Source organism: Arcobacter pernae, from assembly GCF_049472135.1.
Lineage (GTDB): Bacteria > Campylobacterota > Campylobacteria > Campylobacterales > Arcobacteraceae > Arcobacter_B.
The window spans coordinates 230,686-288,356 of sequence record NZ_JBMOVV010000003.1 but is presented as its reverse complement, the minus strand read 5'-3'; the positions used below and the strand labels follow the sequence as shown (position 1 = coordinate 288,356).

The window sequence follows — 57,671 nt, the reverse complement described above, 5'->3', positions numbered from 1 at the left end:
AGTTTTTTTAGTGTGTTAATACATACTTTTTCATCAACTAAGATAACAGCTAATGCTCCATCTTTTCCTCTTGATAATCTAAAGTCTGCAATATTAATGTTGTTTTGTGCTAAAATTGAACCAACTTGTCCAATAACACCTGGAACATCATTATTTCTCATAATAATCATTTTACCTTTTGGTTCAATGTCTAAAGAGAAGTTATTAATATCTATAATTCTTTGTACATCTTCATTAAATACAGTTCCACAAATTGTTTGAACTCCATTTGATGTAGTGATTTTTACTGATACTTTATTTTGGTAACCACTATGTGCAGAGAATTCAGAAGTTGTAAGCTCAATTCCTTTTTCTTCAGCAATAAAATTAGCGTTTACATAGTTGATTTCATCACCAGAAGCAACTGATAATGCACCAACTGTAGCAAAAGTTTGTAAAGATTCTAAGTACTCTGAAATTTCACCTTCAGCAGCAACATTAATTGATCTAATTTCACTTTTGTCATTTTGTGCAATTAAAAATGCCATTTTTTGAGTTAATTCAATATATGGTTTTACAAATGATGGAATTTTACTTTCATCAATTGGTAAGTTTAATGCGTGTGGGTATGCAATTCCTCTAGCTGATTCAATAGCATTTTCAGCAGCTTGAGTTGCAATTTTCTTTTGTGATTCTTTTGTATTTGCACCTAAGTGTGCAGTTACAGTAACATTTGGTAAATCTAATAATGGATGATCTGTTGCAGGCTCTTTGATAAATACATCAATACCAGCCATTGCAATTTTTCCTGATTTAAGGTTGTTAACTAGAGCTTCTTCATTGTATAATCCACCTCTAGCACAGTTAATTAATACTACACCATCTTTCATTTTAGCAATTTGCTCTTCACCAATCATGTCAATTGTTTCATTGTTTTTTGGTGTGTGAATAGTAATGATGTCACAATCTAAAATATCATCAAAATTAGTTGTGTATGAAATACCTAAATCAGTTGCTTTTGTTGAAGGAATATATGGGTCGTATGTTACTACGTCCATTTCAAATGATTTAGCTCTTAATGCAACTCTATGACCAATGTTACCAAAACCAATAACACCTAGTTTTTTTCCATAAAGTTCATTTCCATACCAATCTTCTCTTTTCCAGATTCTATCTTGTTTTAATTGGTTATGAGCGTATGGGAATTTTCTCATACAAGATAACATATGAGCCATTGTTAATTCAACAGCAGCTATTGTATTTGCAGTAGGAACGTTCATTGCGATAATTCCTCTTTTACTACATCCTTCAATATCAACATTATCATACCCAACACCAGCTCTAATAATAGCTTTTAAGTTGTGTGCTGCGTCTAAAAACTTCTCATCAACATCAGTAGATGATCTAGTGATCACTACTTCTGCGTCTTTAATTACATTTAAAAGTTCTGTTTTATCTACGTCTGCTGCATATACATAGTTTACATCTTCAGTATTTTGTAAGATGTTTAAACCATCTTCATGTATATGGTCACAAACTACGATTGTGTGTTTACTCATTTTAAATAAATCCTAGTTTTTGATTTGGTCTTTTAGTAAATCACCTAAAGTCATAGATGAATCATCATTAACAGCTTTTAGAACTTCTCTTTCTTGTTGTTGCTCTAATCTTTTAACTGATAATCTAACTCTATTTCTTTTAGTATCAATATTTACTACAACTGCTTCAATTTCATCACCATTTTTAACTTCTTCAACATTTAATGGTCCGAAGTCTTCATTTCTGATAAGTCCATCTAAGTTATCATCTAGCTTAATGAAGATACCGAAATCTTTAGCATCTTTAACTGCACCTTTTACAATATCACCGATTTTGTGTGAATTTTGGAATTTTTTTGCAGGAGATTCAGCAATTTCTTTGATTGATAATGAAATGTTTTCTTTTTCTTTATCAATTTTGATGATTTTAACTTCTACTTCGTCACCTTTTTTGTATAAAGATTTACATTTTGCATTTGACTCCCATGAAGCCTCTTCATTATGTAATAATCCATCTACTTCTCCAATAGTAACAAATGCACCAAAATCAGTTAAAGTAGCAATATTTCCTTTTACTACATCACCAACATTGTGATCTTTTGTAAATTTAGAGAAAGGTTTTTCTTGTAAGTTCTTTAAAGAAACTCTTAATCTTTTTTTGTCAACGTCTAATTCAATAACTTCAACATTGATTTCTTCACCTAATGTTAATAACTCTTTTGGGTTTTTAACATTTTTATTCCATGAGATTTCAGAAATATGTAATAAACCTTCAATATCATTTCCTAAGTCAACAAATGCACCATAAGATTCAAAGTTAGAAACAGTAACAGTAATAGTATCACCAACTTCTAATTCATCTTTAATTTCTTCCCATGGATTTGCTAATGCAGCTTTGATAGATAATGATAAGTGTTGTTTTGCTTTATCGTAAGATAATACAACAACAGTAACTTCATCACCTTCATTGTAGTAGTTAGCTGGATTTACAGGACCTTTGTAAGAGATTTCATTGTAGTTTACTAAACCATCAATTCCACCTAAATCTACAAACATTCCGTAAGAAGTGATTTTTTTGATTGTACCATTTACTGGTTCACCACTTTCTAAAATCTCAGCAACTTTATTGTCTTTTTGAGCTTTTGATTCTTCAATTAATTTCTTTCTAGAAACAATAATTGAGTTTTGTGCAGTATTAACTTTTAATACTTTAGCTTTAACTTTCTTACCGATTGCTCCGTGAGCTTTTAAGTAAGATTGTGCCATTGGCATGAAGTATTCACATCCTTCATCATCTTCAAGAATAAATCCACCTCTATTTTTAACAGAGATAATTTTACCTTCAATTGTAACATCTTCTACATTTTCACCGTGTTTAGCAACAAATGCATCAAATTTTTCTTTTTGAAGTACTTTTTTATGAGAGATATTTGGTCTTTCACCTCTATTTCCCATTAACATTACAGGGATAGTGTCACCCTCTTTGTACTTAACTTCGCCACCAATTGTAATGTCAGAAATATTTAACTGACCTTCAATTTTTTGACCAACATCAACAAGAACTCTCTCACCAGAGATTTCAACAATTACACCATCAACTACAGAGTTGTTTTCAGCATTCTCGAAAGACTCATTAAGCATTTGCTCAAAATCAAAGTCTTCACCTAAATCAATATCTTCGATACCCATTTTATTCCTTCATATTTACCGTTTTAATTAAATGGGACTATTATACAGCATTGATGCTTAAATTCTCTAGTTAATATTTTCTATTTTGTTTACTACCTCTTGAATAATCCAATCAGGTGTACTCGCACCTGCTGTTACACCACAAAGTTTTTTATTTTTAAACCATGATTCTTCGATTTCATTGTGGTTTTCTATTAAGTATGAATCTGTACAATTCTCTTTACAAATAGAGTGAAGTTGTTTAGTATTTGAAGAGTTTTTACCTCCTATAACAACCATTACATCAACTTCTTTTGATAAATCTCTTGCGGCATCTTGATTTTCAAATGTTGCATCACAAATAGTATTAAATACTCTTACTTCTTTATTTTTTAAAATTAAATAGTTAACTATTTCAAGATATTTTTCTTTCTTTTTTGTTGTTTGTGCTACTGTTGCAATTTTACTATTTTTGAATTTTAAATCTTTGATTTCATCAATTTCTAAAATTACATGTACATCATCTTGGTCTTCACCATATGACTTAACACCTTTAACTTCGGGATGTGTTGAATCACCAAAAATAAGAATAGAATAACCTTCTTTTGACATCTTTTTTACAATTTGTTGAGGAGTAGTAACAAAAGGACATGTTGCATTAATAACTTTTGCTTTTTGAGATTTTAAGTCTTTTAAGTCATTTTTTGGAATACCATGTGTTCTAATAATTACAGTATCATTATCTTTAACTTCTTTAAGATTTTGATAAAGACCTACATTAAAATCATTTTTTAGTCTATTTATTTCATCTTGATTGTGAATAAGTGGACCCATTGTTGCTGAGTTTTCATAAGATTCTGCTATTTTAATTGCTCTTTTTACACCAAAACAAAAACCATAGCTTGAAGCTAATTTTACTTTCATTTTTAATCCTTAAAAAATTGCCCAATAAGGCTTTAATTTATATTTATTAAGAACTATAATTAAGAACAGAAATTACTGTTCTTAATATAATGAGTCAAGTATCTCTTTAAAATTAGGGAATGAAGTTTCAATACAATCAGTATCATTTATTTGCATATCACATAAAGTTCCAGCAATTGCAAAACTCATTGCAATTCTGTGGTCTCCATGAGAATCAATAGTTGCAGCTTTTATTTCACCGCCAACTATTTCGTATCCATCTTCATATTCAGTATAATTTACACCACATTTTTCTAGGTTTGTTACTACTGATTTAATTCTATCTGATTCTTTAACTCTTAGTTCTTTTGCATTTTTTACTAATGATTTCCCATTTGCAACTGACATAGCAATTGAAAGTGCTGGAAGTTCATCTATTAACCAAGAGATATTTTCTTCAACTACAACACCATTTAATTCTTTGTGTTTAATCTCAATATCTCCTATAGGTTCATAAATATTCTCTTTTTCAATAAAGTTTACAATTGCTCCCATTCTTTCAAGAACTTTGTAAGCTTCAACTCTAGTAGGGTTTAAAGTCACATTTTTAATTACAACTGAACTATTAGGTGTAATAGCAGCAGCTACTGCAAAAAAGAATCCAGATGATGGATCTGTTGGAACAGTTATATTTAATGGCTTTAAATGACCTTTTAAAGGATGAATATTTATAAACCCATCTTCATCATTTGTCAAAGTAGCACCCATACCTTTTAACATTCTTTCTGTATGGTCTCTTGTTAATTCATTTTCTTTATATTTTGAAATACCGTTTGCTCTAAGTGCAGCTAATATCATTGCTGATTTAACTTGAGCTGAGTCAACTGGTGAATGATAAGTAAATGGTTTTAATTCTTTTACACCTCTAATAAATAAAGGAGCTTTATTCCCATTTTCTCTACCATCAATATTTGCACCAATACTTCTTAGTGGATCAGCAACTCTTTTCATTGGTCTTGCATGAAGATATTTATCACCTGTTAACGTAAATGCACCATCAACTGATGCAAGTAAACCACAAAATAGTCTCATTGCAGTTCCTGAATTACCACAATCTAAAACATTAGATGGTTCTGTTAATGTATCAGTTGGAGTAATTTCTACACTAGAACCATCTCTTTTTATTTTAGCACCTAACTGCTCTACAATACTTAATGTGTTTAAAGTATCTTCAGCTGTTAAATAGTTTTTTATATAAGAAGTTTCATTTGAAAAAAGTGAAAACATAGCACATCTGTGCGATATTGATTTATCACTAGCTATTGAGTCAATCTCTACATTAAATGGCTTATTTAATCTTTTTATATTAAATGTATTCACTTTTTTCCTTTTTCTATCTAATCGTTATTGATAATTTATCTTCAAGTGCTTTTAAAACACCATCCATAGATTTTGTTATATCTTCTTCTTCTAAAGTTTTTTCATCATTTTGTAAAACAAATCTGATTGTTAAACTTTCATTTTCACCTAATTTTTCATCATTGTAAATATCTATCAGGTTAAATTGTTTGATATTTTTATCATTAATTGAATTAATAACATCTTTAATTTCTTTATATTTAAGTGTTTTTGGTGCAATTACACTTAAATCTTTTTTTGAAGCTTGGAATTTTGAGTATGATTCAACTTTTGTTAATTCATTTGCTATGGCATCAAAATCAATTTCAGCTATAAATGTATCATTAATATCATAATCTTCTGCAATACTTGGGTGAAGCTTTGAAATAAATCCAATTACTTTACCATCAACAATTACATTTGCATTTTGATATGGGTGAACAAAACTATTTGTTATTTCAGTCATTTCTTCTAAATCAAATTTTCCAATTGTATTTAAAATTTTCTTTGCAAAACTAAAGAAATCGATGTTAGATGGTTTACCACTATTTGAAATATCTTCTAGCTCTTTAGCTCCTGTTTGAACAAATGAGATTTTTTTACTCTCTTGTCTATTTTCATCAAATACTGTACCTATTTCAAAGAATGCAGTTGATCTGTTTCCTGTTTTGAAGTTATTTGAACAAGCCTCTACTAGATTTAATAAAATAGTACTTCTAAATGTATTTAACTCTTTTGCAATTGGATTTAAAATATCTAATTCTTCTTTTACAACAGGGAAGTTGTATTTTTCTAAGTTTTCTCTTGAAGAGAATACATAAGTTAATGTCTCAAAGAAACCATTTTCAATTGCTTTAAATCTCAATTTATTCTTTTTTAATAAATCATTAGAGGTTTTATTAATTCTATTTACTTCATCGATTGCTAAAGGTTTTGATTTAATATTATCAATTCCTATAATTCTTACAATCTCTTCTGTAATATCTGCAATATTTTTAATATCATGTCTAAATAATGGAATTTTAACAGATAAAATACCATTAGCTCCATCTTTAACTTCAAACCCTAAAGAGTTTAAAATTCTTTCAATATCAAGTTTTGGTACATCTTGACCAATAATTGCATTTACTTTATTAACATCTACATCTAATACAGTTTTCTCTTTATCTTCGATAAATGTTTCTGCACCTTTGTAGATTAAAGCTCCATATTTTGAAACTAAAGTTGTAAAGAAGTCTATACCGTATTGAATATCTGGCTCACTACCTCTTGATGATCTGTAGTAAACATCCCCCGTTTCAATCTTAGTTTCGAATACTTGTTTTGCTAACAATTCAGGATTAACATATGATGCTTCAACAATAAAGTTAAGTTCAGATGGGTCAATATCTTTATGATCTATTGCTATTTGGCTAAGTTTTTCTTTACCGTAAACATTATCAAAACCATTTTCATCTTTTTTTACATGTAAAACACTTAGTTTGTTAGTTGTATCTGCTTTATCTTTTGCGTAAGCATTTAAAACTACACCATTACAATGAGTTACATAAGATAATACATTTTGAATATCATTTTCATCTTTATATTTACCAATTGCACCAACTCTTAACTTTTGAACAACAGGTAAATTAAATTCTGCAAAATCTACAGCTTTGTAGATTAACGAAGAATCAATATTACTATCACATTCTACTTCTAAAACTTGTCCAATTCCAATTTCATTGTAATTTACATTTTTTTCAAACTCATTTAAAGGGATATTATAAAATGCTGATAACTCTCTTGCTACACCATTTATACTTAAACAATCACCTTTGTTTGCAGTAAGTTCAATTTCAATTATTTCATCGTTAAGTAATTTGTATTCGTTTAATTCTTTTCCTAATACTAACTCACCAATTGAATCATCAAGAACTAAAATACCATCATTTAATTGTGGTAAACCAATCTCAGTTGAAGAACAAATCATACCATTTGATTCTACTCCTCTAAGTTTTGCTTTTTTGATTTTAAATCCACCACCTAAGTTACAACCAACAGTTGCAACTGGAACAAATTGACCTGCATCAACATTTTTAGCACCACATACAATTTGTACAGTTTCGCTACCTAAATCTACTTGACAAACATTTAGTTTATCTGCATCAGGATGTTTCTCTTTTTGAGTTACTTTTCCAACTACTACTTTAGGAGCTATTAAAACTTTTTCTACACTATCAACTTCTAATCCAATTGAATTTAGTGTTTTACAAATTTCATCAGTAGAAATTTTTGATATATCTATAAATTCTTGTAACCAGTTTCTTGTAATAATCATTTAAATTGTCCTAATAATTTCATATCACTCTCAAATAGTGATCTTAAATCACCAATATTGTGAATTAACATTGCAAATCTCTCAACACCTAATCCAAATGCGTAACCTGATTTATTTTCATATCCAACTGCTTTGAATACATTTTCATCAACTACACCACAACCTAATACTTCTAGCCATCCAGTATTTGAACATACTCTACATCCATCACCTTTACAGAATACACAAGAGATGTCAACTTCTGCAGATGGTTCCGTAAATGGGAAGAAAGAAGGTCTAAATCTAACATCTACATCACCAAACATATGATGTAGGAATTCAACTAAAACATGTTTTAAGTTAGCAAATGAAACTTTATCTTCATCATCAACTACTAATGCTTCAATTTGGTGAAACATTGGTGTATGTGTTAAGTCGAAATCTCTTCTAAATACAGTTCCTGGTGCAATCATTCTAATAGGAGTTGATTGACTTAACATTGTTCTAATTTGAACAGGAGATGTATGTGTTCTTAATAGAGTGTAGTCTTTGTTATAAAAAGTATCTTGCATATCTCTTGCTGGGTGATACTTTGGTAAATTTAATGCTTCAAAATTGTGGAAATCATCTTCTACTAATGGACCCTCTTCAACAGCGAAGTTTAGGTTTTGGAAATATGTAATAATTCTGTTCATTGTTTCAACCACAGGGTGTGTAGCTCCACAAGATAATTCATTATTAAATTTAGTAACATCTATTTTTTCAGCTTCTAATTTTTTATTTAAAGCTTCTTTTTCTAAGATAACTTTTCTAGCTTCAATTGCCTCAGTTACCTGTGCTTTTTGCGTATTAAGATTTTGTGCAAAAGCTTTTTTTTCTTCGTTTGGAATAGTTTTCATTTTTGCAAACTCTAAAGTTAAAACACCTTTTTTCCCAAGTGTTTCTACTCTTAGGTTTTCTAAGTCTTCAAGACAGTTTGCATTTTCAATTTTTTCAATCCACTCTTTCACTTACCCTCTCCCAAGTTATTATAATATTTTATTTACTTATCATTTCTATAAATTGGAGATTATACTTAAAGATTTATTAGAGTTTGGTTATAATATTTCAACTATTTTATTAGAAGGAAATATAATGTGTATTTTTTGTAAGATTGTAAAAGGTGAAATACCAAATCAAACTATTTTAGAAGATGAAGATTTTTTAGCTTTTAATGATATTAATCCAGCTAGAAAGGTTCATGTTTTAGTAATTCCTAAAGAGCATTATGATTCTTTTGATGTTATACCACCAAAGTTAATGGCTAAAATGACAGAGTTCATTCATAAGGTTGCTTCGAAATTAAATATTAAAGAGAGTGGTTACAGATTGATTACAAATATTGGGGAACACGGTGGGCAAGAAGTTGCACATTTACATTTCCATATTTTAGCAGGTGAATATGCTGGAAGATTAGTTGGGGAACAAGTTAGAAAAAGCTAAGAAGTAATTACTTCTTAGTTTTTAAGTTTGACTACTCTTGAAATGAACCAAGAGCCATTAGTTTTTCATATTTCTTTTGATGTCTTTGAGCTGTTGTCATAGTTTTTAATTCATTAATTGACTCTAAAACATATTCTTTTAAAGCTAAAATAGCTTGTTCTTTTTGTCTATGAGCACCAATTAATGGCTCATTAATTACATCATCAACTAAATTTAACTCTTTTAAATTTTCAGCTGTAATTCTAAGTGCATTTGCTGCTGTTTCAACTTTAGCAGGGTCATTCCATAAAATAGCACTACAACCCTCAGGTGAAATAACTGCATATACTGAATATCTCATCATTGCTAGTTTATCAGCAACAGAAATTGCTAATGCTCCACCAGAACCACCTTCACCAATTACAATTGAGATAGTTGGAGTTGTTAAATCTGCAAACTCAAATAAGTTTTTAGCAATAGCTTCTGACTGATTTCTTTCTTCTGCACCAATACCTGGATATGCACCTGGTGTGTCAACTAACATAACAATTGGAATTTGGAATTTTTCTGCTAATTTTGCAGCTCTTAAGGCTTTTCTATAACCTTCTGGACTTGGCATACCAAAGTTTCTGTGAAGTTTATCTTTAGTTCCTCTACCTTTTTGTTCTCCAATTACCATTACTTTTTGATTATCAATATATCCTAAGTAACATACAATTGCTTTATCATCTACATAGTGTCTATCTCCATGTATTTCATAAGCATCTGTTAAAATTTCATTGATATAATCCATTGCATATGGTCTATCTGGATGTCTTGCTAATTGAAGTTTTTGGTAATCACTTAAGTTTTTAAAAGTTTTTTCAACTTCTTTCTCAAGTTTTTTCTCTAAGATTTCAACTGCATGCTCATCTGCTTTAGTTTTCGCAACAATTATATCTTCTTCAATTTTTTTAATTTTTTCTTCAAATTCTAAATAAGCTGCCAAGTATTACTCCCTTTAAAAAAAAAGAGCTAGAAAAACTAGCTCTTTTTTGATTAGACTAAATCTTTATTTTAATGTTATGCTTCAAATCTTTTGAAGATAACTGTTCCGTTTGTTCCACCAAATCCAAAGTTATTACTCATTACAGTATTTAACTCTACTTTTCTTGCAACATTTGGAACGTAATCTAATTTACATTCTTCATCTTGATTATCAAGATTAATTGTTGGAGGAATTACACCTTCATTTAATGCTTTAATTGCAAAAATTGCTTCAATTGCTCCAGCTGCACCTAAACAGTGTCCAATTTGACCTTTTGTTGATGTTACAGGAGGACAGTTTTCTGCTCCACCAAATAACTCAGCAATCGCTTTTGATTCATTAACATCTCCAACAGGTGTTGAAGTACCATGTGAATTAATGTAATCAATAGAGATTTTATCACCAGTGTTTGCTTCAGCCATAGAAATAGCTGCTTTCATTGATCTTAATGGACCATCCATTACTGGTGATGTAATGTGATTTGCATCTCCTGATTCACCAAAACCAATGATTTCACAGTAAATTTTAGCTCCTCTAGCTTGTGCTGATTCTAAAGTTTCAACAACTATAGCTCCTGCACCTTCACCCATTACAAAACCATCTCTATCTTTATCAAATGGTCTTGAAGCTTTTTTAGGCTCATCATTTCTAGAAGATAAAGCTTTCATTGAAGCAAATCCACCCATTCCAGCTCCACAAATTGCTGATTCTGCACCTACAACTAAAATTCTATCTGCACCATTTGTAGCAATTGTTTTAACTGCATCATTTAAAGCATGAGTAGAAGCAGCACAAGCAGTAACATGAGATAAAGAAGGACCTTTTAATCCATGCTCAATTGAAATGAAACCACTTAGCATATTTACTAATGATGAAGGGATAAAGAATGGAGATATTCTTTTAGGTCCTCTTGTATCACATACAACAGAGTTTTTTTGGATTGTTCCTAATCCACCAATTCCTGAAGCAGAAATAATTCCAAATCTATCAGAGATTGAATCATCTACTCTTTTATTCTCATCGTTAACGAATCCAGAGTCTTTCATAGCTTCATTAGCTGCTTTTATTCCTAATTGAATAAATCTATCAGCCTTTTTAACTTCTTTTTTATCCATTACCGTTGTAGGATCAAAATCTTTTACTTCACCTGCAATCTTTACAGGAAACTCGCTTGCGTCAAATAGTGTGATTGTATCAATTCCACATTCACCAGCAACAGCGGCGTTAAATGATTCTTCTACATTATGTCCAATAGAATTAATAGTACCTAAACCAGTTACAACAACTCTTTTCATTAAAAATGCTCCGTATTTATTATTTAAACTATTCAATCTTTTATATTAAAAAATTCAATAATTTAAATTTAAAAATTGAAATAGAAGACTAATTGTATTAGTCTTCTATGAAACTTAAGCGTATAAATTACGCGTTATTTTCGATGTATTTGATAGCATCAGCAACAGTTAAAATTCCTTCAGCATCTTCATCTGGAATTTCAATGTCGAATTTCTCTTCTAAAGCCATAACTAATTCAACTACGTCAAGTGAATCTGCACCTAAATCTTCGATAAACTTTGAATCTTCTTTAATTTCAGCTGCATCACAATCTAATTGCTCAACTACTACTTCTTTTACATCATCTAATAATGCCATATTTATTTCCTTTTATAAAATTATCTACGTATTATAACTAAAAAGATTTTAAAAAGCCTTTTAAATTATAAAATTTTAGTTTAGATTAAAGTTCTAAACGTATAAACCACCATTAACTTTTAATATTTCACCTGTAATATATGAAGAGTGATCACTTAATAAAAATGCCACTGCATCAGCGATTTCTTTTGGTTGACCAAATCTTGATAATGGAATATTCTTTTCATATTCAGCTTTTACTTCTTCTTTTAATTCGTGAGTCATATCAGTTTGAATAAACCCAGGCGTTACTGCATTGTATCTAATACCTCTTGCTGCTGCTTCTTTAGCAAAAGATTTAGTCATTGCATTTAATCCACCTTTTGAAGCTGAATAGTTAGTTTGACCAGGATTTCCCATTTCTCCAACAATTGAAGAGATATTTACAATTGATCCAAATTTTTTCTTACCCATTACTTTTAATGATGCTTTACATCCAATAAATGCTGATGTTAAGTTTGCAGCAATTACATCATTGAAGTCTTCTACAGACATTCTTAATGCTAATTTATCTCTTGTAATACCAGCATTGTTAACTAAGTAAGATAATTGTCCATCTGCATCAACTACTGTTTTAATAGCAGCTGTAAACTCTTCTTCAGAAGTTACATCAGCTTTAACGATAGCAGCTTGCCCACCAGCAGCTTCAATCTCTTCTTTTATTTTTTCAGCAGCTTCAGCACCACTTCTGTAGTTTATCCAAACTTTTAAACCGTAACTAGCTAAAGTTTTAGCAATCTCTGCTCCTATACCTCTACTAGCACCAGTAACTAATACATTTGAACCTGTAAAATTCATATTTTTCCTTTTCATTTTGTAAATTTCAAAAAATTTAGCGTATTATATCGCATTAATTTATATAAAAAGATTATTGAACTTTTTATACACCTCTTTTATTGTTCCATACTCTAATATGTAATCTGTCACAATATTTAAAACCATTTTTTATAGCCATATTAATAACCGCTTCATCATTTTCATTTATAGAATCAGCATCATCACCCATTGGCATTAAGTAAACTTCACATTTTGGTATATTTTCAAGAATAGTTTTAATCTCATCTTGAGCATCATTCATAAAGTCCTTATTTATTACAAATTTTAAATATGAGTCTTTAGTATTAGTCAAAACTTTATTTAGTGTTTCATAGTTGATTCTTTTTTTAAGAGGCTCTAGTGAATTACTTAGTTTTACACTCATAGAAAATAGAATCTTTTTTTGATACTCTTCTTCAAAATTTAAATTTAAAGAGGCATTCGTTTCTATAGTAACTTGATGACCTTCTTCAATATAGTGTTTAAGTAGTTTTTGAAACTCTTCTTTATTCCAGTAAAGTAAGGGCTCTCCACCTGTTATTACAATATCCATTTTATAATCATAATTATAAAGGTTTGTTAGTTTATCAACTTCATTTACTATTTCATCATATGATTTATATTTTGTCCAAGACTCTTTAAACTCTGGATCAACTGCGTAGTATGTATCACAAGCGCATTTTTTTATTCCACTTGGTGTTTCATACTCTACATTAAATCCAACACATTTAAAATTACATTTTCCAAAACGAATAAATACTGATGGTGTTCCTACTAATTTACCTTCACCTTGAATAGTAGGACCAAAAATCTCATTTATCTCAAGCATAATATGTGCTCTTGCTTTTTGGAGTCTCTAAAAATTCAACATGAGATACTTTAACACCTAGTTTGTTCATTTTATTTTGAACAATCTTCAAAAACCATGCAGATAGATTTTCACTTGTAGGTACAAAATCAACTAATACATAACCTTCATAAAGTTCAGTTAAATATGTCTCTTCATCTTTGAATTTAGTTAAATCTACTAAATAGTAACCTTCATCAAATTTTATAAGTTCATCTTTTTTTACATCAGATAGTAGTTTAGAATATAGTGGGTCATTTATATCTAAGATAAATTTATGATCAAGTACATCATCTAAAAAAGCTTTAAACCAATTTAGATGTTTAAAGTCTGTAACCATTCCATCTTTTAATTCTTCAGCTTCTAAATAAACTAAAATCTTACCTTGGTGTCCATGTAAGTGTCTACATTTTAAGCACCCATCTAGTGAGAATTCTGTATTTAAAGTTTGAGACCATACTCTATGACCATAGCAGAAATCGAACTCTTTTGATATTTTCCATTTCATATTTATGCCTTGTAAGGTATTGGATCTTTTGAGTTTGCAAGTTTAAATCCATTTAGTCTTAATCTGCACGAATCACAAACTCCACAAGCTTCATCTTCTTCTTTATAACAAGACCATGTATGCTCTAATGGAACATTTAATTCAAGAGCTTTTGAAACAATCTGTGCTTTACTTAAATGAACTAAAGGAGTTTTTATTTCAATTTTAGTTGATTCTTTTGTCCCTTGATTTATTGCTTTTGTAATGTCTTGTATAAATTCATCTGTACAATCAGGGTATCCTGAACTGTCTTCTTGAACTACACCTATATACATAGCTTGGGCTTCTTCTTTTTCTGCAATTGCAGCAGTAATTGATAAGAAAATACCATTTCTAAATGGTACATAAGTAATAGGAACACCTGCTTCAATTCCATTTGTTGGAACATCAATAGATGAATCAGTTAAAGCACTTGCTCCAATTTGCGTAAAGAAAGGTATATCTATTTCATATTTTTCTTTTATTTGTAAATCATCACAAATATTTCTAAAAGCTTTTAATTCTCTTTTTTCAGTTCTTTGTCCATAATTGAAATGAACTGCAATAATATCATAACCATCATTTTTTGCTATATAAGAAGCTAAAGTAGAGTCCATTCCCCCACTTAATATACAAATTGCTTTTTTATTTGATACGCTACTCATTTGTTAAAAAATCCTTTTTTATTTCTGTAAAAAATTTCCAATTAATTGGTAAAACCTTAACTTTTGATTTTTTCTCTAAAAACTCTACATCTTTATCTAGTGCTATTAAACTGTTACATAATGATAGAGTTGAAACCATTCCTGGACTTCTTTTTTGACATACACTAAAAGTAGTTCCGTCAAAGAAACCTGGAACAAGTGTTACTCTTCCTGCTTTATTTTTTAAATCATCAGATAATTTTGATTCAATAAAGTTTGGATAAATTTCATTTGAACCTAAAAGTTTTTGAATAATCAGTTTTCCAAACATTTCAAAAATCATTGAACTAGCTAATGGATTACCTGGAAGATTTAGTATTAAAGTATCATTTATTTTTCCAAATACTGTTGGTTTACCAGGTTTTACAATAATCCCATCAAAAATTGTTTCATAGTTTAATTCATTAAAAGCAGCTTTTGTAAAATCTGCATCACCTACAGATACTCCACCTGATGTAATAATCATATTAGCATCTAAAGAGTTAACAATAAGCTCTTTTATTGCATCAATTGAGTCTTTTGCTTGTCCTATAAATGTAACATCACAACCTAACTCTTTTACTCTTGCTATTAAAGTTGGTGTATTAGAATTATAGATTTGATGTTCTTGAATTTTTTCATAATGAAGCTTTAACTCTTCACCACTTGAAAACACTACAATCTTAGGTTTTTTATAAACTTTAATATGACTAATTCCCTGAGAAGACAGTAGTGTGATTTTTGAAAAATTTATTAGATCAGACTTTTTTATTAAAAGTTCATCTTTTTTTATATCTTCTCCAATATATCTTATATGTTGGAATTTTTTTACATTTTTAGTAATTTTAATTTTGTTATCATCAAGTTTAAGAGTATCTTCTTTTGGAATAATAGCAGTTGTATTAGTTGGAACTCTAGCTCCAGTCATGATTTTTACACAACTATTTCTTTCTAATAATGTTTTATTATCATCTCCTGCAAAAATTGTATCAATTACATTTAATTCATTCTCTTTATCATCATATAAAATTGCATAACCATCCATTGCAGAGTTATCAAATTTTGGTAGATTTGATGTTGCATAGATATCTTGGGCACAAATTCTATTTAAAGAGTGTTCGATAGGTATGATTTCAAAATTTAGTTTTACTTGAAGTTGTGAAATAATATTTATAGTATCTTCAACACTAATAGCCATTATTATTCCTTTTGATATTTAAAATAAAAAACTTATGACAAGTTAGATATAATAGCGAAATTTTTTAAAAGTGAGATAAACAGATATGGAATTAATGCAAAGTGCAATAGACACACATGTATATACAATTTACTTTTTTTTAGCGATTATGTTATTTAACCTTTATTCAGTAATTACTATGAAGGATTTTATTAAGTTAGCAAAACGATTAAAATTTATGACTCCTTTATATCATTTAACTAATGCTATTGTAATGTATACAGGTGCGATTGTTGCTTTTTATGCTCATGCAATGAGCTTTACAATTTTTATTATGATCCCAACTTCTATTTTTCTTTTAGTTATTGAAATTAAAAGATATAAGAAAATGAGAGTAATTAAAAGTGCAGATAAAGAACTTCAAGAAGAGTTTTATAAATATGCAAGAAAAATTTATACTATTGAGATTATGGTGTTAGTTTCTATTTATATTATTAGTAAGGTATTTTAATAATGCAATTTACTTATCATGAAGATGCAGGACAAACAAATCTTACAATCAATAATGATACATATAAATATTTAATAAAAGCTAGAAGACATAAACTTGAAGATGAGATATATTTTAGAAATCTAATTGATAATAATATATATTTATATAAAGTGGATAATATTGGAAGAAAAGATGCTTCTCTTTCTTTATTATCAGGTGAAGAAAAGATTGTTGAAAATCATAAAAAACTACATATTGGTTGGTGTTTAGTTGATCCAAAAACAGTTGAAAAATATATAGCTTCTTTAAATGAAATAGGTGTAGATAAGATTACATTTATTTATTGTGAGTATTCTCAAAAGAATTTTAAAATTAATATTGAAAAGCTAAATAGGATTCTATATAACTCATCAAGTCAGTGTGGAAGATCTTCAATTATAAAGTTTGATACATGCAGTAGTTTAGAAACTTTTGTAGAACAAAATAAAGATGTGTATTTCTTAGATTTTTCATCGACTAATATTGATTCAAAAAAGAATGAAATTGAAACTTTAGTTTTAGGTTGTGAAGGTGGTTTTTCTCAAGATGAAAGATTTACTTTTGATAAAGATAAAATAGTTGGATTTGATTCTTCATTGATTCTTCGAAGTGAAACTGCAATTATAAGTGCAAGCTCAAAAATACTGATATAAAAAAAGCCAAGTTTTAAAACTTGGCTTTTTTATTTTATAAGAAGTTAGTTATTACCAGCTTCTTACAATTGAGTGACATCTAGAACATGCATTTAACATATCAGAGTATGCATCTGCAGCATTTAAATATGCTTTTTCATCTAAATTTAACTCTAAAACATTTAAGTCTAAGTTAATTCTTTCACTACTTGCAGCAGCAACATTAACTAAGTGTTTTTTGTTTTCAGGTAAGTAGTTTTTAATTACTTTTTTATCAGAGAATAAAGCGTTACCTTCTTTTACTAAAGCAGCACCTTCTTTGATTAATTCAAGGTTATTGTTTAAAAAACCTTTTTGAATTTGAGTCATACCTTTTTCCATGATTGACATAGATTTTTGCATAACATCTTGAGCATTAGCAACACCAAAAGCTAATGTACAAGCTACTAATAATTTTGCTAGTTTCATTTGGTTTCCTTTTTATTTTTATTAAAAAGGTTAGGGGTTACCTAACCTTTAATATTGTTAAGAGTTCTTAGTGAACATCTCTCCACATTTTTTTCTTCCATAAGAATGCAAAGATTGCGAAGATTACAAGGTAAATTAAGAATTTAGGTCCTAATTCTTGTCTTAACTCTTTTTTAGAATCACCAACTTCTTCCATATATGAAATAACTTGCTCTTGTGCTTCTTGTGTTAAACCAACTCTAGGCATTGCTGTACCTTCAAGGTGTTTTTGTGGATCATTAACAAATGTAGTTAAGTAACCTTCACCTCTAGATCTGATGTATTGAGATAAATCTGGTGGTAATTTACCCATGTACTTTTTAATATCAGCATCTGGTGTAAATGCAGCCATTGTACCATTTAACATATCTGCATATTTAATACCGTGACATCTTTGACAAGCATTAGTAAATACTTCTTTGTTTGTCATTTGCTCTGGAGCAATAGACTGTAAGTATGCTACCATATCAGCAATTTCTTGTGGTTGCATCCAACCGTAACCTGGCATTGGGTGAACTCTTCCATCTTGGAATTTGTGCTCAACTTTTGCAGCTTTTGCTGGGTTTTTAATAAACGCAGCTAAGTAATCAGCATTGTAAAGTTTACCTGCAGTACTTAAATCTGGTGGAACAACACCATAAGCAGCAGCAGAACTTGCGTTATCCATAACTTGTGGGAAACCTTCAGCTGAAATTGCGTGACAAGCTGTACAGTTTGTAGTTACTAATGTTTTACCATTTGTAGCATCACCACTTAACTCTTTAACATCTTTAACATCTTCTTGAACATCAGTGAATTTAAAATCAGCTGGTTCTACGTGAGGGTGCATTTGAGAGTGAGCAAATGGCTCAACTCCCCAGTAAGTTACTAGCGTTAAAGCTACAACTACTGCTAATATTTTTAATTCTCTCATTATACATCTCCTCTCTTTTTAGCATCAGATTTAGTAATGAATGGTAATACAAGGAATAGAATAATGAAGATCATTGCTACTACAAATCCAACCCATGCATTTACACCTGTTGGAGGTAATTTACCATAAACAGTTAATACAATTAAGTCAGCCATTAATATCCAGAACCAAATAAAGAATTTAGGTCTTTTGTGTGCTGGTAAGATTTTCGGATCTCTATCTAACCATGGTAATACTAAGAAAATAACGTTAGCAAATGCAAACGCAATTAAACCAATATCAAATGCTTTAACAGGTCCAACATCAAAGAAGAATCCTCTTAATACTTCGTATGACCATAAGAAATACCATTCTGGGTAAATATGCGCAGGAGTTACCATTGGATCAGCTGGATCAAAGTTAACTGGGTCCATTGCAAAGTTATAGTGGAAGAATACTAAGTAGAAGTAGAAAATTAAGAAAATACCTAATACAGCTAAATCTTTAGAAATAAATACAGGCCAGAAAGGAATAACTTTAGATTCTCTTTTGTTACCAGCTAAGTATTTTTCAGCTTCTTCATCAAAATCAAACTCTTCAGAAGATTGGTTATTAACGTGAGGAATTCTTAATGTATAGAAGTGTAATCCAATAATACCCATAATAACGATTGGTAATAAGAATACGTGTAACATAAAGAATCTTGTTAATGTAGCATCAGCAACGTTAAAGTCACCTCTAATCCATACAACTAATTGCTCACCGATGAATGGAACACCACCAAATAAGTTAGTAATAACCATTGCAGCCCAGTAAGACATTTGTCCCCATGGTAACATATATCCAGAGAATCCAGCAGCTGAGAATGTCATGAATAATAACATACCAGAAATCCAGATCATTTCTCTACCTTGCTTATAAGAACCGTAGTAGATACCTGTAAACATGTGAATATAGATAATTAAGAATACTACAGAAGCAGCAACACCGTGCATATGTCTAAATAACCAACCAAATGCAACTTCTTGCATAATTGTGTAGTTAACAGAGTCAAATGCTAAAGCAACATCTGGCTTGTAGTACATCATTAAGAATAAACCAGAAATTACTAAGATACCAAAAGTAGTAGCTAGTAATACACCCATTGCCCATAAGAAGTTAATATCTTTTGGAATCCAATACTCAGTCATTAAAACTTTGTTTAAAGCTGTAGTATTAAGTCTTTGATCTAACCACTCACCAACTGAGTTAGCTTTTTCAAATTTTGCCATAAACTACTCCTTATGCCGTTGCCATCGCAGCAGCGATTTTTTTGTATTCTGGTCCTTCTTCACCTAAAGTAATTGAAGTTCCTTGTACACTAAATGGAGGTAAGTCAAGTGGTCTTGGAGGAGGTCCGAAGATTTGTTCAGCAGAAGGGTTGAACTCCCCACCGTGACATGCACATTTCCATTTATCTTTTTTCCATGCTGGAATACAACCTAAGTGAGTACATAATCCAATAGCAACAGTATATCTGCTATCTCCGATTACAAGATCTCTCTCGTTATCTTTCATATCAGCAGTTTTTTTAAGAAGAAAAATTGGCTTCCCTCTCCAAGTAATTGTAACAGGTTCTCCGGCTTTTAATTCACCAAGTTCTACTTTTGTAAAACCACCTGCTAATACGCTTGGAAGTGGATCCCATACTTGCTTCATACCAACAAGCGACGCAGCACCACCTACTGCAGCAACAGCAGCAAATGAGTAACCAAGAAAATCTCGTCTATTCGTTTCATTAGACATATTTGGCTTCCTTTTTTTTTAGATTAAAATCCATATATTATATTGTTTTCTTACTTAAAATGATATGACTCTAGGGAGAAATTGTTATGTTTATGCTATTTTTTGTGAAAAAAATACTCAGGTGTTTTGAATAGGTGGAAGTTATTTTAATTATTAGAGAATTTTAACATTCTCTAATAAATTTTACGATTTCTTTTTCAATATCTTCTTTTTCAATCACTTGATCATGATTGATTTTTGCTGTAAATAAGTCTTTAATTGATTGAGGTAATACAGCTTTGTATTTAGATGAAATTTCCTCTAATGCTTCTTTATCATTGTACTTTACATCATCTTGTTTTAGGGCATTTAAAACTGTTGGAGAGAATTTTGTCCACTCTGCTGTAGAGTAAATTACAGTAGGAATTTTCTCTTCTCTTAGCTCTTCATATGCTTTAATACAAGTTGCAGTATGAGGGTCCATTAAGTAACCATCATCTAAGAAAGATTTGATGATTTTTGAACCATATTTATCATCAGAATTTACAGCACTAAAATACTCTTGAAGCTTAGCTGTTTCATCTTTACTCATTTCAAAGATTTTTTTCTCATTTAAGTCATCTAGTAACTCTTTCGTTCTTTTTGCTCCAAAAAGTGAAAAAATCACTCTTTCTATATTAGAAGATTTTAAAATATCCATAGCCGGAGATTTTGTAAGTTTTAATTCTTTATCTCTAATATCATAAATTCCAGTGTTAATCCATTCAGTTAAAATGTTGTTTTCATTTGAAGCAACAAGTAATTTTTTGATAGGAACACCCATTTGTTTTGCATAGAATCCACCAAGTACATTTCCAAAGTTTCCAGATGGAACAACTAAGTAAATCTCTTCACCATATTCAACTTCACCTTGCTTTAACAACTCTAAATAAGAGTGAAAGTGATAAATTATTTGGAAAATAATTCTTCCGAAGTTTACAGAGTTAGCAGCTGATAGTTTTATTCCATCATTTTGTAACTCATCTTTGAAAGATTGGCTTGCAAGAAGATTTTTAAGTGCAGTTTGCGCATCATCAAAATTACCTTTGATACCTAAAACTTTTAAGTTGTCTCCATCTTCGCATACCATTTGTAATCTTTGAACATCACTTGTTCCACCATCTGGATATAAACAAGCAACTTGAATGTTCTCTTTATTTTTAAATGTGCTAAGTGCAGCAGGTCCAGTATCTCCTGATGTTGCAGCTAAGATTAAGTATTTTTCATCTCTTTTTTTAGCAATTGAAGAAAGAATTGAACCAAATGGCTGTAAAGCCATATCTTTAAATGCTCTTGTTGGTCCATGGTATTGTTCATGTACAAATAAATCATCTTTTACTTTTTTTACAGGACAAGGATCAGCAGCATCATCAAATTTGTCGTATAAATCTAAAGCTTTTTGAATTTCACTCTCTTCAATATCTATCTCAAATGCTTTTAATATTGCATATGCAAGCTCTTTGTATCCATCATTGATGTGATTTAATAGAAAGTTTTCTTCTAGTTTTGGTAACTCTTTCGGTACATAAAGTCCTCCAAAAGATGCACTTGGATTTAAAATAGCATATGAAAATTCTACTTCTTTATCCTTAACTCCATCATTTCCTCTAGTCTCAATAAATTTCATTCTTCTTCCTTACGCTTCTTCGCTTAATAGTTTTTCCATATCTATGCCATTATTAGGATTATCTTTTCTTAAAAATTGTGTTCCTATTCCATCGCTTGTAAATAGTTCAAGTAATATTGAATGCTCAACTCTACCATCAATTATGTGTGCTTTATTTACACCATTATATATAGCATCTATACATGAATCAACTTTTGGTATCATCCCTCCACCAATAGTTCCATCTGCTTTATATTTTTCTACATCTTCTTTATCAAGAGAGTTTAAAAGTTCACCTTGTTTATCTAAAACACCAACTGTATCTGTTAGGAAAAGAACTTTTTGCGCACCAATTGCAGCAGCTATTTTTGAAGCTGCAACATCAGCATTAATATTAAATCCAGGATGGTTAGGTTCTGCACTATCTGCAATTGGAGCAATTACAGGGATAAAACCTTCTTTAATTAAATTATTAATCATTTCACCATTAACTTTTGTTACTACACCTGTGTAACCAAATTTACCATCTTCTTTTGGAGTAGCATTGATAATTGATGAGTCTTTACCAGAAATACCAATTGCTTTTGCTCCATGATGGTTTAAAAGTGATGTTATGTTTTTATTTATTTCACCAGAAAGTACCATTTCAACAACTCTCATTGTGTCTTCAGAAGTAACTCTGTGACCATCAACAAATTCTGATTTAATAGATAGTTTTTCAAGTAGCTCTGAAATTCTTGCACCACCACCATGTACAATAACAGGTTTGATACCTACAAGTGAAAGTAGTACTATATCTTCAGCAAACTTTTCTTTTAATTCAGGGCTTGTTTGAGCTGAGCCTCCGTATTTAATTACAATTGTTTTCCCATAAAATTTTTTAATATGAGGAATTGCATCAAGTAGAGTTTGAACTTTTTGATGTTTCTTTTGCATAATATTTCCTAGGATGTTTTTTAAAGGCAAATATTATATCAAAAATTATCTTAGTTGTTTTCTTTTAGCATGCTTTTTTCAAAGATAACAGTTTGATTTCTACCATTATTTTTAGCTTTATATAAAGCGATATCAGCATATTTAATACACTCTTTTAAGTCAATACTATTTTTAGGGAAAATAGAAGCACCAATACTAAGTGTTTTATTTATTGTAGTAGTAGGGGTTACGGGAATAGTTTTTTTCATAAAGGCTGTTCTAATTTTTTCAGCAACATCAAATACGCTTTTTTCATCACATTTATGAAGTAATACAATAAACTCTTCTCCTCCATATCTAACTATAGTATCTGAGTTTCTTGTGTTTTCATTTAGTGTTTGAGCTACAATTTGAATTGCTTTATCTCCAACATCATGCCCATACGTATCATTAACTTTTTTAAAGTAATCTATATCTATCATTAAAACACCATATGATGTATCTGCTCTATTACTTTGAGATACAATTTTAGGTAATTGGTCTTCTAAATGTTTTCTATTATAAAGACCTGTTAAGGCATCTGTTCTGGCATTTTTTTCAAGTATATTCATAAGTTTATTTGTAATAATAACTGATTTAGCTGCATCTACATAATCATTTATGTAAGGAATACTTTTTTTGATTTTTTCTAACTCTTCAGGTCTTTGTGTATAAATAGAGATTATCAAATCTAAATCATTTGAAATAGAGTAGGGAATACAAAGATAGTTTATGTTTTTATCTTTACATGAAACACAGATATTTTCAAATACACTAGAATCAACAATTTGATTTGTTTTGTCAGCTCTACAAGTTTGTTTAACATCACAATATATTTTATTGCCTACATAAACATTTGTTGTTTCACCTGTTCTTGTATCAGCCTCTTGAATATTAAAATCTTCAATATTAATTGTGTTTTTTATTACATTTGCAAGTCTTGAATATATTGTTTGTAAGTTGTCATCATGTTCAATAGTTTTTCTAAATTTATATACAGAAGATAGTCTTGATACAGTTTTTTGTACATTTACTAGTGGGTCACTATTCTCTTGAGTTTTACTTGATAAGAAAATAGATATATTTTTATCTATATCATTTAATGTTGTTTCTAGCTTTTCAAGTAGAGTATTAATCCAAGTAGAAACCTCTTTAGCATCTTTATTATTTATATCTAATACTCTTTGAGAATAGTCTCCTTCATGAGCATTATTCATTACTTTTTTTATTGATACAAAAAGTTTTAAGAAAGGTGAAATTAAATAGTTAATTAAAAATGCAATAGTAAAAATCAAAACCAAAGCAATAGCTGTAGTATTTAAAACTGTACTTATTCCTTTTTGTTTTGAATCATCAACAGGAATAGTTATTGTAATAGCTCCTAATGTATCACCTTCTTTTGCATTTGTATGACAATTAAGACAGTTGATTTCTCCTTGAGATGTAGCTTTGTAAGGAATAGTGATTCTATAAGTACTATTTGAGAAAAGTTTTTCATCAATTACTTTTATCTCTTCACCTGTCTTTAATACTTTTCTATCAATATCATCTTGAGGTACTTCATTATTAAGACCTTCTCCATACATTTCAATTACTTTATGTCCACGACTTAGCCATATTTTATCAATGTGTGGTAAATCTTCAAGTTGTTTTAAAAATATCTCTCTTTTATCAATTACTCCAGCAAGCATTTGAGAGGTAAGTGCATGCTCAACAGTTTTTGCTAAGATTGAGGCTTTATTGTCAATATTTTTGATTCCATACTCTCTAAAGTTATAAGTGAAATTTAGAATCATAAGTATAAACATAAAGAAGATAACAGTAGTAACAAGAAAAATAATCTTACTATTTGTTTTTATAGCAGCTTCCTAGAATAAGATAATTATAATAATGCAATAATATAATAAAAACCTTTAATTTTTGATGATTGATATAGTATTTTATAACAATTACTTTAGTATGATTTGTTTATGAAAAAATATTTAGCATTAAAAGCAAGTGCAGGAAGTGGTAAGACATTTGCACTAACAGTAAGATATATAACTTTATTATTAAAAGGTGCAAAAGCAAACGAGATTCTAACTCTTACATTTACAAATAAAGCAGCAAATGAAATGAGTGAGAGAATTTATAAAACTCTATTAACTTTAGGTGATGATGAAGCCTATTTAAATGCAATTTGTGAACAATCTTCAATGTCAAAACAAGAAGTTTTAGGTAAAAAAGCGTATTTAGTAAAATCATTTTCAAATGCTTCTTTGTCAATTTTTACAATTGATAAGTTTGTAAATAAAATATTAAGAGAGTTTTGTGGATATATTGGTGTTTCTGATGATTTTGAAATAAAAGAGGATGATATCGAGGCATTAAGTATAAAGTTTTTAGCTTCACTTGATGCAAATCAGTTTGATACATTGATTGATTTTTCTTTATATGAAAAGAAAAAGTTTAACTCGATATTTGAACTTTTTAAAATACTTTTGGAAAAAAATGAAAAAATAGAACCTATTAATATCGATGGAAGTTTAATCTCTTTACAAAAAGATGAAGTTTTAAAACAAGCTTTTAAAATCAAAGAAGCAATATTAAATTGTGATGTAGCATCAAACTCTGCAAAAAAAGCAGTTGATTTTGAAAACTTTGATTCTTTATTTGATAAAACATGGCTTACAAAAGATTGTTTGAGTGACTACAGCTATTTTAAAAAATGTTCAAATGATATTTTAGAAAGCTATTTTACAGATTTAAAAAAACAGCTTGAGGCTTATTATAAACTTAGAGCAAACTATAGTCTATCAAAACTATTTGAACTATTTTTAATGTTCAAAAATTTTAAACTCACTTATAATAAAAATAAAAACTACTTAGAATTTAATGATATATCAAATTTAGTTTATGATTTATTAACAACAAAAATTGATAAAGAGTTTTTATACTTTAGATTAGATTCTCAATTTAATCATATCCTAATTGATGAGTTTCAAGATACATCGATAATTCAATACAATATTTTAAAGCCTTTGATTGATGAAATTCTATCAGGTGATGAAACAAGATTTAAAACATTTTTCTATGTAGGTGATGTTAAACAATCTATTTATAGATTTAGAGGTGGTAAGAAAGAGCTATTTGATCATGTTGCAAATACGAATAAACTTTTAGAAGTAGAAGTTCTAAATACAAACTATAGGTCAAGTCAAAATGTTGTTGAATTTGTAAACTCTTTATTTATAAATGTTCCAAATTATGAATACCATAATCAACAGTCAATAAAAAAAGGTGGTTATGTAGAAGTAATTGAGGATGATGCTCTTGAAGAAGATGATAAGTTTGAAAATGTAGCTTCAAATATTGCAAACTTGATTAAAAATGGTGTTAACTCAAATGATATTGCAATTTTAACTTATACAAATGATGATGTATTAAGTTTATACTATTATTTAAAAAAGAAATTCCCTAAACTTAAAATCTCAACTGAAATGACATCAAGGTTAGTAAATCAAGAGAATGTAAAAGCTGTAATAAATGCTATTAAATATTTATATTTTAATAAAGAGATTTATAAAGAGAATCTAAATGCTCTAATAGGAAAAAAAGTTACTAGTGTTGTTGATTTACAAATAGAATTTGATAGAAAATCTGTAAGCCAAATAATTAGAGATGTTGCTTCAAAATTAATGATTATTGATCAAAATATTATAAAGCTTATTGAAGTTTGTGAAAGCTTTAGTAACATTGTTGAGTTTGTTTATGAAGTAGATAAGCTTGATGCAACTATTCAAAATAGCGAAACTGTTGGATTACAAATATTAACTATATTTAAATCAAAAGGTCTGGAATTTAAAACAGTTATTTTACTTGATAGAATAAAAAGAAAAAATGCTGATAAAAGTTCACTTCTATTTGAATATGACAGTGTTAATTTAAACAATATTTTTTATAAAATAAAAGGTTATGAAAATTATAATAAGGATTATGCAAGAGCTATTGCAAAAGAGAAATCTTTAAGTTTACAAGATGAAATAAATATTTTGTATGTTGCTTTAACTAGAGCTAAAAATAATATGTTGATTTTTAAAAAGAAGAAGTCTTCAGTATTTGATATTTTAGGCATGTCTCCTTTAAAAATAGGGCAACTTGAAGTAAGTACAAATGTTTCAAAGAACTTTGATACTTTTGAGAAAATTGAATACACTCCTATGGATTTAGGAATTCAAGAACAACAAATCTCTAAAGAGAAAGATAGTAGTAGTGAAATTTTATACTCTAGGTATTTTGGTATTGCTACACATTTTTGTTTAGAAATGATGAATGAGTTTACATATGAAAGTTTAGATTATAGTTTAAAAATCACAGTATCAAGATACTCTAATTATTTAACAAATGAAGACTTTGAAAAGATTAGATTAAGAATAACTAATTTAATTGATAATAAACAATTCCAAGGCTTCTTGGAAGATTCAGTTTTTATTGCTGAACAATCATTAATATATCAAGGTGAAGTTAAGATTATAGATTTACTTTTACAAAAAGGTGATGAGTATTTTATCTTTGATTATAAAACTACTAAAAGTGATAACTCTATTGAACATAAAAATCAAGTTAGGCACTATAAAAAAGCTATAAGTGATATATTTAAAACAAATAAGGTTTATTCATACCTTATTTATTTAAATGAAGATACTTGTTTAATCGATGAGGTTTAAACGAAATACCTAATTGAAGCAAAGCCATAAGGTTTTGCTTTTTCTATTTGTTCTATATGCTCTTTTGAAACTATTCCACCTAAAGCAATAATATCCATATCATCATAAAGATTAATAGCTTGCTTTAATGCATTTATTCCTTTTGCTTCACCCTTATTTGGTGTGTCAAATATTGGAGAGTATGTTACTGCATTTGCGTAAGATTCTTGAGCTTTTTCAATATCTGAAAGTCTATGACAAGATATGATTACATAAAGATCTAACTCTTTTGCTTTTTTAATCTTTTTAAATTGTTCAGATGTTAAATGAACACCAGTAGCACCTAATTTTTTTGCTAGTTTAAAATCTTTATTTATAAGGATTTTATCTATATTAAACTCTTTACAAGTTTCAACAAAAATCTCGGCTAACTCTTCAAAGTTTTCACTTGATTTATCTCTAAAACAAGCCATATCAATCTTATGATTAGTAAGTATCCTTTGAAGATTTTTTTTAAATAACTCTACATTACTAGAGTAGTATTTAGGGTCGGTAATAAGATACCTTTTCAAGTCGGTTTTCATTTTGTACTTTTTTAATTGAAATTTTTCAATAGTATAATATTTAAATACTAATAATAATATTAATAAAAAAAAGTAGGCATAAAAAAAGGGAAAGGATAAAATCCTTTCCCTCTTCCTTGAGTGCTTTTAGTTCTAGTTATTACTAGTGATCTTCATGCTCAATCATGATTGAACCTGCAATATATACATAAGTTAAAATCATGAAAATAAACGCTTGTAAGAAACCAAATGCAAATAACATAAAGAAACCAGCTAATGGAACGATCCATGGTACTAACATTAATAATACCATTAAGAACATATCATCCCCTCTAATTGATCCGAAAAGTCTGAATGATAAAGAAATAATTCTAGAAATATGAGAAATTATTTCAATAGGGAACATTAACGGAGCAAGTATAGGCATAGGACCCATAAAGTGTTTAAAATAGTTTACAAAACCATTTTCTTTAATACCTAAGTAATTGTAGTAAATAAATACAATTAGTGCTAATGATAAAGTAAAGTTAATGTTAGCAGTAGGTGATTCAAATCCTGGAATAATACCAGTCATGTTACTTAAGAAAATAACAATACCTAAAGAACCAATTAAAGGTAAGTATCTTCTAGCATTTTTCTCTCCCATTGTATCTGCACCCATTGATACTACACCTTGAACATAAGCTTCTAGGATGTTTTGTGTACCAGTTGGAACAAGTTGCATTTTTCTAGTTGCAGCTCTAGCAAGTAAGAATATTACTCCTACAACTAAGATAAAGTGCGATAAGATGATCCATTCTTGACCGTGACCACCGATGCTACCTAAGAACGTAAACAGTCTTCCTTCCATTTTTTTCCTTTTTGTTGTTACTCAATACTAAATTATGTCGTACATTGTATAGTTTTTTTTCTAAAATCTTTCTTTAGATATTAATTTAGATATTAATTTAAACTAAATTTGTTTGAATCTGTAACCATTTTGTTTTAATTTTTCTCTAATTTCTTTTTGATGTTCTTCACCTTTTGTCTCTAATGCAATTGTTATGTGAGCTTCACCAAAGTCCAGTTTTATCGAGTCTCTATCGTAATCTATTTGTACAATATTTGCTGAACAATCTCTAAAAATTTCAGTTAAATGTGTTAATGAACCAGGTTTATCCATAAGTGTTACCATAAGATTCATTTTTCTATTTGATTTCACTAAACCTTTCTCAATAATTTGTGAAAGCATAGTAACATCTATATTTCCTCCACTAACAATTGCACAAACTTTTGTGTCATCCATCTCAATTTTGTCATGCATAATTGCAGCAGTTGCAACAGCACCTGCACCTTCTACAACAAGCTTATGTTTTTCTAGTAAAAATAAAATTGCATTTGCAATTTCATTGTCACTAACTTCAACAATATGATCAACATAATCAATAATGATATTTAAAAGTTTAGGGTTTACATCTCTTACGGCAATTCCATCTGCAATTGTTCTAACGGATTTTGAATCAAGAGGCATTTGTGATTTATATGACTCTTTCATTGCAGTAGCACCACTTGAAACAACACCAATTACTTTAATATCCGGATTTATAGCCTTCGCAGCAATTGCAATACCTGCAATTAAACCACCTCCACCAATTGGAACTATTATTTGTTTTAAATCTGGAACTTTATCTAAAATCTCTAAAGCAACTGTACCTTGTCCTGCAATAACATCATCATCTGCAAATGGATGAATAAATTCACAGTTTTTTTCTTCTTTAAATTTCATAGCAGCTTCATAAGCTTCATCAAAATTTTCACCTGTAAGAACTACATTTGCACCATGAGACATTACTCCTGAAACTTTTGTTAAAGGAGTTGCTTCTGGCATAAAAATAGTTGCATGACAGTTAAATTGTTTTGCTGCATATGCTAAACCTTGTGCATGATTTCCTGCACTTGCTGCTACTACACCTTTATCTCTTTTCTCTTGTGATAAATTCGCAATTCTATTATATGCACCTCTTAATTTAAAACTACCCGTAAGTTGTAAATTCTCTTTTTTTAAATAAATTTCACTTCCAAAAGTTTCACTTAAAATTGGGGCTTTTGTCATTGGTGTAATTTGAGCTACACCTTCTAAATTTTTTTGTGCGTCTTTAATTTTATCAAATGTAATCATTTTTATACTTTTCATATTTATTTTTGCGAATAATATCTAAAAATAGTTTTTACTCTATTGAAGTAAAAACTATTTTACAAGAGCAAAAGCTCTTAATATTCGTACTCCTTTCTTATTTGTTTTACTGCATTAACCATATTTATAAGGCTTGGTTTTACCTCTTCATATTTTCTTGTTTTTAAACCACAATCAGGATTTATCCATAATTGCTCTTTTGGTAGTACTTCTAAAAGTAATTGAATTTGTGTTTTTAATTCTTCAACACTTGGAACTCTTGGACTGTGAATATCATAAACTCCAGGACCTACTTCTTGTTTATATCCAACATCATTAAATATTTTTAATAGCTCATTTCCACTTCTTGCAGTTTCAATTGAAATAACATCTGCATCCATATCTTCAATTGTTTTAATTATGTCATTAAATTCACTATAACACATATGAGTATGAATTTGTGTTTGTTTTTTTGCACTTGATACACAAATCTTAAAATCTCTTACTGCCCAAGATTCGTACTCTTTTATTTTATTTGCTCTTAAAGGATAGCCTTCTTTAAATGCTGCTTCATCAACTTGAATTATTTTGATTCCTGCATTTTGTAAATCATTTATTTCATCACTAAGAGCTACTGCTATTTGTTTTGATGCTTCGCTTCTTGGTAAATCATCTCTTACAAATGACCAATTTAAAATAGTAACAGGACCTGTTAACATTCCTTTCATGATTTTGCTTGTTTTGCTTTGTGCATAAGTTATCCAATCAACTGTCATTGCTTTTGGTCTACTTATATCTCCATAAATAAAAGGAGGTTTTACACATCTACTACCATATGATTGAACCCAACCATTTTGTGAAAATGCAAATCCATCTAATTGTTCTCCAAAGTACTCAACCATGTCATTTCTTTCTGGTTCTCCATGTACTAAAACTTCAATTCCACACTCTTCTTGGAAAGCAATACATTCATCAATATACTCTTTCATTTTTCTTTCGTATGCTTCATTTGAGATTTCGCCTTTTTTGAAATCTCTTCTTGACTTTCTAACTTCTGGTGTTTGAGGGAAAGAACCAATTGTTGTTGTTGCTAGGTCTTCATATCCTAAAAGTTCTTTTTGTATTTTTATTCTCTCTTCAAATTTTCCATCTCTTGAAAAGTTTGTAAAGTTATTAACTCTATTTTGAACATCTATATTATGAATTAGAGGAGAATTCTTTCTATTATGGTTGGCTTCTATATTTTCATCAAAAGCTTTTTTCTCTTTATCATTTAAAGCATTTACACCATTAAAGAAAATTTTTGAAATAAGATTTATTTCATTTAGTTTCTCGCAAGCATATGATAACCATGATTTAACAGTTGCATCTAATTTCTCTTCATATTTTAATGTAAAAGGTGTATGTAATAATGAACAAGAACTTGACACAATTAAATTCTCTTTATTAACTTTTTTTGCAATTTGTGATAAAAGTTCCAATGAATTTTGAATATCATTTTTCCAAATATTTCTTCCATCAACAATTCCTGCAATTATTTTTTTATTACTTTGGGCAATTAAATCTAATACTTCAAAATTCTCTTTTCCATATAAAAAATCTAATGCTAAAGCATATATAGGTGTATGAACTAATACTTTTGTTGCTTCATTTGAGTGTTCAAAATAAGTTGCTACTATAATTTTAATATTAGAAGATACTTTACATAGTGCATCATATGTTGGTTTAATCAGACTTAAAACTTTTGCTTCATTATCTTTTACAAAAATTGGTTCATCTATTTGAATTAATACTTCATCATCTAATTTACTTAACTCTTTTAATAATTCAATATATACAGGAAGAACTCTATTTAATAACTCAAAACAATCTTTTCCATCAACTCTTTTTGATAAACCTAAGAATGTAAGTGGTCCTATTAAATTTATTTTTGTTTTAATTCCATTCTCTTTTGCTTCTTTATATTCATTTATAATTTTAGAAGCATTAAGTTCATACTCATCCTCTAAGCTTAATTCAGGAACTATATAATGATAGTTTGTATTAAACCATTTAGTCATTTCCATAGCTACTGTATCTTTGTTTCCTCTAGCCATAGCAAAATATTGTTCTTCATTTTTTAAATTTTTAAATCTTTTAGGAATAGCATTTAATAAAACACAAGTATCTAGCACATTATCATATAATGAAAAATCGTTTGATGAAATGAAATCAATTCCAGCTTCTTTTTGATAAGACCAATGTCTTTTCTTTAAATCACTAGCAACTTTTTGTACTTCTTCAAATGAACAATTCTTTGCCCAGAAACTCTCTAATACTTTTTTTAACTCTCTTTGTTCTCCAATTCTTGGAAACCCGATTACATAATTTTTTGACATGACTTTATTATCCTTAATATTTATATTTTTTGTTTTGATATGAATTTAAGATAATAGTAGTGGTGGGTGTACTCCTGAACGTCTAAATGCGAAATAAGTAGTATAATATGGACATCTAGGAATAAACTTGAATAAAGAGATTGCTAGTTTTGTTTTCTTTCTAAAGTGGCAATCACAATGACAAGGTTTACTATTTGTAGTAATCTCAGCAATAGAGATTAGTAGTTCTGGTGGATCTTCATCCTCCAGGCAGTCTACATTTTTAGATGAGCTATATCGTAAAGTCTTTTTCGCAATAGTCGTTTGGCTTTCTATAATGTTTTGTACACTATGTGCTAATATACTTGAAAATGTAAAATAGCTTTTTCCAAAACCTTTTGGTGACTTCACAACAATCCTTTCATAAAAATTTAGAAGGGAAGTATAGCCAATGAAAACTAAACTTAATTTAAAATAAGTTAAAATTCCCAAAAAACTTAAGGTCTAGTTTGAAATTTACATTCGTAACACTTTTCCCAAATTTAGTAGAACCATACTTCCAAGACTCTATTTTAAAAAGAGCAGTTGAATCAAACTTTGTTAGTTATGAGTTTTATAATCCAAGAGATTTTACAACTAATAAACATAATAAAGTTGACAAACAAATGGTTGGAGGTGGAGCAGGTATGCTTATGACTCCACAACCACTTTTTGATTGTCTTGATAAAATAAAAGAGCAAAATGAAGATGCTTATATTATTTTCCCTTTAGCTGCTGCAAAACCTTTTAATCAGAATGATGCAAAAAGACTTGCTAATAAAAAGAATATTGTATTTGTTAGTGGAAGATATGAAGGAATTGATGAAAGAGTTATTGAGAAATATGCAAATGAAGTATTTTCGATAGGTGAATTTGTATTAACAGGTGGAGAATTACCATCTTTGGTTATGGCTGATGCAATTTCAAGAAATGTGGATGGAGTTTTAGGAAATGCAGACTCTTTAGTAATGGAGAGTTACGAGAATAATTTGCTTGAAGCTCCTTCTTTTTCAAAACCAGAAAATTTCAATAATTTAAGTGTCGTTAAAGAATTCTTAAAGGGTAATCATAGTAAAATTGCCACCTTAAAATATAATCTGGCTATTTGCAAGACAAAATATTTTAGACCAGATTTAGTTACTAATAAAAAAATCAAAATTAAAGAGTGATACCCCGCAACTTGCAAATGCGGGCACTTTCACCAAAGGTAAAGACATGAAAAACAGATACATTGCAGCTTTTGAAGCAGCGCAAATTGCAAACAAAGAGATTCCTCAGTTCAGAGCTGGAGATACAGTAAGATTAGGTGTTGAGATTAAAGAAGGTGAAAAACAAAGAGTTCAAACTTTCGAAGGTATTGTAATAGCAAGAGCTGGAAACGGTGTTGATGCTACATTTACAGTAAGAAAAATCGGTGCTAACTCTGTTGGTGTTGAAAGAATCTTCCCATTATATTCTGAGTCTTTAAAATCTTTTGAAGTAATTAGAAGAGGTAGAGTAAGAAGAGCTAAACTTCACTACTTAAGAGGATTAAAAGGTAAAGCTGCAAGAATTAAAGAGCTTAAAAAGTAATTAACTAAGGTTAACCCCTTAGTTTAATACTATGTCAAAGATATTAATTCATACTACCTCGAAGGTAGAAGCCCAACCAATCGTAGATTTTTTTAATTTAAAAGAATTAAACGATACTAGAAAAAATATATACTCTAATGATGATATTTTACTTATAATTTCAGGTGTGAGTAAAGACGAAATATCAGAATCTTTAAGTTATATTTTTGAAAACTTCGAAATTTCTAAGGCTTTTGATTTAAGCATTGCTTCTTGTAGTGATGGTTCTATTGCTTTAGGAACACTTTTTTGTACAAATAGATTCATTTTCGGACTTAACTTTGCAAATATTACTACTGTTGAAGAGAATTTAGAAACTGATGAGAACTTAGAAACTTTATTAGTTGATAAACAAGCTTCATTTTTTAAAGATAGTTGTAAAGAGAAAATCAAAGATTTCTATATTTTAAAAATAGTATCAGATTACTTTGATGAACAAAGACCTTCAAATGAACAGATATTTGAACTTATAAATAACTCCATTGAAAGATGGAAAAAACTAATTTAGGAAACAAATGTTAGCAGATATAGTAAACTTTATAGTAGATACAGTAGGTAGCTTAGGTTACATGGGAATATTTATTATGATGTTTCTAGAAAGCTCATTTTTTCCTTTCCCCTCAGAAGTTGTGATGATTCCAGCAGGTTATTTAGCCTATAAAGGAGAGATGAATCTTTTCCTTGCCATTTTCTTTGGTATTTTAGGTTCTCTTGCTGGAGCACTTCTAAACTATTTCTTAGCTATTAAATTTGGTAGAGTATTTTTAATCAGATATGGAAAATACTTTTTTATAAAAGAAGAAACTATTGATAAAATGGAAGAGTTTTTCAAAAGTCATGGGCATATATCAACTTTCTCAGGAAGATTAATCCCTGCTGTAAGACAATATATCTCATTCCCTGCTGGACTTGCTAGAATGAATATTTTTATTTTCTCAATATATACAACTTTAGGTGCAGCAATTTGGGTTGTTGTTTTAGCTTTACTTGGATACTTCATTGGTGATAATGAAGCTTTAGTGAAAGAGTATCTAAGATATATAATAGTTGGAATTTTATTTGCTTTAGCAGCACTTGCTTATTGGTATTATAAAAAAACTAAAAAACAAAAAGTTTAAGAAATAAACATATAACTTTTATGTTACAATTCTTTTTTTAAAGGATTTAACATTAATACTCAATCAACGGCATATAAATATGCATTAATAGCAATATTTTTTTGGTCTACAGTAGCAACTGCTTTTAAAGTATCTTTAGAGTACTTAACTCCTTATGAGTTAGTTCTTTATGCTTCAATATCTTCTACTTTAGTTTTATCCTTTGTGATTATGTATGAAAAGAAGTTTTCTTTAGTTAAACAATATATTAAAGAGAATTTTAAAACAGTTTTTTTATTAGGGCTTATTAATCCTTTTTTATATTATGTTGTTTTGTTTAAAGCATATGATTTGCTTCCTGCTCAAGAAGCACAAGCTATCAACTATACATGGGCTTTAATGCTTGCTTTTTTATCGGTGATATTTTTAAAGCAGAAACTTACTATAAATGATATTGTTGCAGGTATTATATGTTATTTTGGTGTTCTTATTATTTCTACAAAAGGTGAACCATTTTCTTTAAACTTCTCCAATTTAGATGGTGTTTTTTTAGCTTTACTTTCAACAGTATTATGGTCTATGTATTGGATTTTGAATACAAAATCTAAAGTTGACCCAATTGTTGGTTTATTTAGTAACTTCTTGATTTCACTTCCTATTATCATAGTTTATTTTGTTTTTACTCAACCTTTACAACTGCCTTCATTAAATGGAATATTAGCTGCAAGTTATGTTGGTATGTTTGAAATGGGTATTACTTTTCTATTTTGGTTAAAAGCGATGCAAAATGCAACTTCTACATCAAAAATAGCAAATTTGATTTTTATATCACCTTTTCTATCTTTAATATTTATATATTTTATCGTAGGCGAAAAGATTTATATTTCAACTGTTATTGGCTTAAGCACTATTGTTTTTGGTCTAGTAATTCAACAATTGAAAACTAGTAAAAATAGCTAAAATAGCTCTATAAATAGCATTAAAATAGCATTTGCAACTTTTTTGTAACAATTGTCTAAAAACTATATAATTTATAGATAAAATTTAAGAATCAGTTAAGTTTTGCTATGAAATAATGACTAAAGAAAAATTAGTAGTACAAAAAGTATTACTAAAAAATATTTATAGAAGTTGAAAATGGCAAAGCAAAAAAATAAAAGAACAGTAATTCAAAAAGTTATTAATACACATTTAAATAGTAATAAAAAAGAGATATCTCAATTAACTATTAAAATTGATAAAAGACTAGATAATGCTTTAGTTGTTTTAAGTCAATCTTTAAATATTTCTAAAAATAGGTTAATTGAAGATATTCTATATGAAAGTGGAATTATTCAAGAAGTTGACGAAAACTATATAGGAGAAGAAAATGCATAATTTCCCTTCTCAAAACGATGTAATTGATGCAGTAATTAATGGAATAAAAACTGCGAAAAAAAACTATTCTTTCTGGACAGCGGATGAGTTATACTTATCTTATGCTCCACCAAAGTTTTTAACTATTCATGTATCTCAAGAAATAGCAAAACTTCAAAATCCACCAGAGATTTTTATTGATGCAACAATCGCAGATATTCTTAGATGTTCACTTCCTAAAAGAGACGCTTTTAGAGATTTTATGAAAAAGAAGTATTTAACACCTGATGTTATTTGTCTTACTTTAGATGAAAGATTTGAGCATAAGAGTGATAATGATTCTGTTTCAAGAGTAATTATGAGTATTAAAAATGGTGTTAGAAATGTTCAAGAAGAGTATAAAAATGATGTTGAAACAATGTGTAAAATGATTGAACGAGATAACAAAGAAGATTCAACATTAGATTATGCTGTTTTTGCATTTTATTTAGATATTTCAAATACAGCAAGAAAAAAGAGTGAAAAAAGGCTTGAAGAGATAATTGAAGCCTTTGACAAAATTGTAGGTACACATAAAAACCTGAAATCAAGTTTTAAAGGAGGCGATATTAATAAAATCGAAAACATCGGTGAGTGGTGTGTAGGTTGCTATATAATTGAGCCTACAGTTTAGAAAATAAATAAAATTAAATTCAATAAAGGAGAGATATATGAATTTTAAAAAATTAACTGGTGCTATTGCACTAAGTGCTGTTGTAGCAAGCTCATTAGTAGCTGCTGATACTGTTAAGATTGGTGTTCAAGCACCAATTACTGGAAAGTATGCAAATGAAGGTCAAGGAATTGATCAATTTGTAAAACTAATTGTAAATGAGAAAAATGCACAAGGTGGATTATTAGGTAAACAAATCGAAGTTGTTACTTGTGATGATGAAGCAAAAGCTCAAAAAGCTGCTGTTTGTGCTAAAAAATTAGTAAATGAAGGTGTATTTGCAGTAATTGGATCTTATACATCAGGTGCTACTCAAGCAGCTCAAACTACTTACTACAGAAACAAAGTATTACAAACTTCAGATGGAACATCTGATGATTTAATCAAGAAAAAATATTGGACTTTCTTTAGAAACTCATTCCCTAACTCAGCACAAAGTGATTTTACTGCTGAATATATGGTAAATACAAAAAAATATGAAAGAATTGTTGTTTTATCTGACTACTCGTCATACTCAACTGGACTTGGTGATGCTACTGAAGCTTCTATCAAAAAGTTAGGTGGAAATGTTGTATTTAGAGGTAAAATCAAATCAGGAACTCAAAACTTTACAGCAATGTTAACAAAAATTAAAGCAATGAATCCAGATGTAATTTACTACTCAGGTTACTACACTGATGGTGGATTATTAAGAGCTCAACAAGCACAATTAGGAATTAATGCTGATTTCGTTGGTGGTGATTCAAATGATAACCCTGACTTCTTAAAACTTGCTGGAAAAGCAGCTGAAGGAACAACTTTAATTAACTTCCCAACGCCAGATATCTTACCTTATAAAGAGGCTAAAAAATATTTAGCTATGTATGAAGATACATATAAAATGAAGCCACCTTCAATTTGGGCAGTTGTTAACGCAGATGGTTTAAGAGCTATCATGCATGGTGTTGAGCACACAAAATCTTTTGATACTAAAAAGATTTCAGATTACTTACATACTTTAAAAGATTACCCAGGTATTACAGGACCTGTAACATTTAGAGAAGATGGTGAAAGAATTGGTGCTAAATTTATGGTTTATAACATTCAAAAAGATGGATCTTACAAAGTAGTAGGACAATAAATTTAAGGTAAAAAATGGATATTTTTCTTCAACAGTTAATTAATGGTTTAACTATAGGAAGTTTGTATGCATTGGTAGCTTTAGGTTATACAATGGTTTACGGTGTGATGAGGTTAATCAACTTCGCACACGGTGACCTTGTTGCCTTCTCTGCTTATGTTGGACTTACTATTTTCACATCTTTTTATGGTTCAAATGCATTAAATTTAGTAAACATTGTAATAGTGTTTTGTTTAACAGCTATCGTTGTAGCGTTTGTGGGTGTTCTTCTTGAGCGTCTTGCATATAGACCTTTAAGAACGGCACCAAGGTTAAGTGCAGTTGTTTCAGCACTTGGAGCGTCACTAGTAATTCAAAATGGAATTATGTTAATTTGGGGACCAAACATGGAAATTTTCCCGTCTAATGTTTTCCCTGACACATCTTGGACATTTGGAACTGTAGTGATTTCATTTACTCAATTAGTAATTCTAGCATTATCAGCTGTTTTAATGATTGGACTTTATATTTTTATTAATAAAACAAAAGTTGGTACTGCAATTAGAGCAACTGCAATTGACCAAGATGCAGCGAAGTTAATGGGTATCAATGTAAATAGAATTATTATGACTATTTTCATTATTGGTTCTATGCTTGGTGCAATTGGTGGTTTATTTATTGGTATTTACTATAGAGGTTTAACATTTGATATGGGATGGCTTTATGGTTTAAATGCATTTATTGCAGCAATTATTGGTGGAATTGGTTCTATTCCTGGAGCAATGCTTGGTGGTTTATTACTTGGATTATTTAATGCAATGATTGCAGGATATATCTCAACTGAATGGGCTGAGACATTTACATTTATTCTGTTAATTATAATTTTAATTGTAAGACCAACTGGTATTCTTGGTGAAAAAACGGCGGAGAAAGTATAATGAATAATAAAAATATTTTATTTGGCTTTGTAGTTATTATGGCCGTTTTCCCATTTTTAGTTGATTCTGCTTGGTTATCAATTGGTATTACATTTTTAGTATTCTCTGTTGTGGCTTTTTCTCAAGATATTATTCTTGGACGAGCTGGTATTTTTAATATGGGGCATGCCATCTTCTTTGGTATTGGTGCATATACAACAGCTATTTTAAATGTACACTTTGGATTAGAAATTATTGCAACTATTCCATTTGCAATTATTTTCCCAGCAATTATTGCAGTTTTATTAGCAGGTCCAATTATCCACTTAAGAGGAGATTATCTTCTAGTTGCAACAATTGGATTTAATATCATTTTTGAACAAGTTTTATCAAATGATATATTTGGTTTAACAGGTGGTCCAAATGGTATTTTTGGAATTGATGTTGTAAGAATTTTTGGATATGAACTATTCTCTGATACAGCAATTTACTATATTGCATTTGGTTTATTATTATTAACTTTATTAGTAATTAGAAACTTAGATACATCTGCATATGGTAGAGCATTATATTACATCAATAAAGATGAAATTGCTGCTAAATCAATGGGAATTAATATTTCATATTACAAACTATTTGCCTTTGCATTAGGTGCTGCTATTGCAGGTGCGGCAGGTGCTGTATTTGCTATTCAGTATTCAGCTGTATCTCCAGAGTCATTTAACTTTATGCAATCAGTAATGTTCTTTGCTATTGTACTTGTTGGTGGATCTGCTTCACTTCCAGGTGTAATTATAGGAACTTTTGTAATGTTCGTATTACCTGAGTTATTTACAGAATTTGAAGAATCAAGATACTTAATCTTTGGTGCAGCTATGGTTCTTACAATGATTTTAAGACCAAATGGTGTGTGGCCAGCTAAATTTGGAATCGTTCCAAAATTTATTAAAAATAAAGTATCAACTAACAAAGGAGATAAGTAATGAAATATGTATTAGAGATTGAAAATGTTTCAAAACTTTTCCATGGTTTAGTTGCTATTGATGATTTAACTATCAAAGTTAAGCCTGGTCAAATTTACGGAATTATCGGTCCAAATGGTGCAGGTAAAACAACGCTATTTAACTGTGTAACTGGTATTTATACTCCTGAAAAAGGAACTATTAAATATAAAGGTGAAAATATTACAGGAATGAGTCCTCATAAAATTGCTCAAAGAGGAGTTTTAAGAACATTCCAAAATATTAGACTTTTTAAAGAGATGAGTGTTGCTGAAAATATTATGGCAGGATGTCATACTAAAAGTGAACAAAAATGGTATCACTCAATTTTTCATACAAGTGCTTACAGAGCTGATGAAAAAAAGCACTGGGAAAAAGTTGAAGAACTTATGGAGTTTTTTAACTTGTCTGCATTTGCTATGACTCCAACAGGTGACTTATCTTATGGGGCTCAAAGAAAAGTTGAAATGGCAAGAGCACTTGCAGCAGATCCTGAGTTATTAATCTTAGATGAACCAGCAGCTGGTCTAAATGAAAATGAGACTATTGAGTTAACTGGAATTATTCAAAAGATTAAAGAAATGGGTCTTGGAATTATGATGATTGAACATGATATGGATATGGTTATGAGTTTAACTGACTATATTACAGTAATTAACTTTGGTAAAGAAATTTCACAAGGTGAGCCTTCATTTGTTCAAAGTGACCCAAGAGTAATTGAAGCATATATTGGTTCAGATGATGACGAGGAGGATGAATAATGGTAAATAATGAAATATTATTAGATATAAAAGATCTTCATGTATCATATGGAGCAATTGCAGCAATTAAAGGAATTTCTTTACAAGTAAGAAGAGGAGAGGTTGTTACAATTTTAGGTGCAAATGGTGCAGGTAAAACAACAACTCTTAGAACAATATCTGGACTTTTAAAAGCAAAATCTGGTCATATTATTTTTGATAAAAATGATATCACTTCAACACAGGCACATGATATAGTAACTCTTGGAATGTCTCATTCTCCAGAAGGTAGAAGAGTGTTTGGAACATTAACAGTTGAAGAAAATTTAATGATGGGAGCGTACACACTAAAAGATCATGACAAAGAGACTTTAGAATGGATTTATGACATTCTACCAAGATTAAAAGAGAGAAAAAAACAGTTAGCTGGTACATTATCAGGTGGTGAGCAACAAATGCTTGCAATTGGTAGAGCAATTATGTCTAAACCAAAACTTTTAATTTTAGATGAACCAAGTTTAGGTTTAGCACCTATTTTGATTAAAGCAATTTTCAAAGCTGTAAAAGAGATTGCTCAAAGTGGAGTAACTGTTCTTTTAGTTGAACAAAATGCAAAAGCTGCACTAAAACTTGCAGATAGAGCTTATGTTTTAGAAGTAGGGAAAATTACACATGCTGGAACAGCTGAAGAATTATTAAATTCTGAGACGATTCAAGAAGCGTATTTAGGGAAAAAACATTAATTAGTTAAACGAAGAAAAATATTAAGTAGCAAGAGGGGCATACTTGGCGGTTGCTCCCCTCTTACGAGCACAAATGAAAAGCGTGCGCTCTAAGCTACTTAAAATTCATTTAAAAAACAATAAATTTTAAGGAAAGATAGATGAAAAATGAACAAGAACTAATAGAATCATCAATTAAGTTAGCTCAAAAATGGCAAAACAGAGCAACTGAGCTTGTAAGTGACTGGGATAGAGAGTTTTATGTAAAGATGAATAAGATGCTTGAGCATCCAGAAGATAAAGCTTTATTAATTGAACTAATGGACCAATGTTTTAGATGTGAGTCAAATGAAAGAGTAGCTAATCAGATTATATTTTTATTAGAGAAACATGGAATGGCACATTTCTTTACTACTAAAGATAAGACGCTTTTATGGTTATTTAAAAACTTTGGTAAATTCTTACCTGATTTATCTGTTCCTATGTTTGTAAATCAAATTAGAGAAGATACAAAAACAGTAGTAATCAAAGGTGAAGAAGAGCCATTTAACAAACACCTTAAATTAAGAAAAGAAGAGGGAACTAGAGTAAATATTAACTTAATTGGTGAAGTAGTTCTTGGAGAAGAAGAGGCTGAGGAAAGAATCCAAAAATATTTAAAAGCTTTAGAAAATCCAAATATTGATTATATTTCTATTAAAATTTCAACTATATATTCTCAAATTAATCCATTAAATTTTGAGGGAACTGTTCAAACTTTGGTTAAAAAATTAACAAGAATTTATGAACAAGCAAAGAAATATCCTTATATTGCACCAGATGGTACAAAATCAAATAAATTTATTAATCTAGATATGGAAGAGTATAGAGATTTAGATATTACAGTTGAGGTATTTAAAAGAACACTTGCTCAACCACAATTTAAAGATTTTTATGCAGGGATTGTACTTCAAGCATATATTCCAGATTCATTCTTAGTTCAACAAGATTTATGTGCATGGGCTAAGAAAAGAGTTGAAGAGGGTGGAAGTCCTATTAAGTTTAGACTTGTAAAAGGTGCTAACATGGAGATGGAAGAAACAGAAGCCTCTCAAAAGCACTGGGAAATGGTAACTTATACTGATAAAAGTGATACAGATTCTAACTATAAAAGAATGATTAGATTTGCACTTCAAAGTGAAAATGCACCATTTATGCATGTTGGAACAGGTTCTCATAACTTATTCGAACAAGCTTTTGCCGTTGAGTTAGCAAGAGTAAATGAAACTTCAAAATATCATACAATTGAGATGCTTGAAGGTATGAGTGAGCCAGCAAGACTTGCTATTAAAGAGATTACAAAAAATGCAATTTTATATGCTCCAACAGCTTCAAAAGAGCAGTTTACAAATGCGATTGCTTATTTAGTTAGAAGACTTGATGAAAATACAGGTCCAAATAACTTTATTAGATATTCATTTGGTTTAGAAGTTGGTTCAAAAGATTGGAAAATGCAAGACCAATTATTTAGAAAATCTTTCGAAAATGAGAAAACTTCATTTGTTGGTGCAAAAAGACAGCAAAATAGATTAGAAGAAAAATGGGATGACTTTAATGGTTCTTCTTATGATACAGGCGATTACCATGCTGAAGCTGATACTGATTTTGTATTACCAAAAAATCAAGAGTGGGCAAGAAATATTGTAAAAAAATGGAAGTTCTCAAAAGATACAGAACATGAAATAACTCCTGTTGTAGTTGGTGGTGAGGATTTAACACAAGATAGAAAAATCGTTGAAGCTATTGACAAGTCTCAATTAAAAGAGGGTGTTTTAGCAGGTAAGTTTGCAAATGCAACTGCTGAAGATTTAAAAAGAGCAGTTGATGTTGCAAAAGCTGATGTTGACGGATGGAGAAATTTATCTCATAAACAAAGACATGCAATGCTTAAACAAGCAGCTATAAAAGTTAGACAGAGAAGAGATGATTTAATTGGTGTTGCGGCTGCTGAGGTTGGTAAAGTATTTACTGAAACTGATGTTGAAGTATCTGAAGCAGTTGACTTTATTGAGTTTTATTCACATAGTGCACAATACTGGGATAAATATGAAAACTTAGAGTTTAGTGGAAAAGGTGTAGGTGTAGTAGTACCACCTTGGAATTTCCCTGTTGCTATTCCTTTAGGTGGTGTAGCTTCTATTTTAGCTGCTGGCAATACTGTTATCATTAAGCCTGCGTCAGTTGCTGCATTAACAGCATACGAAATGTGTAAATGTTTCTGGGATGCTGGTATTTCTAAAAATGTTTTACAGTTTGTTCCTTGTCCGGGAGCTCTTGCTGGTGAGCATTTAATAGCAAATAAAGATGTTGATTTTGTAATTTTAACTGGTGGTGAAGATACAGCATATAATATGTTAGAAACAAGACCTGATTTATTCTTAACTGCTGAAACTGGTGGAAAAGATGCAACTATTGTTACAAATATGGCAGATAGAGACCAAGCTGTTAAAAATGTATGTTTAAGTGCATTTAATAACTCAGGTCAAAAGTGTAGTGCTACTTCACTTCTTGTATTAGAAGAAGAAGTTTATAATGACAAAGCCTTTAGAAAAGCTTTAGTTGATACAGCCTCATCTATGAGTGTTGGTTCTGTTTGGGATTTTTCAAATAGAATTGGAACATTAGCAAATAAAGTTAGTGGTGCACTTGAAAAAGCTATTAATGAGCTTGAAGATGGTGAAGAATGGGCATTAAAACCTTCATATGCTGATGATAATGAGTATATGTTAAAACCTGCAATTAAGTGGGGTGTAAAAGAGGGTGCATTTATTCATAAAAATGAGTTATTTGGACCAGTACTTGCTGTTATGAAAGCAAATGATTTAAAACACGCAGTTGAGATTGTAAACTCTACTGGATATGGTTTAACATCAGGAATTGAATCTTTAGATGAAAGAGAAGTTGCGTACTGGAAAGCAAACTTAAAAGCTGGTAACCTATATATCAATAGAGGAACTACAGGTGCGATAGTTTTAAGACAACCATTTGGTGGTATGGGTAAATCTGCAATTGGTGCAGGTAGAAAAGTAGGTATTTATAATTATATTACTCAATTTGTTGATTATACTGAAACTAAAACACCAAGTGTAAGTAGAAGATATAGTTCTGATTTAGCAAGTTTTATTGAAAGTTGTTCAAAAACTCATCATAACAAAGAGGATTTTGAGAAGTTATCAATTGCTTTACAGTCTTACTATGAAAACTATGAAAATGAATTTAGCGTAGAAAAAGATTATTGTAAAGTAAGAGGAGAGGATAATCACTTTAGATATATTCCTTTAGAAAATGTTTTAATTAGAGTATCTGATGATGATACAATCTTTGAAGCTGTTTCAAGAGTTTTAGCTGCAAGAGTTGCTGGAGTTCATTTTAAAGTTTCGATTGAAAATAATAGTCTTGTAAAAGAGTTTTTAGAAAAAAATAAAGAAGAATTATTTACTTCAAGAGATGGCTTAGTTGTTCAAAGTGAAGAGAAAATGATGAAAAATATCTCTTCATATGATAGAGTAATTTACTCAGATATTGCAAAAGTTAGTCCTGCTGTATTTGAAGAAGCTAATAAATCAGTAACTTTTATCGTAAGACAAAAACCAATGATGGAAGGAAGATTAGAACTTCTAAACTACTTCATTGAACAATCAGTTTCTCACTCTTTCCATAGATATGGAAATATAGGAGCTAGAGAACACAAAAAATAAGAGAATTTTCTCTTATTTTTATTCAAACCTTACAGCCTATACTAACTGTTGTTTCCTATCTTGTGCTTATTATGGGCTGTAAGTTTTGAATATTAAAACAAACTACTTCATCGCTTTTTAACTGCTTTACTTATATAATCTAAAAAAAATTCGGCTTGGAAAAAAAATGTTTAATACTTTATCAAATTTTATTGCACCTAATATCGCTATTGATTTAGGTACTGCTAATATGATTGTTACAACTAAAAATAAAGGGGTTATTATAAATGAACCGTCTGTTGTTGCAATACAAAAAAATAATAAAGGACAAGATAAGGTAATAGCAGTTGGTTTAGAAGCAAAAAGAATGCTTGGAAAAACACCATTGAATATAAGAGCAATTAGACCAATGAAAGATGGGGTTATTGCTGATTTTGATACAACTGAAATAATGATAAACTATTTTATTCAAAAAGCATATAAAAAGAACTTTTTCTTTAAACCAAAGATTATTATCTGTATTCCTTATGGTGTAACACCAGTTGAGAGAAATGCTGTAAAAGAATCAGCTATGGCAGCAGGAGCTAGAAAGGTTTACTTAATTGAAGAGCCTTTAGCAGCAGCTATTGGAGCAGGTGTGCCTGTAAATAGTCCAAATGGTCATATAGTTGTAGATATAGGTTCTGGTACAACTGAAATAGGTCTTACTTCTTTGGGTTCATTGGTTTTATGTAAAGCAACTAGAACAGCTGGAGATAGCTTTGATGAAGCAATAGTAAAGTTTGTAAAACAAAGTTATAATCTAACTATTGGAGAATCAACAGCAGAAGAAATAAAGTTTGCTATTGGAACTGCTATAAAACTTGATAAGCCTTTAATTGTTGAGGTGAAAGGTAAAGATAACTTTGGTTTTTTAAAAACTATTAAATTAAATAGTGAAGAGTTTAGAAAAGCAATAGCAGAACCTTTAAAAGAGATTTCAAACTCTGTAAAAAAACTATTAGAACAAATGCCTCCTGATTTAGCTTCCGATGTTATAGATAATGGAGTGATTCTTACAGGTGGGGGAGCTTTATTAAGAGGGATTGATAAATACTTATCAAATATTATAAAACTTCCTGTTAGAGTAAGTGAAGATCCTTTAATGGCTGTATCAAATGGTACAACAGAAGTTTTAAAAAATATGGAACTTCTAAATCTTTTAGATGATTAATATGCAAAAAGACTTTTACAAAAATCTAAGTAGTATTGAGTCAATAAAAGATATTATAAATAGTAGTAGCTATAAAGAAATGCCAGATGATTGGTATATTATAGTAACTGATGTAAAAAACTCAACAATTGCTATAAATGAGGGAAAATATAAAGAAGTAAATATGGTAGGTGCTTTAAGTATTATCTCTATTTTGAATATTGATAAAACTTTAGATTTACCTTTTGTTTTTGGTGGAGATGGGGCATTTATTCTTATTCCAAAAACAATACTTAATCAAAGTAAACAAGCCTTACTTGCTGTGAAAAAAATATCTAAAGAGTCTTACTTCTTAGATTTAAGAGTAGGGATTATTCCTGTTTCAAAAATATATGAAAATAAAAAATCCCTTCTTATTACTAAATTAAAACTAAATGAAGATAGCTTTCAAGCCATCATTAAAGGTGGTGGATTAGAGTATGCTGATGAGCTTTTAAAAAATAGTGAAGAGTTTTTTATAAAAGAGAAACTATTAGAGAGTACAAATGTTGATTTAGAAGGTTTAGAGTGTAGATGGGAAGCTATAAAATCACCTAAAGATGACACTTTAGCTATTATAATTAAAGCCGCTGATGATAATTACTATTCAAATATCTTAGATAATATTGAAAAAATTGTAGGAGATAAAAATAAAAGATCTCCTTTAAATGATAGTAATTTAAAACTTAGTTTTAATAACAATGATTTAAAAGTTGAAGCTTCTATTTATGAAAAAAACTCTTTAAAGAGATATATAAATGTAATGGGTTTAAAACTTATAAATATAATAGGTTTGTTTTTGATGAAGGGAAATATTGGGAAATGGGGCTCTTACAGAAAAAGAACAATCTCTTCAATTGATGCAGAAAAATTTGATGATGTGTTAAGAATGGTAGTTTCAACTACTAAAGAACAGACTTTAAAACTGCAAACTTATTTAGAAAAAGAGTTTGAAAAAAATACTTTAGTTTATGGTTTACACAAATCAAATGCAGCTTTAATGACTTGTTTGATTTTTGAGAGACATGGTAAGCATGCTCACTTTGTAGACTCCTCAAATGGTGGTTATGCAATTGCTGCAAAAGCTTTTAAACAAAGAGTTTTAAAAGATAAAAGTGACAATTAGATATAATCCATTTAAATATAAGGATAACTTAACTTGAAAGAACTTACAAACTATTATACAAACAAAGATATATTATTTAAGCAAATTGAAAAAGTAGAACCAAAAGCTTTAGGCTCAAGAAAAAAAATGGATATTTATAGTGCAACAAGTGTGGACTCAAAATATTATGCAATTTTTAAAGTAGATGCAAAAAGTAGGTTCTTAAGAAAAAATGCAGATGAATTAATGGTTTTATGTGAAAAACTAGCCTCTTTAAAAGAACATAATTTTAAGAAAAAAGAGTTGATTATTTCAAGTCCATTATGCTCAAAAGCCAAAAAGTATTTAGAAGAAAACTCATGGAGTGTTAGAGTTGATTTTATGTGATATTGGAAATACAACTTTTCATTTTTTAATAAATAAAAAGCATAAAAGATTTAGTTTAAAAGATGAAATACCTTCATTTTCAGAACAAATTGTTTATGTTTCTGTAAATAAAAAAGCTACTAAAAAACTTTTAAAAGCCAATCCAAATGCAATAAATATAAAAAAATATTTAAAGTTTGAAACTGATTATGTAGGTCATGGAATAGATAGGGCACTTGCTTGTGTATATGAAAAAAATGCTGTAATAGTTGATGCTGGAAGTGCTATTACAGTTGATATTATGGAAGATGGTATTCACAAAGGTGGTTTTATATTACCTGGTTTTAGAGCTTTTATGAAAACTTATCCAAAAATATCTAAAAAACTAAAGTTTGATTTTGAAAAAAATATAAATTTAGATAAAATACCGCTTCAAACAAAAGATGCTATACAATACGCTATGTTAAAATCTATCATTTTACCCATCAAAGAAATAAGTAAAAATAAGCACATAATATTTACAGGTGGGGATGGAAAGCTATTAAGCCAATATTTTAAAAATAGTATTTATAAAAAAGATTTAATATTTGAGAACATGAAAAGGATTATTGATGCTAACAATTGCATTGCCTAAGGGAAGAATTGCTAAGGAGACTCTAGCTAAGTTTGAGAAAGCTTTTGGTGAAGAGTTTGTATTTGAAGATAGAAAGTTAATACTAGAAAAATCAGGATTTAGATTTTTAAATGTAAGAAATCAAGATGTACCAACTTATGTAATGCATGGAGCAGCTGACTTAGGTGTTGTTGGACTTGATGTATTAGAAGAAAAAGAGTATGACTTAATCAAACTACTTGACTTAGAACTTGGAAGATGTAAAGTTGCATTTGGACTAAGAAAAGGTGAGCAGTTAGATTTAACAAAAAGTAAAATCACTGTTGCTACAAAACATGAAAAAATTGCAAAGAAATTTTTCGAAGAAAAAGCAATGGCTGTTGAGATTATTAAACTTTATGGTTCTATTGAACTTGCACCGTTAGTTAATCTTTCTGATTGTATTGTTGATATTGTAGAAACGGGTGAAACTATGAAACAAAATGGACTTGAAGTAGGTCCTACTATTATGGAAAGTTCAGCTCACTTAATAGCTAATAAAAATGCTTTCTATGCTAAAAAAGATTTAATCTTAGATTTAAAAGAGAAGATAGAAGAAGTACTTTAATGGGATTAGATTTATACTCAAAAATAGAGCCTTATTTAGATTTTGAAGATGAGGTTTATGAACTTCACAGACAGTTTATGGAGTTTGTGATGGTAAATGAACTTGACAATATCATTGATATTGGATGTGGTCAAGGATACTTTTTAGAAAATCTTAAAATAAATGGTAAAAAAGCTTTTGGAACTGATTTAAGTGTTGAACAAATAAAAGTTTGTAAAGCAAAAGGTTTAGATGCATCTGCTATACCTTTAGATGAAGTAGAAGAAAAGTTTGATTGTGCTACTGCTATTTTTGATGTATTAAATTACATGGATAAAGAGTATTTACAAACTTTTATAAAAGATGTTTATTCTGTATTAAATAAAGATGGATATTTTATCTTTGATGTAAACTCTTATTTTGGATTTGATGTAATCGCTCAGGGTTGTATAACTATGGACTTAAAAGATAAGTTCATATCAATAGATGCTATTTTTGAAGATGATAAACTTCAAACGAATCTAACACTATTTACAAAACAAAAAAGCAATCTTTTCTCAAAAGAGGCTGATTTTATTGTACAAGAGTATCACTCAAAAGAGTTCTTAAAAAATCTTCTTGAAACAACTGGCTTTAAAGTTCAAGAAATAAGAGATTTTAACTTACATAGCGAAGAGGAATCTGACAAGCTTATTTTTATTTGTAAAAAAAATTAATAATTTTTATCTAGGCAACTTCTAGGCAACTTTTTTACTTTATAATTAAAGTATAAGAAAATATCTAGAAGGAAAATGCCATGATTAAGTTATTAGTTAGACAAACAAACGGAGAAATACAAGAACAAGAAGTTCAAAATAATATGAACTTTCAACCCTTAGAAGGGGAACAGTTCTATTTTGTTGGTGCGGATAGTTATACTTTTACTTTATCTTCAGATGAAAAGTCTGTAGTTCTTATATTAAATGACAATGGTGAAAAAGTTCAAATTGTTTTAGATAATATGGCTGATCTAATTAAAGCCAATGATCCTACAGATGCTTTCTCATTACTTACGGCACTTGGGGTTTCATCAACAGCGGATGGAGACCAAGAAATTTTAAAAGCATTAAACAATCCTAATCTAGAAAATACACAAGTTGTGGATCTATTAAAAGATAACTTATCAAATAGTACAATGGCAGAAATTGATGGTTCTATTATTGATGATTTTGGATCTTTAGTTGAAAATTTAGAAGCAGCAGCGGCTGGAGAAAACCAAGGTGAAGCTTATTTAAATATTGTAGAAACTAGAGGTCAAGAAGCAACACCTGCTGATACTTCAAGAGGTGAAAGAATTGAAACAGAAGATACATCTGATGAAGATACTGAAGAAACAGAAGACACTGAAGATACAACACCTGAAAATGATGAAGCTCAACTTGTAGAAGATACAGTACCAGAAGATACAACAGATGAAAGTACTGTAGATGAAAATACAACAGATGAAATACCAGAAGATACAACACCTGAAAATACAGTAGATGAAAACACTACAGATGCAATTGATGAAGATACAACACCTGAAAATACAGTAGATGAAAATACAACAGATACTATTCCTGAAGACACTACAGATGAAAGTACTGTAGATGAAAATACAACAGATGAGATACCAGAAGATACAACACCTGAGAATACAGTAGATGAAGACACTACGGATGAGTCTACAGTAGATGAAAATACAATAGATGAAGTACCAGAAGACACTACAGATGAAAGTACTGTAGATGAAAACACAATAGATGAAATACCAGAAGATACAACAGATGAGTCTACAGTAGATGAAAATACAACATATGAAGTACCAGAAGATACAAAAGACTTAAAACCAGAAGACACAACAGATGAAAATACAACAGATGAAGATACAAAAGACTTAGTACCAGAAGATACAACAGATGAAAGTACAGTAGATGAAAATACAACAGATGAAGTACCAGAGGATACGACTAATGAGTCTACAGTAGATGAAAATACAACGGATGAAATACCAGAAGATACAACAGATGAAAATACTATAGACGAAAATACAACAGATGAAGTGCCAGAAGATACAAAAGACTTAATACCAGAAGATACGACAGATGAAAATACAGTAGATGAGGATACAAAAGATTTAGTACCAGAAGACACAACAGATGAATCTACAGTAGATGAAAATACGACGGATGAAATACCAGAGGATACGACTGATGAGTCTACAGTAGATGAGAATACAACAGATGAAGTACCAGAAGATACAAAAGACTTAATACCAGAAGATACAACAGATGAGAGTACGGTAGATGAAAATACGACGGATGAAATACCAGAAGATACGACAGATGAGTCTACAGTAGATGAAAACACAACAGATGAAATACCAGAAGATACAACAGATGAGAATACAATAGATGAAGACACAAAAGACTTAGTACCAGAAGACACAACGGATGAGTCTACAGTAGATGAAAACACAACAGATGAAGTACCAGAAGATACGACAGATGAAAGTACAGTAGATGAAGATACGAAAGATGAAGTACCAGAAGATACGACAGATGAAAGTACTGTAGATGAAAATACAACAGATGAAGTACCGGAAGATACAACAGCAGAAGATACTGGAGAAGATACAGCTCCTGAAGATACAAAAGATTTAGGATATGGAGGTTTCTGGATAGCTCATCAAGGAAATAGTAATAAAGACCAAAACTATGGAATTGAAGAAGATGATGGAACATCAAAAGGTAATAACAACAATGGTTCTACAAGTACTTTTAATGTACAGTTTGGTAGTGAACTAATGCAAACAGGCAATGGCGATTATAAAATGAATAATTCAGGAGATAAATCTATTGCTGAAGGTGAGACTCAACATATTCTATTTAGAATAAGTGGAGATGCAAGATATCATGATGGTGATTTTGATATATCTGTAGATGCTGTTAGAAAAGGTTTAGTTGCTGAAGTTGAAGGTATTGCACTTGATTCTGATGGAACAGAAGTATTAGTAGTTAAATTAACAGCTACAGAAGATACTCATTTAAATGGAAATCCTTTTGACGTTACAGTTACAGCATTGGGCGATAGCGATTCAAATGAAGGTGATGAATCTTTAACTTTAGATATTATTGATAGTATTTGGGAAGGTGAAAATGATGATGACTATGGAAATAGTGGAAACGATTATGCTAAATATACTATTGAAGATGGAGAATCTGTAACATCTCAAGCTGATTATTCTAAATCTATCTCAATAAACGATGTACCTGAAGCATCTCATTTTGAAGATACAACAGATGGGTATGAAAATAAATGGGATATTCCAGAAGATACAACAGATTTAGTACCAGAAGATACAACAGATGAAAATACAGTAGATGAAGATACAACAGATTTAGTACCAGAAGATACAACAGATGAGAATACAGTAGATGAAGATACAAAAGACTTAGTACCTGAAGACACTACAGATGAGAATACAGTAGATGAAAATACAGTAGATGAAATACCAGAAGATACAACAGATGAAAATACAGTAGACGAGGATACAACAGATTTAGTACCAGAAGATACAACAGATGAGAATACAGTAGATGAGGATACAAAAGATTTAGTACCAGAAGATACAACAGATGAAAATACAGTAGATGAAAATACTACTGATGAAGTACCAGAAGATACAAAAGATTTAGTGCCAGAAGATACAACAGATGAGAACACAGTAGATGAAGATACAAAAGACTTAGTTCCAGAAGACACTACTGATGAGAATACAGTAGATGAAAATACTACTGATGAAATACCAGAAGATACAACAGATGAAAATACAGTAGATGAAAATACTACTGATGAAGTACCAGAAGATACAACAGATTTAGTACCAGAAGACACTACTGATGAGAATACAGTAGATGAAGATACAAAAGACTTAGTACCAGAAGATACAACAGATGAAAATACAGTAGACGAAGATACAAAAGATTTAGTACCAGAGGACACTACAGATGAGAATACAGTAGATGAAAATACTATAGATGAGGTACCAGAAAACACAACAGATGAGAATACAGTAGATGAAAATACTACTGATGAAGTACCAGAAGATACAACAGATTTAGTACCAGAAGATACAACAGATGAAAATACAGTAGACGAGGATACAAAAGATTTAGTTCCCGAAGACACAACAGATGAAGCTACAGTAGATGAGAATACAATAGATTTAATACCAGAAGACACAACAGATGAAAGTACGGTAGATGAAGATACAATAGATGAAAATACTACATCTGAAAATACAATAGATTTAATACCAGAAGATACGACTGATGAGAATACAGTAGATGAAGATACAACAGATGAAGTACCAGAAGATACTGCTGATGAGAATACAGTAGATGAAGATACAACAGATGAAGTACCAGAAGATACTGCTGATGAAAACACAGTAGATGAAGATACAACAGATGAAGTACCAGAAAATACAACAGACGAAGATACAACAGATGAAAATACAACTGATGGATATGAGAAGTATTTTGATGGTGATGGTAATGAAGTAACAAATAGTAATCCAATTGATTTAGAAGATGGATTTGATAAAGTTGATATAGATTTATCTGATAATGAAAATGTTGATTTAACTGAAATAGTAGCAAAACTTGAGAATATTGAGGTTATTGATTTTACTGATGGTGAAAATCAACAAATTGATTTAAATATTGAAGATATTATTGATATTACTGATGATAATAATGAGTTAATAATCAAAGGTGATAATGGGGATGAAATTAATTTAGAAGATTCATCTGATTGGACTAAGAGTGAAACTTCAAAAACAGTTGAAGGTGAAGAAGGTGAATTCTTTGAATATACAAACAATAATGTAACTGTTTTAATCGAAAATGATGTGGATGTAGACGACATTTAATAGTTATATTATATTAATAATAAACAAGGTACAATTTCCTTGTTTGTTATTTTATTTCAAACAAATTACCAAAAAATAGGCTAATTAATGGATAAAAAACTATCTGACAAAATCTCAACTGCAATTATTTCTTTAGACACAATGACAAAAACAGTTTATGACAAATTTTCAAAAATGGCACATTTGCAAAACAAAAACTACTTAGAAGTTTGGAGTCATTATCCGATGTGTGGAAAAGGAAACTTTAATCCTCAAACGATGGTAAAAGAGTCTTCAATTATAGAATCTTATTTATTATTAAACTATCTTCGAAAAGAAAATGTAAACTGTAGATTTTGGTATAACAATGCATTGTTTATTTATAATGAAAAATTATTTAGGATTGTTGGACAAGATATTGTAGAAGTTGATTTAGAAGGTTTATATTATTTTAGTCTTAGAGAATCATTTTCTCATCCGTTTTTTTCAATATTAGAAATACTTTTAGAACAAAATAATGGAAAACTTGCAAAACCAAATAAAGCAACAATGTTAAATGTTGGTTGTATGAATAAAATGCATGCTTTGAAACAACTTTACAAAAATAGAGAAAAATATGTTCAAGATGTAATTATCCCTTATAATTTACAAGCAAGTGATTATCCAGTTTTTATGAATTTTATTAAGAGTAATTTAGGCAATAAAATAGTTTTTAAAAATGATGGTATTCAAGAAGGTAAAGGTGTAATCTTTAAAAATATTGAAAACAATATAGATTACCCTGAATTAAAAAAGTCTTTATCTATTCATAAACAAAGACAAAGAGAGTTACTTATAACACCTGCCTTTGAAATAAAAGATGAATATAGATGTTATTTTACTAATTATGAAAACAATGCAAAAGTATTTTCAATTAAACAAAGACAGAATATGACAGAGGAAGAAGATTATTATAATAAAGAGCATATTCATATCAATGTAAATATGAAAGTAAAATGGCATGAAGTAAAGAAAAAAAGTGAAAAGTTTAAATTTGCTTCAACTATTGCAAAAGAGATGATATCACTAATGGATTATGATACAGGTTGCATTGAGTTTGCAATTACAAATGATGATAAAATTGTATTTTTTGAAGTAAATCAAATGGCAGGTCCATTACCTTTTGAGGGTGAAGATACTACAAATATAAATGATTTTTATTTATCAATATTTGATGAAATGGTAAGATAGTGGAAACAACTAACTCAGTGGAAGAACTTCAATTAGAAATACAGAATCTAAGAAAGCTTTTAAATGAGGAAAGAAGAAAGAATAAAATAAAAGATGAAGTTTGTATTCAGCAATCAAAAATGGCTGCAATGGGTGAAATGATTGGGAATATTGCTCATCAATGGAGACAACCTTTAATGGAATTGTCTTCTGTCTTAATGGTTTTAGAAACAAAACTTGAACTTAATGGAAAAGTATCAAATAGTGAGCTACTTGATGCCATAAAAAAATCTGACAAATTAACAAAACATATGTCTAGTACAATAGATGACTTTAGAAGTTTTTTCTCAAAAGAAAAACAAAAAGTTAAATTTACTATATCAGAACAAATAAAGAGAGTTGTAAATATTTTAAGTACAACTTTGAGTAATAAAGATATAAAAGTAAATATTGTAATAAAATCAAATCCTGTAATTTTGGGTTTTAAAAATGAGTATTCACAAGCTTTGATAAATATAATCACAAATGCTAAAGATGAATTGATTAATAGAAAAGTAAAAAATGGCCATATTGATGTAAAAGTATATGAAGAAAATGGTTATTGTATTACAGAAGTAGTTGATAATGCAGGTGGAATAAAAGAACAGTATTTAAATGAGATATTTAAGCCTTTTGTTACTTTTGAAAAGAAGGATGGAACGGGAATAGGTTTATTCATGACAAAGTTAATTGTTGAAAATAATATGTCTGGAAAAATCTCAGTAGAGAATATAAATGATGGAGCAAAGTTTAAAATATCTTTACCTATAAAAAGTTAAAGATATTTAAGTTGATATCCAACTCCTGAAATATTTTTTATAGAGTCTTTACCAATTTTTTTTCTAAGTTTACTTAATACAGATTTTAAAGCAGCTTCTGTAGCTTCATATTCATCTTCCCATAAATGTGCTTTTATTTCTTCTTTTGTTACAGTTCTATTTTTATTTTCATATAAATACTCTAATAATTGAATCTCTTTATTTGTAATATCTTTTTGAGTTTCTTCTTCAAATAACTGTTTTTTAGAGATATTATAAACAATATCATTTGGAAATTTGATCAAAAATCCATTGTGTTGAATATAATCATCAAGAGCCTTATTTAGGGCACCCTTTAAATCTGCTAAGTTAATAGGCTTTAATAAATAATCACTTAATTTCAATTTTGTTGCATCAAGTAGTAGGTTAGTTTCACTGTGTGCAGTCAATAAAATAACTGGAATATATTTATTTTCTTCTCTTATTATTTTTATAAATTCAATTCCTGAAATTTCAGGCATATTTATATCGCTTATTATTATGTCAATTTTATTATTTTTATAATATTCAAGTGCTTCTTTTGCATCTTTTGCTGATATAACGCTATTAGAAAGCATACATAGAACCTGATTAATATTATTTCTTATTTCCTCTTCATCTTCAACATAAAGAATTGTTAGGGACTTCAGTAATTCAATTTTATTATTAATTGACATAAATAGATAGGCCTTTTCCTGTGTGAATATTTAATGTTACATTATTATAACTAAATGCAAGGTAAATTAAGTATAATAACATGAAAATATAACGTAAAATATAAATAATTTTATAATTGGGATAGGGATGTCTAGTAAGCACATAAAAACAGTTTTACTTTCATTTATTGCAACTTCTTATATAAATGCAACAACACTAAAAGAAACGGTACTTAATGTTCTTGATAGTAACGCGGATGTGTTGTCTGAAAAGTTTAATAAAGAAGCATATAAAAAATATATAGATGAAGAAAAAGGTGATTATTTACCAACATTGGATTTAGATGCATTTGTTGAGGATTCTAAAACTACTTTAAATAGAGATAATCAACCAAATGATCCAACAACAGCTAAAAAAGATGGATGGAATGC

General features: G+C 29.5%; 54 protein-coding genes (2 of these 54 only partly in view). 27 read left to right on the top strand and 27 right to left on the bottom strand.

The genetic code is table 11. From position 1 onward, the window contains the following. From serA to pheS, 6 genes are all read right to left on the bottom strand, one after another. A protein-coding gene (serA, locus tag ACH5BF_RS05470; protein ID WP_423273198.1) for a phosphoglycerate dehydrogenase crosses the window boundary here: on the bottom strand, positions 1–1,538 show its 5' portion. Its footprint begins 46 nt before the window's first position; 1,538 of the gene's 1,584 nt are visible here — the first part of the coding sequence; its start codon is at positions 1,536–1,538; its stop codon lies beyond the left edge, outside the window. Between the two features lie 12 nt (positions 1,539–1,550). Then, entirely contained in the window at positions 1,551–3,206 is a 1,656-nt protein-coding gene (locus tag ACH5BF_RS05465; protein WP_423273197.1) for a 30S ribosomal protein S1, read from the bottom strand. A gap of 66 nt (positions 3,207–3,272) precedes the next feature. Next, positions 3,273–4,109, bottom strand: a complete 837-nt coding sequence (locus tag ACH5BF_RS05460) for a 4-hydroxy-3-methylbut-2-enyl diphosphate reductase (protein WP_423273196.1) — start codon at positions 4,107–4,109, stop codon at positions 3,273–3,275. An 81-nt stretch (positions 4,110–4,190) separates the two neighbouring features. Next, complete coding sequence (aroA, locus tag ACH5BF_RS05455; protein ID WP_423273195.1) at positions 4,191–5,468, bottom strand: 3-phosphoshikimate 1-carboxyvinyltransferase; 1,278 nt, start codon at positions 5,466–5,468, stop codon at positions 4,191–4,193. A gap of 13 nt (positions 5,469–5,481) precedes the next feature. Then, a complete protein-coding gene (gene pheT, locus ACH5BF_RS05450; RefSeq protein WP_423273194.1) occupies positions 5,482–7,803 on the bottom strand; it encodes a phenylalanine--tRNA ligase subunit beta in 2,322 nt (773 codons plus the stop codon). Next, positions 7,800–8,792 (bottom strand): phenylalanine--tRNA ligase subunit alpha, encoded by a 993-nt coding sequence (gene pheS, locus ACH5BF_RS05445; protein ID WP_423273193.1) that lies wholly within the window; start codon positions 8,790–8,792, stop codon positions 7,800–7,802. The genes pheT and pheS overlap by 4 nt, the downstream gene beginning before the upstream one ends. A 124-nt stretch (positions 8,793–8,916) precedes the next feature. Between pheS and ACH5BF_RS05440 the strand changes: the two genes are divergently transcribed. Next, entirely contained in the window at positions 8,917–9,264 is a 348-nt protein-coding gene (locus ACH5BF_RS05440; RefSeq protein ID WP_423273192.1) for a histidine triad nucleotide-binding protein, read from the top strand. A 31-nt stretch (positions 9,265–9,295) separates the two neighbouring features. Here ACH5BF_RS05440 and accA read toward each other — a convergent pair whose 3' ends face one another. From accA to ACH5BF_RS05400, 8 genes are all read right to left on the bottom strand, one after another. Next, positions 9,296–10,231, bottom strand: a complete 936-nt coding sequence (gene accA, locus ACH5BF_RS05435; RefSeq protein WP_423273191.1) for an acetyl-CoA carboxylase carboxyl transferase subunit alpha — start codon at positions 10,229–10,231, stop codon at positions 9,296–9,298. Positions 10,232–10,305: 74 nt separating this feature from the next. Beyond that, positions 10,306–11,565 carry a beta-ketoacyl-ACP synthase II gene (locus ACH5BF_RS05430; RefSeq protein ID WP_423273190.1) on the bottom strand — a complete coding sequence of 420 codons (1,260 nt, stop codon included), beginning with the start codon at positions 11,563–11,565 and terminating at the stop codon, positions 10,306–10,308. A gap of 127 nt (positions 11,566–11,692) precedes the next feature. Continuing rightward, the gene (acpP, locus tag ACH5BF_RS05425; RefSeq protein WP_423273189.1) at positions 11,693–11,923 is read right to left on the bottom strand and encodes an acyl carrier protein; all 231 of its coding nucleotides are present in this window, start codon (positions 11,921–11,923) and stop codon (positions 11,693–11,695) included. Between the two features lie 93 nt (positions 11,924–12,016). Further along, on the bottom strand, positions 12,017–12,760 hold the full coding sequence (gene fabG, locus ACH5BF_RS05420) for a 3-oxoacyl-ACP reductase FabG (RefSeq protein ID WP_423273188.1): 744 nt from the start codon (positions 12,758–12,760) through the stop codon (positions 12,017–12,019). Positions 12,761–12,842: 82 nt separating this feature from the next. Further along, positions 12,843–13,607, bottom strand: a complete 765-nt coding sequence (locus tag ACH5BF_RS05415) for a 7-carboxy-7-deazaguanine synthase QueE (protein WP_423273187.1) — start codon at positions 13,605–13,607, stop codon at positions 12,843–12,845. After that, positions 13,600–14,133, bottom strand: coding sequence for a 6-carboxytetrahydropterin synthase (locus tag ACH5BF_RS05410; RefSeq protein ID WP_423273186.1), 534 nt, complete (start codon positions 14,131–14,133; stop codon positions 13,600–13,602). Before ACH5BF_RS05410 ends, ACH5BF_RS05415 begins: the two co-directional genes overlap by 8 nt. A 2-nt stretch (positions 14,134–14,135) precedes the next feature. Next, positions 14,136–14,816, bottom strand: a complete 681-nt coding sequence (gene queC, locus ACH5BF_RS05405) for a 7-cyano-7-deazaguanine synthase QueC (protein ID WP_423273185.1) — start codon at positions 14,814–14,816, stop codon at positions 14,136–14,138. After that, a complete protein-coding gene (locus ACH5BF_RS05400; protein ID WP_423273184.1) occupies positions 14,809–16,032 on the bottom strand; it encodes a molybdopterin molybdotransferase MoeA in 1,224 nt (407 codons plus the stop codon). The genes queC and ACH5BF_RS05400 overlap by 8 nt, the downstream gene beginning before the upstream one ends. Before the next feature lie 94 nt (positions 16,033–16,126). Here ACH5BF_RS05400 and ACH5BF_RS05395 point away from each other — a divergent pair, with 94 nt between their 5' ends. Beyond that, positions 16,127–16,522 carry a hypothetical protein gene (locus ACH5BF_RS05395; protein ID WP_423273183.1) on the top strand — a complete coding sequence of 132 codons (396 nt, stop codon included), beginning with the start codon at positions 16,127–16,129 and terminating at the stop codon, positions 16,520–16,522. 2 nt (positions 16,523–16,524) lie between these two features. Then, a complete protein-coding gene (locus ACH5BF_RS05390; protein ID WP_423273182.1) occupies positions 16,525–17,196 on the top strand; it encodes a 16S rRNA (uracil(1498)-N(3))-methyltransferase in 672 nt (223 codons plus the stop codon). Between the two features lie 51 nt (positions 17,197–17,247). On the opposite strand, the gene ACH5BF_RS05385 is transcribed toward ACH5BF_RS05390, so the two are convergent. The 7 genes from ACH5BF_RS05385 to ACH5BF_RS05355 all read right to left on the bottom strand — a co-directional run bounded on the left by ACH5BF_RS05385 (position 17,248) and on the right by ACH5BF_RS05355 (position 24,733). Next, positions 17,248–17,643: a hypothetical protein gene (locus ACH5BF_RS05385; protein ID WP_423273181.1), complete on the bottom strand. Its 396-nt coding sequence runs from the start codon at positions 17,641–17,643 to the stop codon at positions 17,248–17,250. 67 nt (positions 17,644–17,710) lie between these two features. Then, positions 17,711–18,595 carry a c-type cytochrome gene (locus ACH5BF_RS05380; RefSeq protein WP_423273180.1) on the bottom strand — a complete coding sequence of 295 codons (885 nt, stop codon included), beginning with the start codon at positions 18,593–18,595 and terminating at the stop codon, positions 17,711–17,713. Continuing rightward, positions 18,595–19,845 (bottom strand): cytochrome b, encoded by a 1,251-nt coding sequence (locus ACH5BF_RS05375; protein WP_423273179.1) that lies wholly within the window; start codon positions 19,843–19,845, stop codon positions 18,595–18,597. Before ACH5BF_RS05375 ends, ACH5BF_RS05380 begins: the two co-directional genes overlap by 1 nt. Before the next feature lie 10 nt (positions 19,846–19,855). Then, entirely contained in the window at positions 19,856–20,359 is a 504-nt protein-coding gene (locus ACH5BF_RS05370; protein WP_423273178.1) for a Rieske 2Fe-2S domain-containing protein, read from the bottom strand. Positions 20,360–20,522: 163 nt separating this feature from the next. Then, positions 20,523–22,004, bottom strand: a complete 1,482-nt coding sequence (gene thrC, locus ACH5BF_RS05365; protein ID WP_423273177.1) for a threonine synthase — start codon at positions 22,002–22,004, stop codon at positions 20,523–20,525. 9 nt (positions 22,005–22,013) lie between these two features. Then, positions 22,014–22,919, bottom strand: a complete 906-nt coding sequence (argB, locus tag ACH5BF_RS05360) for an acetylglutamate kinase (protein WP_423273176.1) — start codon at positions 22,917–22,919, stop codon at positions 22,014–22,016. Positions 22,920–22,969: 50 nt separating this feature from the next. Beyond that, positions 22,970–24,733 (bottom strand): GGDEF domain-containing protein, encoded by a 1,764-nt coding sequence (locus ACH5BF_RS05355; protein ID WP_423273175.1) that lies wholly within the window; start codon positions 24,731–24,733, stop codon positions 22,970–22,972. Positions 24,734–24,907: 174 nt separating this feature from the next. Between ACH5BF_RS05355 and ACH5BF_RS05350 the strand changes: the two genes are divergently transcribed. Next, complete coding sequence (locus tag ACH5BF_RS05350; protein WP_423273174.1) at positions 24,908–27,643, top strand: RecB-like helicase; 2,736 nt, start codon at positions 24,908–24,910, stop codon at positions 27,641–27,643. On the opposite strand, the gene ACH5BF_RS05345 is transcribed toward ACH5BF_RS05350, so the two are convergent. The 5 genes from ACH5BF_RS05345 to ACH5BF_RS05325 all read right to left on the bottom strand — a co-directional run bounded on the left by ACH5BF_RS05345 (position 27,640) and on the right by ACH5BF_RS05325 (position 33,105). Next, positions 27,640–28,206, bottom strand: a complete 567-nt coding sequence (locus tag ACH5BF_RS05345; protein WP_423273173.1) for a thiamine phosphate synthase — start codon at positions 28,204–28,206, stop codon at positions 27,640–27,642. The two genes, ACH5BF_RS05350 and ACH5BF_RS05345, sit on opposite strands and share 4 nt — an antisense overlap. Before the next feature lie 142 nt (positions 28,207–28,348). Continuing rightward, a complete protein-coding gene (locus ACH5BF_RS05340; protein WP_423273172.1) occupies positions 28,349–29,035 on the bottom strand; it encodes a F0F1 ATP synthase subunit A in 687 nt (228 codons plus the stop codon). A 102-nt stretch (positions 29,036–29,137) separates the two neighbouring features. Further along, the gene (ilvA, locus tag ACH5BF_RS05335) at positions 29,138–30,343 is read right to left on the bottom strand and encodes a threonine ammonia-lyase (RefSeq protein ID WP_423273171.1); all 1,206 of its coding nucleotides are present in this window, start codon (positions 30,341–30,343) and stop codon (positions 29,138–29,140) included. Between the two features lie 92 nt (positions 30,344–30,435). Further along, on the bottom strand, positions 30,436–32,715 hold the full coding sequence (gene metE, locus ACH5BF_RS05330) for a 5-methyltetrahydropteroyltriglutamate--homocysteine S-methyltransferase (RefSeq protein ID WP_423273170.1): 2,280 nt from the start codon (positions 32,713–32,715) through the stop codon (positions 30,436–30,438). A gap of 45 nt (positions 32,716–32,760) precedes the next feature. Then, the gene (locus ACH5BF_RS05325; RefSeq protein WP_423273169.1) at positions 32,761–33,105 is read right to left on the bottom strand and encodes a hypothetical protein; all 345 of its coding nucleotides are present in this window, start codon (positions 33,103–33,105) and stop codon (positions 32,761–32,763) included. A gap of 98 nt (positions 33,106–33,203) precedes the next feature. On the opposite strand from ACH5BF_RS05325, the gene trmD reads away from it, so the two are divergent. From trmD to ACH5BF_RS05215, 22 genes are all read left to right on the top strand, one after another. Next, entirely contained in the window at positions 33,204–33,902 is a 699-nt protein-coding gene (gene trmD, locus ACH5BF_RS05320; RefSeq protein ID WP_423273168.1) for a tRNA (guanosine(37)-N1)-methyltransferase TrmD, read from the top strand. Positions 33,903–33,948: 46 nt separating this feature from the next. Further along, on the top strand, positions 33,949–34,305 hold the full coding sequence (gene rplS / locus ACH5BF_RS05315; protein WP_423273167.1) for a 50S ribosomal protein L19: 357 nt from the start codon (positions 33,949–33,951) through the stop codon (positions 34,303–34,305). A 31-nt stretch (positions 34,306–34,336) separates the two neighbouring features. Beyond that, positions 34,337–34,852, top strand: a complete 516-nt coding sequence (locus ACH5BF_RS05310) for a hypothetical protein (protein WP_423273166.1) — start codon at positions 34,337–34,339, stop codon at positions 34,850–34,852. 7 nt (positions 34,853–34,859) lie between these two features. After that, entirely contained in the window at positions 34,860–35,462 is a 603-nt protein-coding gene (locus tag ACH5BF_RS05305) for a DedA family protein (protein ID WP_423273165.1), read from the top strand. A gap of 51 nt (positions 35,463–35,513) precedes the next feature. After that, positions 35,514–36,401, top strand: coding sequence for a DMT family transporter (locus ACH5BF_RS05300; protein ID WP_423273224.1), 888 nt, complete (start codon positions 35,514–35,516; stop codon positions 36,399–36,401). A 177-nt stretch (positions 36,402–36,578) separates the two neighbouring features. Beyond that, positions 36,579–36,818, top strand: coding sequence for a hypothetical protein (locus ACH5BF_RS05295; protein WP_423273164.1), 240 nt, complete (start codon positions 36,579–36,581; stop codon positions 36,816–36,818). After that, on the top strand, positions 36,811–37,470 hold the full coding sequence (locus ACH5BF_RS05290) for a hypothetical protein (protein ID WP_423273163.1): 660 nt from the start codon (positions 36,811–36,813) through the stop codon (positions 37,468–37,470). Before ACH5BF_RS05295 ends, ACH5BF_RS05290 begins: the two co-directional genes overlap by 8 nt. Positions 37,471–37,507: 37 nt before the next feature. Then, positions 37,508–38,629 (top strand): branched-chain amino acid ABC transporter substrate-binding protein, encoded by a 1,122-nt coding sequence (locus tag ACH5BF_RS05285; protein ID WP_423273162.1) that lies wholly within the window; start codon positions 37,508–37,510, stop codon positions 38,627–38,629. Positions 38,630–38,643: 14 nt separating this feature from the next. Continuing rightward, positions 38,644–39,546 carry a branched-chain amino acid ABC transporter permease gene (locus ACH5BF_RS05280; RefSeq protein WP_423273161.1) on the top strand — a complete coding sequence of 301 codons (903 nt, stop codon included), beginning with the start codon at positions 38,644–38,646 and terminating at the stop codon, positions 39,544–39,546. Then, positions 39,546–40,508: a branched-chain amino acid ABC transporter permease gene (locus ACH5BF_RS05275; protein ID WP_423273160.1), complete on the top strand. Its 963-nt coding sequence runs from the start codon at positions 39,546–39,548 to the stop codon at positions 40,506–40,508. The genes ACH5BF_RS05280 and ACH5BF_RS05275 overlap by 1 nt, the downstream gene beginning before the upstream one ends. Further along, positions 40,508–41,287 (top strand): ABC transporter ATP-binding protein, encoded by a 780-nt coding sequence (locus tag ACH5BF_RS05270; RefSeq protein ID WP_423273159.1) that lies wholly within the window; start codon positions 40,508–40,510, stop codon positions 41,285–41,287. Before ACH5BF_RS05275 ends, ACH5BF_RS05270 begins: the two co-directional genes overlap by 1 nt. Continuing rightward, positions 41,287–42,009 carry an ABC transporter ATP-binding protein gene (locus ACH5BF_RS05265; RefSeq protein WP_423273158.1) on the top strand — a complete coding sequence of 241 codons (723 nt, stop codon included), beginning with the start codon at positions 41,287–41,289 and terminating at the stop codon, positions 42,007–42,009. The genes ACH5BF_RS05270 and ACH5BF_RS05265 overlap by 1 nt, the downstream gene beginning before the upstream one ends. Positions 42,010–42,149: 140 nt before the next feature. Beyond that, positions 42,150–45,725: a proline dehydrogenase family protein gene (locus tag ACH5BF_RS05260; RefSeq protein WP_423273157.1), complete on the top strand. Its 3,576-nt coding sequence runs from the start codon at positions 42,150–42,152 to the stop codon at positions 45,723–45,725. Between the two features lie 166 nt (positions 45,726–45,891). Then, the gene (locus tag ACH5BF_RS05255) at positions 45,892–46,917 is read left to right on the top strand and encodes a rod shape-determining protein (RefSeq protein WP_423273156.1); all 1,026 of its coding nucleotides are present in this window, start codon (positions 45,892–45,894) and stop codon (positions 46,915–46,917) included. Position 46,918: 1 nt separating this feature from the next. Continuing rightward, entirely contained in the window at positions 46,919–48,061 is a 1,143-nt protein-coding gene (locus ACH5BF_RS05250) for a DUF3095 domain-containing protein (RefSeq protein ID WP_423273155.1), read from the top strand. A 33-nt stretch (positions 48,062–48,094) separates the two neighbouring features. Continuing rightward, entirely contained in the window at positions 48,095–48,427 is a 333-nt protein-coding gene (locus tag ACH5BF_RS05245; protein WP_423273154.1) for a hypothetical protein, read from the top strand. After that, complete coding sequence (locus ACH5BF_RS05240; RefSeq protein WP_423273153.1) at positions 48,405–49,040, top strand: type III pantothenate kinase; 636 nt, start codon at positions 48,405–48,407, stop codon at positions 49,038–49,040. Before ACH5BF_RS05245 ends, ACH5BF_RS05240 begins: the two co-directional genes overlap by 23 nt. Next, positions 49,018–49,626, top strand: a complete 609-nt coding sequence (gene hisG, locus ACH5BF_RS05235) for an ATP phosphoribosyltransferase (protein ID WP_423273152.1) — start codon at positions 49,018–49,020, stop codon at positions 49,624–49,626. The genes ACH5BF_RS05240 and hisG overlap by 23 nt, the downstream gene beginning before the upstream one ends. Continuing rightward, a complete protein-coding gene (locus ACH5BF_RS05230) occupies positions 49,626–50,321 on the top strand; it encodes a class I SAM-dependent DNA methyltransferase (RefSeq protein WP_423273151.1) in 696 nt (231 codons plus the stop codon). Before hisG ends, ACH5BF_RS05230 begins: the two co-directional genes overlap by 1 nt. A gap of 80 nt (positions 50,322–50,401) precedes the next feature. Then, entirely contained in the window at positions 50,402–54,559 is a 4,158-nt protein-coding gene (locus ACH5BF_RS05225) for a midas domain-containing protein (RefSeq protein ID WP_423273150.1), read from the top strand. An 87-nt stretch (positions 54,560–54,646) separates the two neighbouring features. Then, entirely contained in the window at positions 54,647–55,768 is a 1,122-nt protein-coding gene (locus ACH5BF_RS05220) for a hypothetical protein (RefSeq protein WP_423273149.1), read from the top strand. Beyond that, positions 55,768–56,565 (top strand): sensor histidine kinase, encoded by a 798-nt coding sequence (locus ACH5BF_RS05215; protein ID WP_423273148.1) that lies wholly within the window; start codon positions 55,768–55,770, stop codon positions 56,563–56,565. Before ACH5BF_RS05220 ends, ACH5BF_RS05215 begins: the two co-directional genes overlap by 1 nt. Here ACH5BF_RS05215 and ACH5BF_RS05210 read toward each other — a convergent pair. Continuing rightward, complete coding sequence (locus ACH5BF_RS05210) at positions 56,562–57,260, bottom strand: response regulator transcription factor (RefSeq protein WP_423273147.1); 699 nt, start codon at positions 57,258–57,260, stop codon at positions 56,562–56,564. The genes ACH5BF_RS05215 and ACH5BF_RS05210 overlap by 4 nt on opposite strands. Positions 57,261–57,387: 127 nt before the next feature. Here ACH5BF_RS05210 and ACH5BF_RS05205 point away from each other — a divergent pair, with 127 nt between their 5' ends. Next, positions 57,388–57,671, top strand: the start of a protein-coding gene (locus ACH5BF_RS05205; protein WP_423273146.1) for a TolC family protein. 1,576 nt of this gene lie beyond the right edge of the window; only the first 284 of its 1,860 coding nucleotides appear in the window; it begins with the start codon at positions 57,388–57,390; its stop codon lies beyond the right edge, outside the window.

Excerpts from the sequence above, each read along its gene's own strand:
- ACH5BF_RS05465 (WP_423273197.1), bottom strand. The coding sequence starts at position 3,206 with ATGGGTATCGAAGATATTGATTTAGGTGAAGACTTTGATTTTGAGCAA.
- ACH5BF_RS05460 (WP_423273196.1), bottom strand. The coding sequence starts at position 4,109 with ATGAAAGTAAAATTAGCTTCAAGCTATGGTTTTTGTTTTGGTGTAAAA.
- pheT (WP_423273194.1), bottom strand. The coding sequence starts at position 7,803 with ATGATTATTACAAGAAACTGGTTACAAGAATTTATAGATATATCAAAA.
- ACH5BF_RS05440 (WP_423273192.1), top strand. The coding sequence starts at position 8,917 with ATGTGTATTTTTTGTAAGATTGTAAAAGGTGAAATACCAAATCAAACT.
- ACH5BF_RS05430 (WP_423273190.1), bottom strand. The coding sequence starts at position 11,565 with ATGAAAAGAGTTGTTGTAACTGGTTTAGGTACTATTAATTCTATTGGA.
- acpP (WP_423273189.1), bottom strand. The coding sequence starts at position 11,923 with ATGGCATTATTAGATGATGTAAAAGAAGTAGTAGTTGAGCAATTAGAT.
- fabG (WP_423273188.1), bottom strand. The coding sequence starts at position 12,760 with ATGAATTTTACAGGTTCAAATGTATTAGTTACTGGTGCTAGTAGAGGT.
- ACH5BF_RS05415 (WP_423273187.1), bottom strand. The coding sequence starts at position 13,607 with ATGCTTGAGATAAATGAGATTTTTGGTCCTACTATTCAAGGTGAAGGT.
- ACH5BF_RS05410 (WP_423273186.1), bottom strand. The coding sequence starts at position 14,133 with ATGAAATGGAAAATATCAAAAGAGTTCGATTTCTGCTATGGTCATAGA.
- queC (WP_423273185.1), bottom strand. The coding sequence starts at position 14,816 with ATGAGTAGCGTATCAAATAAAAAAGCAATTTGTATATTAAGTGGGGGA.
- ACH5BF_RS05400 (WP_423273184.1), bottom strand. The coding sequence starts at position 16,032 with ATGGCTATTAGTGTTGAAGATACTATAAATATTATTTCACAACTTCAA.
- ACH5BF_RS05395 (WP_423273183.1), top strand. The coding sequence starts at position 16,127 with ATGCAAAGTGCAATAGACACACATGTATATACAATTTACTTTTTTTTA.
- ACH5BF_RS05390 (WP_423273182.1), top strand. The coding sequence starts at position 16,525 with ATGCAATTTACTTATCATGAAGATGCAGGACAAACAAATCTTACAATC.
- ACH5BF_RS05385 (WP_423273181.1), bottom strand. The coding sequence starts at position 17,643 with ATGAAACTAGCAAAATTATTAGTAGCTTGTACATTAGCTTTTGGTGTT.
- ACH5BF_RS05380 (WP_423273180.1), bottom strand. The coding sequence starts at position 18,595 with ATGAGAGAATTAAAAATATTAGCAGTAGTTGTAGCTTTAACGCTAGTA.
- ACH5BF_RS05375 (WP_423273179.1), bottom strand. The coding sequence starts at position 19,845 with ATGGCAAAATTTGAAAAAGCTAACTCAGTTGGTGAGTGGTTAGATCAA.
- ACH5BF_RS05370 (WP_423273178.1), bottom strand. The coding sequence starts at position 20,359 with ATGTCTAATGAAACGAATAGACGAGATTTTCTTGGTTACTCATTTGCT.
- thrC (WP_423273177.1), bottom strand. The coding sequence starts at position 22,004 with ATGAAATTTATTGAGACTAGAGGAAATGATGGAGTTAAGGATAAAGAA.
- argB (WP_423273176.1), bottom strand. The coding sequence starts at position 22,919 with ATGCAAAAGAAACATCAAAAAGTTCAAACTCTACTTGATGCAATTCCT.
- ACH5BF_RS05355 (WP_423273175.1), bottom strand. The coding sequence starts at position 24,733 with ATGATTCTAAATTTCACTTATAACTTTAGAGAGTATGGAATCAAAAAT.
- ACH5BF_RS05350 (WP_423273174.1), top strand. The coding sequence starts at position 24,908 with ATGAAAAAATATTTAGCATTAAAAGCAAGTGCAGGAAGTGGTAAGACA.
- ACH5BF_RS05345 (WP_423273173.1), bottom strand. The coding sequence starts at position 28,206 with ATGAAAACCGACTTGAAAAGGTATCTTATTACCGACCCTAAATACTAC.
- ACH5BF_RS05340 (WP_423273172.1), bottom strand. The coding sequence starts at position 29,035 with ATGGAAGGAAGACTGTTTACGTTCTTAGGTAGCATCGGTGGTCACGGT.
- ilvA (WP_423273171.1), bottom strand. The coding sequence starts at position 30,343 with ATGATTACATTTGATAAAATTAAAGACGCACAAAAAAATTTAGAAGGT.
- metE (WP_423273170.1), bottom strand. The coding sequence starts at position 32,715 with ATGTCAAAAAATTATGTAATCGGGTTTCCAAGAATTGGAGAACAAAGA.
- rplS (WP_423273167.1), top strand. The coding sequence starts at position 33,949 with ATGAAAAACAGATACATTGCAGCTTTTGAAGCAGCGCAAATTGCAAAC.
- ACH5BF_RS05310 (WP_423273166.1), top strand. The coding sequence starts at position 34,337 with ATGTCAAAGATATTAATTCATACTACCTCGAAGGTAGAAGCCCAACCA.
- ACH5BF_RS05305 (WP_423273165.1), top strand. The coding sequence starts at position 34,860 with ATGTTAGCAGATATAGTAAACTTTATAGTAGATACAGTAGGTAGCTTA.
- ACH5BF_RS05295 (WP_423273164.1), top strand. The coding sequence starts at position 36,579 with ATGGCAAAGCAAAAAAATAAAAGAACAGTAATTCAAAAAGTTATTAAT.
- ACH5BF_RS05290 (WP_423273163.1), top strand. The coding sequence starts at position 36,811 with ATGCATAATTTCCCTTCTCAAAACGATGTAATTGATGCAGTAATTAAT.
- ACH5BF_RS05285 (WP_423273162.1), top strand. The coding sequence starts at position 37,508 with ATGAATTTTAAAAAATTAACTGGTGCTATTGCACTAAGTGCTGTTGTA.
- ACH5BF_RS05280 (WP_423273161.1), top strand. The coding sequence starts at position 38,644 with ATGGATATTTTTCTTCAACAGTTAATTAATGGTTTAACTATAGGAAGT.
- ACH5BF_RS05275 (WP_423273160.1), top strand. The coding sequence starts at position 39,546 with ATGAATAATAAAAATATTTTATTTGGCTTTGTAGTTATTATGGCCGTT.
- ACH5BF_RS05270 (WP_423273159.1), top strand. The coding sequence starts at position 40,508 with ATGAAATATGTATTAGAGATTGAAAATGTTTCAAAACTTTTCCATGGT.
- ACH5BF_RS05265 (WP_423273158.1), top strand. The coding sequence starts at position 41,287 with ATGGTAAATAATGAAATATTATTAGATATAAAAGATCTTCATGTATCA.
- ACH5BF_RS05260 (WP_423273157.1), top strand. The coding sequence starts at position 42,150 with ATGAAAAATGAACAAGAACTAATAGAATCATCAATTAAGTTAGCTCAA.
- ACH5BF_RS05255 (WP_423273156.1), top strand. The coding sequence starts at position 45,892 with ATGTTTAATACTTTATCAAATTTTATTGCACCTAATATCGCTATTGAT.
- ACH5BF_RS05250 (WP_423273155.1), top strand. The coding sequence starts at position 46,919 with ATGCAAAAAGACTTTTACAAAAATCTAAGTAGTATTGAGTCAATAAAA.
- hisG (WP_423273152.1), top strand. The coding sequence starts at position 49,018 with ATGCTAACAATTGCATTGCCTAAGGGAAGAATTGCTAAGGAGACTCTA.
- ACH5BF_RS05230 (WP_423273151.1), top strand. The coding sequence starts at position 49,626 with ATGGGATTAGATTTATACTCAAAAATAGAGCCTTATTTAGATTTTGAA.
- ACH5BF_RS05225 (WP_423273150.1), top strand. The coding sequence starts at position 50,402 with ATGATTAAGTTATTAGTTAGACAAACAAACGGAGAAATACAAGAACAA.
- ACH5BF_RS05220 (WP_423273149.1), top strand. The coding sequence starts at position 54,647 with ATGGATAAAAAACTATCTGACAAAATCTCAACTGCAATTATTTCTTTA.
- ACH5BF_RS05210 (WP_423273147.1), bottom strand. The coding sequence starts at position 57,260 with ATGTCAATTAATAATAAAATTGAATTACTGAAGTCCCTAACAATTCTT.